Source organism: Neomegalonema perideroedes DSM 15528, assembly GCF_000374145.1.
Lineage (GTDB): Bacteria > Pseudomonadota > Alphaproteobacteria > Rhodobacterales > Rhodobacteraceae > Neomegalonema > Neomegalonema perideroedes.
The window spans coordinates 5,301-62,971 of record NZ_KB893664.1; the positions used below are offsets into that span (position 1 = coordinate 5,301).

The following is a 57,671-nucleotide window of genomic DNA, read 5'->3' on the forward strand; positions in this document are numbered from 1 at the left end:
AGTCCCGTCACCCCATGAGGGGTTAGGAGACGGACGAAGACCTGATCCGGTTCCGCACGGCTGACGGGTCCCGTCACCCCATGAGGGGTTAGGAGAACATCGGGGAGATGCAGGTTTTCGTGAACTGCAACCGTCCCGTCACCCCATGAGGGGTTAGGAGCGCTTGGATCGCGGAATTGAGGGCTTCGATCTTCGCCAGTCCCGTCACCCCATGAGGGGTTAGGAGACAATCACCCGAGAGGTGCACGACTATCTCCGCAGCCGTCCCGTCACCCCATGAGGGGTTAGGAGGTCTCGAATCGCTGGAGAGCGGCGGGGGCTGGGCCTCGGCGGGTCCCGTCACCCCATGAGGGGTTAGGAGAGTCGCGCGGAGTCATACCACCTGACAGAGGCGATGGTCCCGTCACCCCATGAGGGGTTAGGAGCTCGGGTTCGACCTCGCCGCCGTCGCCATCGCCGCCCGGTCCTGTCACCCTATGAGGGGTTAGGAGACGCCCCCCGCCTCGGGGAGCGTCTGGCCCGAACTGTCCTGTCACCCCATGAGGGGTTGGGAGGAGCCCGCGAGGGAGGCGGGAGAGTTTTCTTACTCCGGGCCCGATCCTCCCATGCGAGATGGAATCGGACTTTCCTCTAATCGGAAGCGGGGGCGGGAGGAGACAAAACGCCTTTCGCCAGCGAAAAAGCTTGATCGAAAGCCGCCGCGTCTTCATCCGAAAGTCCAAGCTTCCGCGCACATTGTTCACCGACGCCCGGTTTGTCCGGGCGCTCGGAATCCTCCATCGCGACGGGGGATGGGGCTTCCGCAACTTCAGAGGGCGAATTTCGGTTGATCCCCTTTGCGAGCGTCTGACATCCGGAAACGTCAAGGGAGTCGAAGCGACAGCTTGCGTTGAAGCCGCGCAAGGCCCCCAGAAGCTCGTTCTCATGAGAAAGCCGCCCCTCGTTGCGCTGAAGGAGCCAGAATCCGGGCTCCGAGAGCACGAAATCCGCGCAGAGAAGCTCGCCCAAACCCGCCGGAGAAGGCTGTGCGGCCACACGCAGCATTTCGGTCGCGTCGCTGAGGAAAAGGAGGCGATTCTCCGCTTGATCCTCAAGAATATTGAGAGTCCGCAGCGTCGTGATGGAGCGATCCAGAAAATCGACGGCTTGACGAAGCAGAGGCCGCGTCTCTCCAAGCCATTCGACTTTACGCTCAAGCTCTCGCGGCAAAGGCCCCGGCTCGTCGCGTCGTGCGGAATCCTCCATCGCCAAGCGAATGAGATCCTCGAAATTCCGGATCGGGACCGGCCTGTCGACGGGATGCGACTTGAAGCCGGCGACCCTGTCTCCATCGCCTCCCAGCATCAGCCGACAGTCGTAATCGCCGTCAAGGGCGCATTTAAACAAGGACTCCATACGCTGCGGCCGCTCGTTCGGGGGCGTTTGAGGCAAGGCTTGCGCAAAATCGCGCGCGGTCATGCGCCCCATCTCCTCCGCTTCGTTGAGGTTGGAGGGGCGGGCCAGAGCTTTGGCGAGGTCGAGGCTTTGCTCGATGAGGGCGAGGCGGCCGCTGAGCGTCGCCTCGTCCGCGCTCGCCAAACCATGCTCAAATCTGAGCAGCGCCCTTGCGGTCGGCGCCTCGCGCAGCTCTTCCGCGCTGAGCAGGCTGTCGAAATCGGATTTATAAAGCGGTCCTGCGGCGACCTCCGCGCTCTCCGCGCCGCTTCCCCGGCAATCAACCTTCAAGAAGATTAAGAAGACATAGATTTCTTCCGATAAATGCTGGACGCCGCCCGGCTGGCTTGAGGTCGTCCCGCTGCGGGGCATCTGGATTTCAAAGGTGTTGGCCATTCCGCGACCGTAAAACAGTTGACGTCGCCCCGCCACGCCGCGGCCAAAGAACTCTTCAGGGCCTTTCTGATCGATTCTGTCCAGCGCCAGACTGAGCTTTTTGCCTCCATCGCCAGGTAAAAGCGTGTTCGGGCTGGGCTTGAGGCCCGGATTCGTCTTTGCTTTCTGGGCGTCCTGATAGCGCGTGGTGAAAGGGCGCGCGATCAGTCTTTCCTGAAAGGCGTCGCCCTCCAGACGGCAGACCTCGCGCGTCGCGCCGACGGGGATCAGATTAGTGGGGCGCTGCACTCCGACGGCGGTCGAGGTGGTGACCACCATCGCATCCGCCAAAAGGGCGCGATTGCCTTGCTGGAGCATCGAGTCGATATGAAAGACCAATTCGCCCATGACGCTGGGCGGCTCGAAAAGCTCGGCGGCCGGAGGTTCGGCGGCGGGGCAATAGCCGGAGCCGTCCGCGGCGACCAGAGGACGGCCCGTCGCGTCGTTTCGGACGACGGCGTTGACCGGCCAATAGATCTCCAGATTATTTTGCGGTCCCGAATCGCCAAGGACCTCGGAAATCTGCGGCGCCTCCTTGCAATGCCGCGACGGGCGCGCCTCAAGGTTGGAGGCCTCGTCGCCCCAGTTTCTGAGCTTCTGGAAGCTGGTCGTGATGCGCAGGCAACGCGGATCTCCTCCCAGAGCCTGAGGGTCGAGACAGCGCGGATATTCCAGTTCGCCATTCGGCCCTGACGGGGTCCGGCCCCAGCTCCGCGCGATCTCCGGCGTGATCCTCAGCGCGATCACGGAGGGACTCAGATCCAAGCTATGTCTGATGTGAGCCATGTAGCGTTCGACGAGCTGATCGCGCAGGCGCTCCGCCTCATGGAGCGAGCTCGGCTGAGCCGCATAGGCTAAGACGCCTTCGTCTTCCGTGAGATATCTCAGCGCGACCGCCAATTCGAACAGATCGTCTCCGGCGGCCTCTAAGGCCCGCTTGACCCGGAGGTTGCTCGCCAGCGCTTCGACGTTCAGAGCGGGGGGCGGTGACAGGAAGCTCGCCGCGAGCCTGCGCGCGCCGGACCATGCGTTCTCCGCTTCGCCGGATCTGATTTTGTCGATTTGCGTGAGGATCTCCTGAACGCGGGCCGCGAGGCTGGCGTCTTTCTCCCTCAGGGCCCGCAGGACGTTTTCCTGACGCTCCCGGATCTCCCGCAGGGTTTTGGCCTGACGATTCTGCGCCGCCGCAAGCTCGGCCTGAATGCTCCGGGCGGTCTGGGCTTGCCCGATCGTCCGCGTCAGCTCATGGAGCAGAGCCTGAAGCGCGTAGGTCTGCTGCGCCCGCAGCGCCTCGCGCTCCTCCGCAAGCCGCCGGAGTTGGGCGAAGACCGCCTCAAGCTGCAGCTCGATCAGCCCGGCTTTCGAATCCGATGCGAGGACCGCGGAGTCGAACAGAGCTCTGGCGTCGTCCTCGATGCGTCGACGGGCGTTGTCGAGATTGTCCAGGATGGCCGATTTGCTTTGATTGGCGATGTCGGCGACGGCCTTGCGGATGTCGTTTTGATTTCGCTCCAGCGCCTCCTTGATGTCCGCTTCGGTCCTTGCCCAAGAGAGTTTTTTGAGGTCGTTCACGTAATCCTTGAGCGCGCTCTCCAGATCGTTCAGCTGGCGCTTGATGATCAGGATGTCGTTTGTCGCCCGATAGGTGAAGCGGGCCAATTCGACCGCCGAATTCGTCATGGCGACGAGGGTGCTGCGTTCGAAATGCACGCCCCCCGGACCTGAGCCCACCGGAACCGTCGTCAGAGAGGAATAGACGCCCTTCGCGGCGGTGACCGCGCCTTGAAAATTCTTCCCGGTGCTGATCACCTGATCGACGATGGCTTGCGCGTCGTCCAGAAGTTTTTGGGTATGGGCGATCTTCTCCTCGATCTGCTGCGTCGCGGCGTCCAGCACCTCGGAGCCCAGCTTATAAAGCCCATCGTTCAGCACCTGCGCGGCGTCCGCCCCCGCCTGCTCGGCTTGCAGAATCAGGGCGTCGCTGCTGGCCTTCGCCTGCTCTGCGACGACCTCTGCGAGCTCTTCGACGCGTCGCACGTCCAGAGCGACTTTCGTATTGAGCAGCAGCGCCCTTTCGATCTGGAGCTGGGTCGCCAAATCCCAGCATTCCCGCATCGCGGCTTGCCAGCGTTCGGCCATTTGAGCCTCTTGGCTGTTGGTCTTGCCGACCTCCTCAAGCATCTTCATCGCGCCTGTGAGGCGCTGATGATGCTCCTGAAGCGCGGTTTCCTGCTCTGCGGCGATCTCCGGCCCGAGGGCTTCGCGGACTGCGGCGAGCCAGACGTCCGGCGTTTTATTCAGATCCGCGGCGATCCAATGGGCGTCCCGGGGCGCGACCTCGAGAGATCTCCAGCTTTGGCTTAAAGCAGGTCGGGCTTCGGGCGCCAGAGACACGCCGCATGTTCCATGGACGCGCGTGAACAGGGCGGCGTCCTCTTTCCAATGCGGATCGTTGAATTTGGGGCTGGAGACGCTGAGCTCGGCGTCGGGGACGAGCAAAGGGCCGAACTCCGTAAGCGCGGCGACCTGCTTGGTCAGCGCCGGGAGGTCGGCGAGGAGGGCCTGAACCGCCGCCTTTCTGCGTCCTTCGATCTCCGCCTGCTCTTGCTGATGCAGGCTGGCGAGCATGGAGGCGTCCGTCGCGTCGCTCTGCTCCTCCTGCGCATGTCTGACGCGCAGATCGGCGATGTCGACGCCTTCAAGCCTGCCGAGTTCGGCGAAGAGGGCTTGAAGCTGGATATGCTTATGGGTCTCCGCTTGAGCATGGGTCTGGGCGAAGGTCTGGAAATCCTCCTTCAGGGCGTTCAGAGCCGCGCTTTTCTCCTGCGCAAGGGCGGTCTGCGCCTTTTCGAGGGTCTCGATCCTCCCGGAGAGGCTCTTGAGGATGGTGAAGCCGAGGGGATCCTCCTGCAGATTGAAGCCGATCGGGCGGGTGGGGATGTCGTAGCTGCGGCCGCCGAAAGCGAGGCCTTCGCGCAGCCAGCCCATCCGAAGCTGCAGATCTCCGGCGGCGAGGCGGATGCGCGCCACATCGCGCTCTTGGGCGAAGCCGAGCGCGGCGGCGAGGGCGGTTTGCGCCTCGCGATAATGGGCCATCGCCATTTGCGCCTTGCCGGTCGCGACGCCCGCCGTTTCATCCGCAAGGCTCACGCCTTTCTGCGGGAGGTCGTCCAGAGAGATGGTCCGGAAATAGAGGTCTCCGATATCTCTCTGAAGTTCGGCCGCCTCGATTTTGAAGACGGCCAAAAGCCCAAGGGAAGCCTCCACAGAGGCGTCTTCCATGGCGACGGCTTCCTGCCCGTTCGCCGGTTTTTTGAGCTCCCCCTCGATGTGCGAGATCAGCATGCCGACGAGCGCGACGCCGTCGTTCAGGCATCTCAGCCGCCATGCGGCGTGATTCGACTCCGCCTCTCCGAGGGGAGGCGCGCCGTCGAAGCCGTTCGCGACGAAGCGGATGGCTCTCAGCGCCGCCAGAGCTTCCGCCGGACGATCGACCAGATCCGGCCGCCCGCTCGAAACCGCCAAGCCTTTTTCATGCAGCGCGAAGGCCAGCGCGCCCCCGCCGTCCCCTATGCTCAACAGACGGTCGATCAGCTCGACCTTCAATCTCCGCTCGGCGGCCTCTTTCTTCTGTCGCGCGACCTCGGAGGCGTCTTGTTCTGGGGCGGCGCTTGCGGCGGCGTTTTGAATGGTTTGCAGGAGGTCGTCGTTCGGCTGCGCCTCCCCGAGGCAGCCGGCGGCGAGGGCCTCGCCCCCAAAAACGACGAGGCTGCTGAAAACGCAGCCTAGAAGGGCTTTCCGTTTCATTGCGCTTTCCCTTCGTCTCGGCAAGCCGCGCCTGTCGCCTTGAAGCATGCGTGATGCTCCAGCATGCGCAGGGTCAGCTGTTGGTTCACGGCTCCGTTCAGCAGATATTCTCGACCATTGGGCTGATCGAGATAGGATTGGAAATAGATCGCGAGGCTTTGCATCTCCGCTTCGATCTCCGCCGCCGTGGCCGTTTCATAAGCCTCGCTTTTCTCAAGGGCGGCGCGCCAGCGGGCTTGGGCCTCGGCGTCGGCCAAAGGCGCGAGCAAGGCCCGGATCTGATCCGGCGTGAGAGACGGGGGCGCGTCCTCCAGCGCCGCAAGCGCTTCTGCGATCTCCAGTTTGGGGGCCTCGCCCTGAGGACGACGATCGGGCTCCAGCAATCCGGCGCGGTCGGCCTCTCGGCAGAATCGCGTCATGCTGGTCCGGAAGGTGTCCTTCCCGCGGGAGAATTCATAGGCGCCCAACTCCTCCTCTCCCGCAAGCTGCGCCTCCGAGGCCATGCAGCAGGTGGGGTCGACGCCGCCGCCCTCCTGAGGCGCGCAAGCCTGCGGGAGGGGCGGATCTCGGGGGACGCCGGGCTGCGGGGATCCATGATCCGTATTGTCCGCATGCGTCGCGGCGATCGCTTTCAGAAAGCAGTTCACCTGATCCCGCACCGGCAGCCCGTCCCATTCGGCCGATGGGGCGGAGAGGGCCGGGCAGGCCGCCGCGCCCACGCCGAGCGGCGGATAGCGCGTCAGAAACGCCTCTCTCCTGTCGCTGAGCTCCTGTTTGAGCCATGCCTCCAGCGAGAGCCGAAGCTCTTCGTCGGAGAGCCTGTTCAATTCAGAGTCGATTTCCGCGATGAGGCGACCGGAGGCCGCCAAACCTATGGCCCGACGCGGCGCCCAGTCGCGCCCGCTTTCGCCCGGAGCTTGGCGGCCCGTCTGGAGTTGGAGGCGGGCCTCGACGAGGCAGGCTTTCAACGCCTGCATGCGGCGTTCGTCCGCGCCATGGCGAAGCGCGAGGATCGTCGCCTCGCCGATGCGCTCGACCACGCTCGCCGCGCAGAGCCGCGTGGCCGAATCCTGCGTCGCGCAAGTTCCGTCCGGCTCAAGAGGGGCGCTGCACGAGCAGGCGCCGAGAGAGGAGGCGGCGAGAATCGCGACGGCGTCGCGCTCGACCTCGGCCCGGGTCGGCTCTCCGTCCGCCGCGACGGCGCTCGCGCAGAGCGCATGAGGCCGCGGCTGGCCTGAAGCGGGGGCGAGGAAGACCAGAGCGGCGATCGCAGACAGGAGGAAAAGACGCGCTTTCATCGCCGTTCTCCTGACGTTTGGGCGGCCAGAGTTTTGAGCATCCCGCAGAAGCGGACCAGATCTTCGCCGCTCGCCTCCCTCTCGGAGACGAAGCTCTCGACCGTCGCGCGCGCGCGTTTCGCCTCCGCCTCGCCGGTCGCGAGGTGAGGGCCCGGCGCCTCGGAAGGCGCGGCGGGGGCGCAAAAATCCTGAGCATCCAGCCGGCCGGACATTTCAAAGGCGGAGGCGTCCATCCGGCTGCTCCCATATTCGTTCAGCAGTCCGGGCGACTTATCCCGAGGATAGGCGGCGAGGGCCTCCAAAAAGGCGATGGTCCCTTGCGCCGTCTGGCCGCCGAAGCCCTGAACGAGGGGCTTCAGGACGAGATCGACGGCCCTGCGCGCTTCCGCGTCCAGAAGTCGGAGCGGCACGAGATCCGTAAGCTTTCGATGGGACGGGTCGATCTCAGGAGCGGGATAGGGCTGACCCGAGGAGAGCAGAAGACCCCCTTCGTTCAGCAGACAAGGCGCCTCGCTCCCCTGAAGGCTCCGTGTGACGCAGAAGCCTTTCAGCTCCTCGGCCTCCAGGCCGCGTTTCTGAAGGGTTTCGCGCAGATTCGTCAGGCGCTCCGCCGCGCCTTGGGCGAGGACGGGAATCGCGCGTTCCTGAAAGACGGAGAGATATCCGCTCCGCAGATGGTCGAGGATTCGCCGCTCTCCATCGCTGAGCAGGGATAGATCCTCCTCCGCGCAGCTGTCCGGATTCTCGCCGGAGCGCGCGCAGGAGCGCCCGACGCCGATCGCGATCAGGTTGCGCGCGCTTTCGCGGGTTAAGGCCACGTCGACCAGAACTTTCAGGCGCTCGCGAACCGGCGCCTGCATCGCCTTGAGGTGGTCGTCGAGGATTGGAGAGCCTCCAAGGGAGGTCATCCTCGCCATCTGGGCGTCGACCCTTTCGCGCAGGGGGCGCGCTTCGCCCGCCGCCGCGCCGATGACGGCCTCCGCGGCCCTGCGCATCGCCTCGACTTCCTGTTTGGCCCCGTCTCGCGTCAAATTGAAATGCTGGGGATCCGTCGTCTCCAGCAGGCGGCGCGCCGTGTCGCGGGCCGAGGCGCTCGCCAGCGGGTCGGTCATATGGCGGTTCAAAGCCAGAGCGGCCAGATAAATCAGAGCCTGACGCGTGTCTTCGGGACGCGCGAAATTCGCCGTATGCGGCGCGCAGATCAGAGCGGCGTTCGCCAGATCCAGAGCCTCCTCGCGGCGGATCCGGTCGGAGGTCCAGCCGTCGTCGCGGGCGTTTCTGGCGCGATCCCTCAGCCTCTGGAAGCTTTCGCGATCGCGTGCGAAGCGGATTCCTTTCTCCAGCCTCTCCGCGAAGCTGGGCGAGCCGTCGATCCTCGGCAGGCATTCCAAGGGCGTCGCCTCTGCTTGGGACGAGGCCCCGATCGCGGCGAGGAGGACCGCGAGGAGCGCCCCCCTTCTCATTTCGCCGCCTCTGTGACTCTCGTCGAGGCCCCGAGGAGATCCGCCCACATGGCTTGACAGGTCAATTGGGCCTGCTCGGCCGTTCCGACGGCGGTGGCGGCGTTGAAGCCCGCCTCCCCGAACATGACGAGATAAAGCGCCGTGATCTTCTCGCTATTGCTCAGGCATGCGGGCTGCTCCCCCGCCGGAGCAGGCGCGCAGAGCGTTCCATCCTCGCGCGTCTCCTGCCATCGGTTTGCGCGGATGATCTCTTGAATCTCCCGCTGTCCGTAGCCCGTCGCCTCGAAACGCCGGTCGTCGCCGAGAATCCCCCGATCAAGGCAATTGGAGATCCGGCCGAGATTGCGTTCATAGGCGGGAGCGCCTCCGGAGGAGGGGGCCACGCTCGCCTCTTTGGCCCCGACCGCGCGGCAAAGGGCGCAGACTTCTTCAAGAGTCGTTTGCTGGGCGGACGCCGCAGACCCGACGACAGCGCCGAGCACGCCCGAAATCACCATGGCGACGACACGCATCTTCACTTCCTCGCATCTGGATGGTTCAGTTTCAGCATGAGACGGAACCCCGTCGCGGGGTCGCCGCCTGCGGGCTCGCCGCCCCCCGCATGGAGGGGGCGCGAGGGGTCGTCGGCGTCGCTCAACCAGATGGACCACCAAAAGGCGTTGCGTGAGGACACGCATTCCAGACAGCCGCCATGGTCGGCGAGCTCCTTGAAATACCGGGAGGTCGCGCGCGGCGAGAGTCCGAAGCCGTCGCCCAGCGTCCGCCCCGCTTTGAAGTCGGGGATCTGCGCCACGACTCCCCTTGGCGGATCGGCCTTCGGCGGCGCAGGGGGCGGCGGCGTGGAGCCCGACGGCGCAGGGGGCGGCGGATCGGCCGTGATCTGTCTGAATCCGACAGGCAGTCCCGCCACGCCGACCTCCGCAGGCGCCTTCCCCATCGCGATATGGCGCGAGGAGGCGAAGACCGCGGCCCGATAGACGCTTTGAGCCGACTGGTCGCCCTCCAGCATCACGCGCTCCAGATCAGGCAGAAGATCCTTTTTGATCGCCGCGTCCGAAGCGGCGCCCCGCACGAGATGCGCCGCAGTCGGCAAGCGGAGCTGACTTTTGCATAAATTGGCGGGTTTCACCTGCGCCGGATCTTCGGAGAAGCCGGAACCGCCCCGCCATTTGAGATAGAGGTCGACGTCGCGATGGGAGACCATCGTGATCGGCGCCTCCCGCCAGAGCCGCGCGTCCGAGGCTTCTTCTTCGGACGTCGGAGCCGTCTTCGGGGGCGGAAAGAAAGCCGCCCGAACATAGCGCTGCAAGGCGAAGCAGAGCGGCTGGGCGGCGGCCGTGAGCATCTGCGCTTCGGGTCCGTCGCAAGCCGTGAAGTCGATCAGGCGTCCAGCGTCCTCCGCCTTGATCTCGCCTTGGGCGCTGCGGATCTGCGCCCAGAGATCCACCTCCTGACGCGCCGCCCCTTCCGCCGCCGCCGTTTCTTTCGGCGGCGGATCCGCAGGCTCTCCAAACAGGCGGTCCACGGCGCGCGCCGCTAAAAAGAACTGCGTCGCGCAGAGTCCCCGATCCTCCTTCGAGGCTCTGTCCAGACAGGTCAGCCCCGCCGGCTCGGTCTGCGTCTCCTCCCTCCAGACGTCGGAGATCGCGCCGTAGAAATATCTGAAGCGGGCGCTGTCCGGAGGCGTTTGGGAGGGATCCGGAAACAGCGTCAGGCGTCCGCCGTCGCAGCGGACGAGGTTTTGCGCGAAGCCTGGCGACCTCACGAAGTCGTCGCATCCGGTCGGGCTGGTCAGATATTCCGCGAAATCTCCGAGGCTGACCGGGCGGCTCTGGAGATAGACGCCTTCTTCGACATCCGACAAAACGAAGCTCGCGCTGCGCCAAGGCTCTCTTTCGGGGTCTCTCCAAGGCGCGTCGACGACCGGGCTCAGACGATATTCGCCCAAGATATGGTCGACGGCCCCAAGGCCCGCGCGGGGGAGCCCGCAAACTTCGCCATAATTCCGGGATGCGAAGCGGTTGGTTAAAAAGATGGTCCTGACGGCGCCGGGCGTCGCCGGGACGCCGCAGCTCTGCGCGTAGAGCTCCCGACGCTTGACGTTCGGCGCCCGCGTCTCATCGACGAAGAAGGGGGTCGAATCGCCCAGAAACGCGGAGAACTCCGAAGCGCCGAAGATCATGCGCCCGCCGGCGCCCTCCGCCCGGCAAAACCTCCCCTTTTCCGCCTGAGCGGCGAAGGCCGTGGAGGCCAAGCGGTCATAGAGCCAGCCGGGCGCGGCCAAGATCTCCACGGAGCGATCCGCGGCGGGGAGAAAAGCCTCGCTCAAAACGCCGCCTCCGGCCAGATCGGCGGCGGCTTGCGCGTCGGGCAGGGGCGTCTTGAGCAGCAGGTCGAAGAGCGGTCCTGATTCCGCTCCGGCGGGCGCAGCCCCGCGCCCATAGGCTTTGCGGTAAAAGAGCAGCGCCTTCCTCGCCAGATGCGGAGAGGGCGCCGCGCCTTCTTCGGCGAGCGACCTGACGCGATAGAGGACGGCGTCCTGATCCGAGGGCGTCGCCCCGGAGGAGGAGGCCATGGCCGCCGCGAGAAGCTGCGTCGGGTGGAGGAAATCGACGACTTCGAAGAGGCCGCTCTCTGAAAGCACCCCCTCCAGATTCAGGACGCCGAGGTCTTGTCCGCTTGAGGCGGCGGGAGGCCGCAGAGCGAGGGAGTTCAGGGTTTTGCGATCATGGACGAGAAGCGCGGGGATCGGCGCGCAGCCCATATGCCCCTGTTTCGCCTCCTCGTCCTTCGGCGGAGGTTGAGCCTTGACGCAGCTTGCGAAGGCCGTGACGCGGTTCTCAAAACTCCGCGCCTCGAAGATCAGCGCCGCAGGCCCTGAAGGCGTGTCGATCGGCAGGAGAATCCCCGGAGCCTCCTGAAGATTCCGCAGCAGGCAGAACAGGCGCAAACCTGTTTGCTCCGCGACGCCGCCCGCCGTGGGGCAGGGCGCGGTGAAAGCTTCAGCTTCAAGCTCAAGCCCATTAGCGACTGTAGCGGCGTCTTCGTGTCTCGGCAGAGGCGAAAGCCTGAAGTCCGGCGGCTTTTGGTCGTGGAAGGCCGAGAAGACGGCCTCATAGACCTTTTTTTGATCCTCTGAAGGGGGCGACAGATAGGGGTCGAAGGGAGGAAGCAGGACATGCCATCGCCGCTCCTCCTCCTTGATCGGAGCATACCCGTCCGCATCACGCGTCAGTCGGCCGGCCGGCAGTCGGAGGAGGACGACGACGCCTTGCTCAACGCGTCTGACGGCGAACTCGAAAGCCGGCGCGCCCGCCTGCGTCGCGCCCGCCTGCGTCGCGCCCGCCTGCGGAGCGCCCGCCTGCGGAGCGCCCGCCTGCGGAGCGCCGTCCGTCTGAGCCGCGCCTGTGACGGGCGAGAGGAGGACAGGGCAGAAAATCGCCAGAGCGATCAAGAACTTCAATCTGGAATCCGCGCCGAAGATCCGACGCCGCGTTTCCTTCACAACCTGCAACATCTGCGCCGCTCCAATCGCCTGCGTAAGCACATGAATGTCTCTTCATAGGAAGAATGCAGAGAATGAAATCCCTCAAAAGTAAATGGAATCGGAGAATGCAACTCTTGAAAGGTTAATTCAGCTTAACCAAAATAAAAAGCCTGAATTTCATCGCGCGCGTCCTGCGGCCCCGCTCTCCGGCCGGGACGGCTCGCGCCTCTTCGGAAGCCGCGGCCTCAATTGCGATGAGGCCGCGCGTCGAAGAAGGCGGCGCGAGGTCTGATCGACGCATTCGCCGCCGCGCGCCCGTCGCCGGCCGGCTTCATATTCAGGAGCAAGTCATGCCGTTTCCTCAGCGCCCTTGGCCCCGCCTCTCCCGCCTCTCCTTGCGCGCGCTTCGTCGCTTCTGCGCGACGCTCGTTCTGGCGCTCCTGCCTGCGGTCGCGGCTCAGGCGCAAGGCGGTCTGGTTCAGCGTCTCGGAGAGCTGGAGGAGCTGACGGGCCGATTGGGGCGGCTCATGGAGGAGAGCGCGCGTCAGGCGGACGGGCGGGCGCAGGATCTCGCCGCCCTGCGGAACAGGATCGCGGCTCTGGAGCAAACCTTGAGAACTCAAGCGCAGCAAGAGATCGGCCGCATGGCGCATCTCCTCTGCGGAAGCGTCAACGCCGACGCGGGCATCGTCCGGAGAGGCGCAAAGGATGCGAAACCGCCGGGATGGGATTATGGGCGGGCTTATCGAATCTCCACGCCGCAGACTTGCGACGCCTTCTGCAAGACCAGAGAAAACGGAGCCTGCGACGGGATGATCCGCATCCACGCCAATCAGGAGAGCATGACCGCCGACAGCTGCGCCCACAGACCTGAAGCCGAGTTTTTTTCAAACGAAGATCATGTTTTCTGCTGCTGCCGCTGAAGCCGCTTCACGCCTCAAGCTCAGACCGGACGGATCGCCGCCGTCCGCTGCGTCCGGAGACGACGCCCGCTGAACGGGAAGCTCGAGCCCCTCCCGACCTCGGAGAAGTTTCCGAAGCGGCGGGGAGGGTGCTATCCTCGCAGGACAGGGAGAAAAAACGACCACGCAAAGGGGGCCCGCCCCCTCAACGCAGAGCCGTGAAAATGGACACGTCGAAAATCAGCAAGGCCGCCTTCATGGAGGTCTTCGGCGCGGAATCGGCGGATTCCGCCGCAAGCCGGATTCTGGCTCAGGCCGACGCTCAGGACATGTTGCCTCTGCGCAGCTTCATCGGCCTTCTGGAGCAGGCCGGAGAGGCGGGAGAGCTCGTCGTCTGGCGCAAAGGCGAGAGCCTCCATCAGGAGAATCTCGGGCCGATGGGCGAGGCTCTGGGGCGCTGCGCCACCTATGGCGAGGCGCTGAGGATGTTCTTGCAGGGCTTTCCGCTCGTGCAGTCCGAAACGGAGGTCTCGCTGCGCGTCGAGGAGGACGAGGTCCGCTTCGCCTATCGCGTGCTGGATTCGCGGATCTGGCCCCGTCGCGCCGACGCCGAATTGACGCTTGGGCTGATGGTGGGAATCGGGGCGCTCTACGGGGTGCCGCATGAGGCCATCCGCGAATGCGCCTTCGAGCATGACAAAGACGGAGAATCCCACGCCCTGACCCGGCATCTCGGCGTGATTCCCCGTTTCGGCCGCGATGAAAACTCCATCGTGGTTTCGGCCCGGGCGCTTTCGGCGCGGCGGCTGCCGCCGCATTCCGAATTCGAGGCCGCCGCCGCTCTGGGCCGTTCGCTGGACGACGCCCTCGTCGAGCGCCGCCGCCGGACGCCGCTCGCCCATCGCGTGCGCGAGGAGATCCTTAAGCGGATCGGCCGCGAAAGCGTGGCTCAGGAGCTGATCGTGCGGGCGCTCGGGCTTTCGGAGCGGTCGTTGCGGCGGGCTCTGGCGGCGGAGAACTCCTCCTTTCAGACCATCCTCGACGAATGCCGCAGAGCTCAGGGATTCGCCTTGCTGGTGCGCTCGCGCAAACCCATGAGCGAGATCGCCTTTCTGCTCGGCTATTCCGATCAGACGGCCTTTTCGCGGGCGCTCTCGCGCTGGCTCGGCGTCTCGCCGCGCGATTTGCGCAAGATGGGCGCGGAGGCCGAAAGCGTGATCCGCTGATCGAAATCCCCCTCGCGGGCGGGTCCGGCGTGGGCGATGAAGATCCGCAGCCGCGCCGTCTGCTCCGCCTCGATGCGGGCGAGGATGCGCCGACAGGCTTCGTCGTCGATCTCGGAGAAGCTTTCGTCGAAGATCAAAACCGCGGCGGGCCGCAAAAGCCCCCGCGCCAGAGCGATTCTTTGGCGCATGCCCCCGGAGAGATCGGCGCCGGTTTCGCCGATGGGCGTCGCCAGTCCCTTGCGCTCCCGCGCCCAGAGCGCCAGCCCCACCACCTCCAGAGCCTCCCAGAGCGCCGCCTCTCCGGCCTCGGGCGCGCCGAGCCGCAGATTCTCCGCCAGACTCCCGCGCAGAGCGGTGGGGCGCTGCTCAAGATGGAGGATCCGCGCCTGAAGATCCTGTCGCCGGATCTCGCCGACGGGAATCCCGCCCATAAGAACCTCGCCCGTCTCCAGAGGCGCGGCGCCGGTCAGCAGAGCCATGAGCCGCGATTTCCCGACGCCGGAAGGTCCGTCGATCAGCACGCGCTCGCCGGGGCGCAGCGTGAAGCTCAGAGGCTCATGGCGTCCGCCCGCCGCGCGGGCCGCGCGGAATTCGAGGAGGGGCGCCGCCTCGCCCAAAGCTCGCCCGGCCCGAGGATCGACCGCCGCCGCCATGAGGCCGGAGAGCCGCTTCAGCGCCACCTGAGCCCGCGCCTGAGCATGGTAAAGCCCCAGAAGATTGCGCAAAGGCCCGGACATCATGCCCGTATAGGCGAGGAAGGCCACCAGCGAGCCGATCCCCCAATGGCCTTGAATCACCAGCCAGCCGCCGATCAGCAAGACCCCCGCGCGCATGATCGCCGTCAGGATCTGGCCGAAGGCCCCGACCATCTCGCCCCAGATCCTCTGACGCAAAAGCCCGCCGATCTGGCGGTCCTGAAGCTTGTGGAAAGCCTCCATGCGCCGGGATTCGGCGCCGAGTCCGCGCAGAGTCGCCCGCGCGGCGAGGCTCTCGGTCAAATGGGCGCTGAGTTCGCCGCGCGCCTCCCGCACCTCTTCGGCGCGGCGGGCGGTCTCGGGGCGGGTTCGGCTGAGAAACCAGAGCTCCAGCGGCGCCGCCAGAGCCGGAAGCAGGGTCAGCCGCCAGTCGAGCGAGGCCATCAGGATCGTCCCGCCGACCAGCCGGAAGACCGCGCCGACCGCCGTCAGAACCGAGTCGAAGGCGAAACGCTGGATCTCGGCGCTGTCGCCGTCGATGCGGGCGGCGGTCTCGCCGATGGGCGGATCGGGCAGGCGCGGATCTCGCGCGAGGGCCGCCGCCATGACCTGCCCCCGCAGATCGGCCAGCATCCGCGCCGAGGCCCGCAGATGCAGCATGGCGTTGACGATCCCCAACCCCACCGCTCCCAGCCCCACCGCGAAGCCGACCCCCGCCCAGAAGAGCAAGGCGTTCATGTCGCGGGCCATGATCCCCTGATCGATGAGGGAGCCGGTCAGCAGAGGCGCCGCCAGACCCAGAGCGGCGGCGGTCAGGCTGGTCGCCAACACGAGTCCCGCGCCCGGCAGAGCCCGCGCCATGATCGGCGCCAGCCAGACTTGATCCGCCGCGCCGAAGAGCAGCCGCGCCGCAGGCCGGGCGAGGCGCGCCGCCCATGTGGTCATGAGGCGGAATCCGGCGCGCGGCGACGCTCCGGCCCGTGATGGGAGGCTCTGGCCGCCAGCCGCTCCACAGCTTCGGCGAAGGTCGCGGGACGGCCGTTGGTTCGGATCTCCCGCGCGAGATGCCCCGCCAGCCGCGCCGCCCCGAGGCTCGCGCCGCCGAGCCCCTGCGCCCGCCGCTCCGGGGAATCGCACCAGGCCCCGAAGAGCGCCGGGCCGAGCCGGGAGATGTCGTCCCAGGCGCAACGGGCGTCTCCGGTTCCGGCGATCACTTCGGGATAGGCCGCCGGATAGCAGGGCGCTCCCCGCGCCGGATGCGCCGCCACGATCAGAATCCCCGCTTCGCGCGCCAGAGCGCAGGCGGCGCGCAGAGGCGCGCGGTCGGCGGCGAGGCCGAGGCTCAGACAAACCATGTCCACGCGCTCCGCCTGAGGTCTTTGCGCGAACCAGCGCAAAGCCGCCGAAATCCGCAGAGCGGAGGTCAGCGGCTTGTCGTCGAAGACCTGCCCGTGCAGGATCTCGGCCTCGGGGCATCCCCGGCGGAGGATCCCCGCGACGATGGTCCCATGGCCGAGCAGATCCGGCCAGGCGGGGCGAGAGGTCCCGTCCGGCAGGAAGGCGCGGGCCTGAGCGAGGTCTTCAGCCGGCCCGCCGCTGTCGATCACCCCGACCCGCGCCATCTTCTCAATCCGGCCGCGAGAAAAGCCGCACCGAATTCAGAGAGATCGAGGCGCCTTCGGGCAGATCCACATGTCCGAGCCGCTCCAGAGTCTCGGCGTCATAGGCGGCCACGTCGCTCAGGGCGCCGCTCAGCCAGACGATCTTGCCGTCGGAGCTGACGTTGACCGAGTAATAGCTGCGCGGCAGAGCCACCCGTTTGATCGGCTTTCCGGTGGTCAGGTCGAAGGATTGCAGCACGTTATAGGCGCCGTAAGCCCGGGTTTTCGCCGGATTCACCGCGGTGGAGAAGTAAAACACGTCCATCGCCTCGACGTCCCGCATGACGGATTCGCCCGTCTCGCGGTCGAGGGTGAACAGCCCCGTGCGTCCGGCTTCGGGGTCGGTGGGCTCCTTGTCGAGCAGGAAGGAGTAGAAGGGGATCGACATCACGCCGGAGCTTTCATATTGGCTCCAGACCGCGAGGACGTCCGGCGGGGTGCGCTTGTCGTTCTCCCAACCTTGGATCGGGCGCTCCTCGATCATCTCTCCGGTGTGGGCGTCGAAGATGTGGAGGTTGCGCCCGATGGCGTAGAGCTTTTCACCATCGGCGGAATACATCATCAGCGTGATCTGGCGCGGCGAGGGCGCTTCGCGCTTCAGCTCCAGAGTCTCCGCGTCGTAGAAGGCGATGGAGGTGGGTTCGACCTCGTAATGGGTCGTTCCCAGCTTCACGGGAGTCTGGAAGATCGCCAAGGTGGAGCCGTCCGGAGAAATATCCATCCCGAACAGCGCCTTGACCCGTCGTTCGGGCGTGCTGAAATCGACCCGGGCGAGAGTCTCGCCGCTCTCCAGATCGATCTTCACCACGCTCTCCGAGCGGTTGACGATGGCGTAGACGGTTTTGGCGTCGGGGCTGAGCACGGGCACCATGGGCGTGGGGCCCGCATCCTCGATGCGGATCACCTTGTCGACGGCCATGGCCTCGGTGTCCACCACCACGAGCTTGTCGGGGCGCGAGGGGGCGATGATGTAGTCCCGCGCCTCCGCCCAAGACAGGGCCGGAAGCGCGAGCGCGACGCCCAAAAGGGCGCTCAGCGGGCGGATCTTCATCAGCTGCGGCCTTTCGCGTCGGGGAAGACCGATTGCAGCTTGCGCCAGTCCTCGATCACATTGGGGGCGTCGGCGCCCCAATCCGGATAGCTGTTCAGGGTGTCGGCCACCTGAGCGGGCCACCAGCAGGGATCCGCGCAGCCGTAGAGATCGGCCTCCATGGGCTGGCAGAGGTTCGAGAGGGCGCCGAAGGCGTCGATCTCCCAACCGGGGTCGAAGGAGGTGGTGCAGCCCACCAGCGTGTTCATCGCCGCGACTTCTTCGGCGCGGCCTTCGTCCTGAGCTTCGACGAAGGCTTTCGCCTTGGCGTTGGCGGGGGCGAGATGTTTCATGCCTTGGCTCTCCTCGGTTCGAGATGGCTGCGGAAAAAGCCGGGATTGGAGCGCATGATCCGGACGTAGGATTCCACGCCGAAATCGACCCAATCCCGCATCAGGTCGCAATAATGATAGACCGGAGCGAAGGGATCGCCCTGACGGGCGTAGGACTCGTGATAGCAGCCCCCCGCGCAGATCGACCGGATGCGGCAGGTCTTGCAGCCGAATTGACTGCGGTCCTGCGCGCCCTCGATGAAGGCGGCGAGCTTGGGGATCTCGATTCCGGTCTCGACGTTGCCGTAAGTGGGCTGCTCCGAGCCGACGAAGCGATGGCAGAGATGCAGATCGCCCTTCTTATCCACCGCCAGCATCCCGAGCCCCGCGCCGCAAGGCACGGCTTTTTTCGTGCCTTGGGCGATGTCGGTCAGAAGCTGGTGCATGTTCGAGAAGCCGATGTTCTCGCCCCGGCAGGCGGCCTCGACATAGCGGCGGCCGAGGGTCTTCATATCCTCGAAAGCCTGCTTGAGCCCCGCCTCGTCGAGATTGAAGACCGAAACCGGGCCGGAGGTCGCGGGCCCGAAGCCGACTTCGGCGAAGCCGAGATCGTTCTTGAGGTGGTCGTGAATGCCGATGACGTCCGTGACGCCGCGGGTGAGCGTCACGCGCACGCCCACAGGGCGGGCCCTATAGCGCTCCAGCAGCAGCTTCACATTGCGCGCCACGAGATCATAAGTGCCCTTGCCGCCCACCGTGCGCCGGTTGACGTCATGCAGCGCCTTGGGGCCGTCCATGGAGACGGTCAGGGCGAAGCGATGGGCGTTCAGCCAGTCGATCATCTGCGCATTGAGCAGGGTGGCGTTGGTGGTCAGCGAGAAATCGACGATCTTGCCCAATTCCGCCGCGCGGGGCTCGGCGTATTCGACCATCTGCCGGATCAGCGGATAATTCGAGAGGGGTTCGCCGCCGAAGAAGACGACGTTCACGCGGTCGCGGTCCTTGGCCTGCTTCAGCAGAAGCTCGAAGGAGGCCCGCGCCGTCTCGAAGGCCATTTTCTCGCCCTTGGCGGGGGTGGTCAGATCCTCCTTATAGCAATAGGTGCAGGCCAGATTGCAGCCGGTGTTGACGTTCAGCACGATGGTCGAGAGGGGGATCTCCTCCACCTTGACGATGGGGCGCGGGATCTCCGGGGCGTCGGCGTCGCGCAGGATGTCGAGATCGAGGAAGCTGCGCAGGCAATCGGCCAGCTCCTGCGGGCCGTGACGCCCGCCGAGCTCCGCCTGCATCAGGCCGCTGCCGACGGTCTTATGGCGGCGAAAGAGGGCGTAGACGTCGCGGCTGACGGCGTCCATCTCGAAGAGGCTGGTGGTGGGCGGATGCATGAGCATGCTCAGGCCCTCCACCTCCACCTGATGGGCGTTATGCCGGATGAGGGTGAGTTCTCCCATGGCGGACCTCAGCGAATGAGCGCGTCGACGAAACGCTGGACGGTGGCGTAAAGATGCGCCTCGGCTTGCAGGCTGCGGCCCGCGTCCTCGACCTCGGCGACGACCTTCAGATTGCCGATGTTGTTCGCCATCATCGGCCTTTCCGGATTGGGCCCCGCCACGCCGGGCGTGAAGAGCCCGTTTTGATCAATGGAGCCGGCGTAATCGGCGTCGCGCATGGCTTCGGCGGCGGCGTCGAAATTCTCGGTGCGCCATTGCGCCGGGAAGCGCCCGACGAAGACGTCGTCCTCGGTCGAGGCTTCGCCGTCGGGGCCGTTCAGCCAGCCGAAGGCCTCGAATTGCGCGGGAGTCTTGGGGATCGGGCCGCCGCCGCCGCCGACGCGGCTGATCGCCGTCTCAGGCGAGATGCTGATCCGGTCGAGCTTTCCAAAGACCACGAAGGGCTCCGGCGCGGCGGCCTCGCCGAGCGCCAGCGCGACCGCCCCCAGCGCTTCAGGCGTCGAGAGCTTCAACTTCACCTCGCGGTCCGAGGCGCTGAGGATCTCCGCCGTCAGGCCCTCGGGAAGCTTGAGTTCGCCCGTCAGCCCGACGCCCGTGATCAAGACCTCCGCCGTCTCGCCCGCCCGCAGACGACCGGGCGAAATCCCGAGGATGCGCGGCGCGGCGCCTTCTCCGGCGCGGGCCGCCGTCAGGCGTCCGCCGATCACGTCGCGGCCGAGCTCGAACCAGCGGCCTTCCAGAACGCCGCCCTCCTTGAGGGCGAAGACTTGCCGGATCTCGCGTTCGGGGCTGGCGAGGCTGGCCCGCCATTCGCCCGCGCCGTAGAGCGCGCCCGAGCCGGTGAAGCTCTCGGAGGCGCCATCGGCGAAATCGAGCCTCAGGGCGGCGTCGTAACCGCTCTCCGTCGCGGTGAGGGTGAGAAGTCCGGCGTAGTCTCCGCGCCCCGGCTGACGCCCCGCCACAGGCCATTCGCCCGAGAGGTCCAGATCCGCCGCGGGCGGAGCCTCGCCCAGAGGATAGGTCTCGGCGAGGAAGGGCATGATCTCGTTCTGCGCGATGCCCCACCAATCGCGGTCGCGGGCGAGGGCCTGATATTCCAGCGTCGGGAATTGCCCGAGATGGAAATTCACCAGATGCCTCCAATCCTCCGGCGTGCGCCTTTGCAGCGCCACGCGGGCGTAGGAATGGCAGCGCCCGCAGGTTTCGCTCATCCGCGCGTTGGGGCCGAGATCCTGAGCCACCGGTTCGCGTTCGAGGATATAGCGCCAATCCTCGGTCTCGGCGACGCTCAGGCCGCGCGTGTCGGCGAGATAGCGCACCACGGCGGCGCGCTCCTCGGGCTCCAGAGCGACGCCGTGATTGCGTCCCATGCGCTGGACGGTCATGTCCCAGGCTTCGGGCGTCTTGCGCACGGCGTCGATGCGGTCGTATCCGCCCTCCTCGCGGGCGTGGCAGGCGCCGCAGGCGTAATCCAGAACCTCCGCGCCGTCGGCGGCCCGGGCGGCCCCCGCGCCGAGAAAGACCGCGGTCGTCGCGAGGAGAAGACGCGAAAGCGATGTCATGACGAATTGGCCTCCCTGGCTGTCCGGCGGCTTTCTGGCGAGCCCGCCCTTGCTGAGGCCATGGAAGACGAGAGCGCGCCGGAATTCTTGACATTCACGGCCAAAATCGCGGCTGAACGTCGCAGCGCGTCGGTTCTGGCCGAAAATGTCAAGATCGGGGGGCGGAGGCGCGCCTTGCTGGGGGTCGAGCAGGGAGGAGCCATGACCCGACAGGAAGCCTTTGATCTGGCCGTGCTCGGCGGAGGCCCGGCGGGCGCGATTTCGGCTTGGCTCGCCGCGCGCGAGGGGCTGAGGGTCGCGCTGGTCGATCCGGAGAAGACGCCGCCCCGGCTGGAGGGCCTGAGTCCGCGCCTGCGGCTCTGGCTGGAGGCGCAGGGCCTGCTCGCGGGGTTTTCGGGTCTGATCGGGCCTTTGCGCCGCGCGGTCGATTGGGGCGAGTCCCCGAATTCGGAAAATCTGGAGTTCGTGGTGGAGCGCGCCGCTTTCGACGCCCATCTGCGCGCCAAAGCGCAAGAGGCGGGCGCGCGCCTGATCCGTGGAGCGGGGCGGCCCGAGCCGGGGGTCTTGCGTCTGAAGGGCGGGGAGAGCCTCGCGGCGGCGCGGATCCTCGACGCGCGGGGGCGCAAGGCGGGCGGCGCGCGGGATCTGCGGGCGCCCGCGACTCTGGCGATTTGCGGATGGGCCTTGGCCGAGGGCCTGACGCCGGGGACGCGCGTCGCGGCGCTGAGGCAGGGCTGGCTCTGGCGCGTCGCTCTGCCCGAGGGGCGGCTTTGGCTGCAATTCTGCGGCGAGGCCGCCGCGCCGGGCGCTCTCGCCGAACGCCTCGCCGAAGCCTTCCGCGCCGCCGAGCCTCAGGCGCGGGATTTCCGTCTGATCGGACCGCCCCTCGCCCGCGAGGCCGCGCCGATCCTGCCCGAACCTGTGGAGGATCTGGATTTTCTCGCCGTGGGAGACGCCTGCGCGGCGATGGATCCTCTGTCGGGCCATGGCCAATTCTGGGCGGTCTCCGGCGCTTTGGCGGCGGCGGCGGCGCGCCGCACGCGGGCGGCGCGTCCGGGGGCGGAGACGGATCGGCTCTGTCGGGACTTCCTCATGGCGCGAGCCCATGAGACCGCCCTGCGCAACGCCCGCATCGGCCGCGACTTCATCCGCATGGAGCCTCGCTTTCAGGAGGCGCCCTTCTGGCGCGCCCGCCGCGACTTCCCCGACGACCAGCCCGCCCATGAGGCTTGCGAAGGCTTTCAGATCGCGCGGGGGCCCGTGGTGCGCGGCGGCCTGATCGAGGAGGCGGAGATTCTGCGCACCCCCCGCACGCCCGCCGGAATCGGCTGGTTCGGCGAGATTCCCGCCGTCGAGGCCTGGCGGCTCTTCGCGGCGGAGAACAGCGCGCAGAAGCTGGCGGCGCGCTGGGGTCCGGCGGCTTTGCGTCTGCCCGAGATCTTCGCCCGGGAGGCCGGTCCGGCGTGAAAAAACGCGCCATGGGCTCCATGGCGCGTCTTTGTCGGCTGCGCAGGCTGGTTTCAGCGGGCTTCGTTCACAATGCGGATCTGGGTGAATTCATGCAGGCCCTCCTCCGCGAATTCCGAGCCTATGCCGGATTGCTTGGCCCCCGCGAAGGGGACGTTCGGCCCGAAATCGAGGTGCTTGTTGATCCAGACGGTGCCGCTCTCCATGCGTTCGGCCACGCTGCGCGCCAAGGCGCGGTCGTCGCCCCAAACCGAGCCGCCCAAGCCGAAATCAAGGCTGTTGGCGGCGTGCAGCGCCTGTTCGACGTCGCTGAAGCGGATGATCGGCAGAATCGGGCCGAATTGCTCCTCATCCACGATCTTGTCGCCGTCCTCGACGTCGGCGACGATGGTCGGGCGGATGAAATAGCCCGGCCTGTCCTCGACCTCGCCGCCCGCCACGATGCGCCCGTCGGCGCGCGCCGAATCGAGGTAGCCCTTGACCTTTTCATATTGCATGCGGTTCTGAAGCGGCCCGATGGTCGCGCCCTGCCGGAGCCCGTCGTCGACCACCGCCGCGTCGGCGAGGCGGCCGAGCTGCGCGCAAACCTCGTCATAGATGGAATCATGCACATAGACGCGCTTGATCGCCAGACAGGTCTGGCCCGCGTTGAAGAAGGCGCCGCCGAAGATGCCCGGCGCGATCTTCTCGGGATCGGCGCCCGGCAGCACGATGGCCGCGTCGTTGCCGCCGAGCTCCAGCGTCAGACGCTTGAGGGTGCCCGCCGCGCTGGCCATAACCTTGCGGCCCGTCGCGCTGGAGCCGGTGAAGCTGATCTTCGCCACATCCGGATGTCCCGAGAGCCGCCCGCCGAGGTCGTTCAGATCCGTGACGATGTTGACCACGCCCGGCGGCAGAAGATCCGCGAGGATCTCGCCGAGGCGCAGGGTGGTCAGGGGCGTGGTGGGGGCGGGCTTGAGCACCACCGTATTCCCCGCCAGCAGCGCGAAAGGCAGCTTGAAGGCCACGATCAGCAGCGGGAAATTCCACGGAATGATCGCCCCGACCACGCCCAGCGGACGCCGGAATTGCTGGACCAGCCGCGTTTCGCTGTCCTCGATCACCTTCACCGGCAGATCATAGCCCGCCATCTGCCGGATGAAGACGCAGGAATAAGCGACCTCCATCTGCGCCTCGGGCAGCGGCTTGCCCTGCTCTTGGGTGAGCAGCTTGGCGAATTCGTCGGCGCGGGCCTCGAAGCGGTCGGCGAATTCGAGGATCAGCGCCCGGCGTTCGGAGATGTCGCGGGCGGCCCAAGCCGGGAAGGCGGCTTTGGCGGCGGCCACGGCGGCGTCGAGCTGCGCCTCCGAGCCGCGCGGCGCGAGGGCGAGCACCTCCTCGGTCGCGGGATTCACGACCTCCATGGTGGAGTCTCCGGCGACCAGAGCGCCGTCGATGAGAAGCCGATATTCGGACATGTTTTCCTCCCGGATGGTTTTTAGGGCGTTTTTTTGAAGCTTCAGGCGCTTTTCGCCTCCTGAAGGCCGAGCTCCTCGACCATGGCGCGGCGCATCAGGAATTTCTGCGGCTTGCCGGTGACCGTCGCGGGCAGATCCGCGCGGATGCGCACGACGGCGGGCGCCTTGTAATGCGCGATCTTCTCGCGGCAGAACTCGCGGATCATGGCCTCGGTCAGCGCGGCGCCGGATCTGGGCACGATCCAGGCGCAGACGATTTCGCCGAGCCGCGCGTCCGGAATCCCGAAGACCTGCGCCTGACTGACCGCCGGATGGGTGAAGAGGAACTCCTCGATCTCGCGCGGATAGACGTTTTCTCCGCCGCGGCAGATCATGTCCTTCGCGCGCCCGGTGATGTTGCAATAGCCCTCGGCGTCGAGGCGCCCGAGATCTCCGGTGCGCATCCAGCCCTCGGAATCCACGGCGGCGGCGGTTTGCTCCGGATCCTCCCAATAGCCCTGCATGACCGAATAGCCGCGCGTGAGCAATTCGCCCTGTTCGCCCACCGGGACCGCGCGGTCGTCCAGATCGACGATCTTCACCTCGACATGCGGATGGACCCGCCCCACCGAGGAGACGCGCTTCTCCAGCGGCGTGCCGACGGAGGACTGGAACGAGACCGGGCTGGTCTCGGTCATGCCATAGGCGATGGTGACCTCGGTCATGTTCATCTGAGTCTGGACGCGCCGCATGACCTCGATGGGGCAGGGGGCGCCCGCCATGATCCCCGTGCGCAGGCTGGAGAGGTCATGGCTGTCGAAATCCGGCGTCTCCAGCATGGCGACGAACATGGTCGGCACGCCGTAAAGCCCCGTGGCGCGCTCGGCGGCCGCCGCCGCGAGGGTCGCCTGCGGATCGAAGCCTTCGCCCGGAAGGATCATCGCCGCGCCCTTCGTCACGCAGCCCATGGTCCCCATCACCATGCCGAAGCAATGATAGAAAGGCACGGGAATGCAAAGCCGGTCCCGCGGGCCGAGGTTCAGCGCGGCGGTGACGGCGTTCGCGTTGTTGACGATGTTGCGATGGGTGAGCGTCGCGCCTTTGGGCAGGCCGGTCGTGCCGGAGGTGAATTGAATATTGATCGGGTCGTCGCGGTCGAGGGTCGCGCCGATCTTATCGAGCGCGGCGCGGTCGGCGGCCTCGCCCATGGCCTCGACCTCGCGGAAGCTGCGCAGGCCGGGCGGCGGATCGGCGCTCATGAGAATGGCGCAGCGCAGATCCGGCAGACGCGCCGCCTTCAGCTCCGGCTCGCCCCGCGCAAGCTCCGGGGCGAGTTCCTGAAGCATGGCGAGGTAATCCGAGCTTTTAAAGCGCTCGGCCAGAACCAGCGCCTTGCAGCCGGTGAGCTTCAGCGAATATTCCAGCTCGTTCAGCCGATAGGCCGGATTGATCGTCACGAGGATCACGCCGATCCGCGCGGTGGCGAATTGCGTCAGCAGCCATTCCGAGCGATTGGGCGACCAGATCCCGAGCCGGTCGCCCTTGCCCAGCCCGAGCCGCAGGAATCCCGCCGCGAGGGCGTCGACGCGGCGGGCGAATTCGGCCCAAGTCCAGCGGAGGCCCTCGGCGGAGAAGACGGCGGCTTCCTCCTCCGGCTGCGCGGCGATGCGCCCGGCGAGAAGCTGCGGAATCGTGACTTCGAGAAGCGGCCTGCTCCGGTCGCCCCGGACCCAAGACAGGCCCTGCGCCGGAAAGCCGTCGTCGCGCGGCTCCGTCATGGATGGGATCCTCCCTGATGTCGCGCTTGGGGTCGCGCCGGGTTTCTCCCGGCGTCTGCGCGCGTGAGCGGACAGGATAGCGCCTGTTCGCCCCGGAGGTCGTGATATTTCCGGCCAATTTCGCGGTTCGGCCGGCGAGATGGGGAGAGGCGGGCCCCTCAGACCATCAGATGGCGCTTCACCTGCGGATCGTCGAGATCGGAGGCGGGGCCTTCATGCACGATCTCGCCGCGATCCATCACGTAGATATGATCCGAGATCTCGCGGCAGAAATCGAGATATTGCTCGACGAGCAGAATGGTCATGCCCATGTCGTCGCGCAGGAACTGGAGCGCGCGGCCGATGTCCTTGATGATCGAGGGCTGGATGCCCTCGGTGGGCTCGTCGAGGAGCAGAACCTTGGGCCGCGTGGTCAGAGCCCGGCCTATGGCGAGCTGCTGCTGCTGGCCGCCCGACAAATCTCCGCCGCGCCGCTTGAGCATGGATTTCAGCACCGGAAAAAGCGTGAAGATCGTCTCGGGGATCGAGCGGTCCTGCGGCTTCAGCGGCGCATAGCCGGTCAGCAGATTCTCGCGCACGCTCAGCAGCGGGAAGATCTCGCGGCCCTGAGGCACATAGCCCAGACCCAGACGCGCCCGGGCGTAAGGCGGGGATTTGCCCAACTCCGTCTCGCCGATGCGGATCGCGCCCTCGGAGATCCGATGCGACCCGACCACCGCCCGCATCAGCGAGGATTTGCCCACCCCGTTGCGGCCCAGAACCGAGGTGATCGCCGCCGGACGCGCCGTCACGGAGACGTTCCTCAGCGCCTGAGCGGCGCCGTAATGCAGATTCACGGAATCGAGGGTCAGGGCCGTCATGATTCAGCGTCCCAAATAGCGTTCGATGACGAGGGGGTCGGCGCTCACATGGTCCAGCGAGCCCTGAGCCAGAACCGCGCCCTCCGCGAGGCAGGTCACGCGGCAATCGAGATCCCGCACGAAGCTCATGTCATGCTCGACCACCAGCACGGAGTGATCCTGCGCGATCTCCTTCAGCAGCCGCGAGGTCTCGATGGTTTCGGCGTCGGTCATGCCCGCCACGGGCTCGTCGACGAGCAGAAGCCGGGGCGCCTGAGCCAGCAGCATGCCGATCTCCAGCCATTGTTTCTGGCCATGCGAGAGATCCGCCGCGAGGTCGTTCCGGCGGCTCCCGAGCCGCACGAGGTCGAGGATCTCGCGGATGCGGGCCTCGTCGGCGGGATTGGAGCGGTAGAACCATGAGGCGAAGACGCCGCGCGGATTCTTCAGCGCCAATTCCAGATTATCCCAGACGGTCTGGCTCTCGAAGACGGTGGGCTTCTGGAACTTCCGGCCGATCCCGAGATTGGCGATTTCGGTTTCGCTCTTGCGGGTCAGATCGATTCCGCCCTCGAAATAGACCTCGCCGGAATCGGGGCGGGTCTTGCCGGTCACGATGTCCATCATGGTGGTCTTGCCCGCGCCGTTCGGGCCGATGATGGCTTGCAGCTCGTCGCGCTTCAGCACCAGAGACAAAGAATTCAGCGCGCGGAAGCCGTCGAAGGAGACGGTCACGCCGTCGAGATAGAGGAGGCAGTCCTCCGGCAGAACCTTGCTCATGGGGCGGCCTCCTGAGCGGCGGGGATGGGATCGGCGGCGGAAGGCTCAGGATCGGGATCGACGCCCGCCTGTTTGCGCGCCGAGGCGCGCCGGGCCGCCCAGCCCGCCCGGATCGAGGCGAGGACGCCGAGGATCCCTTTGGGCATGAACAGCGTCACGAAGACGAAAAGCCCGCCGAGCAGAAAGAGCCAGATCTCCGGGAAGCTGGCCGTGAACCAGGATTTCCCCGCGCTCACCAGCCCCGCCCCGAGGATCGGCCCGATCAGGGTGCCGCGTCCGCCGACGGCGGCCCAGATCACCACCTCGATGGAGGCGCCGGGGTCGAAGGCGCCGGGGTTGATGATCCCCACCTGCGGCGTATGCAGAGCCCCCGCCAGACCCGCCATCATCGCCGAGAGCGTGAAGACGAAGAGCTTCACATGATCCGCCCGATAGCCGAGGAAGCGCGCGCGGCTTTCGGCGTCGCGCACGGCGATCATCAGCTTGCCGAGCTTGGAGCGCACGATCAGCGAGCAGAGCAGAAAGCACAGAGCCAGCAAGATCGCCGAAGCCGAGAAGAGCGCCGCCCGCGTCTCGGGCGCGGCGATGGGGCGCCCGAGGATCTCGCGAAAGCCCGTCAGGCCGTTATTGCCGCCGAATCCCATGTCGTTGCGGAAGAAGGCCAGCATCAGCGCATAGGTCATGGCTTGGGTGATGATCGAGAGATAAACCCCCGTCACGCGGCTCTTGAAGGCCAGCCAGCCGAAGAGGAAGGCCAGAAGCCCCGGAACGACCATGGTCATCAGGGCCGCGAACCAGAACTGGTCGAAGCCGAGCCAATACCAAGGCAGCTCCTTCCAGCCGAGGAAGACCATGAAATCCGGCAGAACGGGATTGGCGTAGACGCCGTAAGGCCCGATCTGACGCATCAGATGCATGCCCATGGCGTAGCCGCCCAGCGCGAAGAAGGCCGCATGTCCGAGCGAAAGAATGCCGCAATAGCCCCAGACCAGATCCAGCGCCAAAGCGAGTGTGGCGTAGGTCAGGTATTTCCCCAGAAGCGGCATCATGTGGTTGGGCAGGCGCAGAGCATGCCCCTCCGGCAGCGCGAGATTCGAGAGCGGCGCCAGAACCGCGACGGCGAGCAGAATCCCCGCCACCCAGAGCGCCCGACTCCCGAGCCTGTGATAAAGACCAGCCGCGATCATGCCTCAGCCGCCCTTCCCTTGAGCGCGAAGAGCCCGCGCGGTCTGTATTGGATGAAGAGGATGATGAAGACGAGGATGGCGATCTTCGCCAGCACCGCGCCCCAATAGGGTTCGAGGAATTTATTCGCGATTCCGAGCGTCATGGCTCCGACCAGCGCGCCCCAGAGATTCCCCACTCCGCCGAAGACCACCACCATGAAGCTGTCGATGATGTAGCCTTGGCCCAGATTGGGGGAGACGTTGTCGATCTGCGAGAGCGCCACGCCCGCCAGACCCGCCACGCCCGAGCCGAGGCCGAAGGTCAGGGCGTCCACCCAAGGCGTCCGCACGCCCATGGCCGAGGCCATGCGGCGGTTCTGCGTCACGGCGCGCATCTGGAGTCCGAAGAAGGTCTTGTTCAGCACCATCAGCAACAGCGCGAAGACCGCCAGAGCGAAGATTAAAATCCAGAGCCGGTTCCAGGTGATCGTCAGGCCGCCCAGCTCGAAGGCGCCGGACATCCACGAAGGATTCCCCACATTCTGATTGGTCGCGCCGAAGATGCTCCGCACGCCCTGCTGAATGATCAGCGAGAGGCCCCAGGTCGCGAGCAGCGTCTCCAGAGGCCGCCCGTAAAGCCAGCGGATGATCCCCCGCTCGACGGCCACGCCCACCAGCCCCGTCACGAGGAAGGCCGCCGGAACCGCTATGGCGAGGGAATAATCGAAAAGGCCGGGACTATGGGCCCGGATGAGATCCTGAACGACGAAGGTGGTGTAAGCGCCGATCATGACCATCTCGCCATGGGCCATGTTGATCACGCCCATCACGCCGAAGGTGATCGCCAGACCTATGGCCGCCAGCAGCAGCACCGAGCCGAGAGAAATCCCCGACCAGATGTTTTGGCCGATCCCCCAATAGGCGAGGCGACGCTGAATCCGCTCGATCCCCTCCTGCAAAGCCGGACGCGCCGCTTCGGGCGCCGAGGCCAAAGCTCCGTTGAGCAGCCCCAGCGAAGCCCGGTCGCCGCGCGCCGCGAGAAGCTCCACCGCCGCCGCGACCTCCTCCGCCGAGGCCGATCCTCCGCGCAAGAGGATCGCCGCGCGGGCCTGCTCCATGAGCAGGCGGAGGCGGGGATCCTGCTCCTCGGCGAGGGCCGCCTCCAGCAGGGGCGAATTGGCCGGATCGGGATTGGCGAAGATCTGCGCGGCGGCGCTCCGGCGCACGGCGGGATCTTCATGGCGCAAGGTGAGTCCGCCGATAGCCGCGGCGATGTCGCGGCGCAGGGCGTTGTTGATGCGCAGAGCCTTCAGCGCGCCCAGAGAAGCCGCCTCCAGAGGCGCGCCGGTCACGGCGTCGACGAAGCGGTCCGGGCCGAGCCGGACGGCCATCGCGCCGGAGGCGCTCTGATTCAGCGTCCCCGCCGCCAGAGCCTGAAGAACCGGCAGGGCCTCCGCCTCGCCCGAGGCCGACAAAGCCGCCACGGCGGCCCGCAATTGAGGGAGTCCGGCGTCCCGCATCCCCGCCACGATCTCGGCCAGACCCGGCGGCGCGGGGGAGGGCGCTTCGGCGGGCTCCTGAGCCTGCGCCGTCCGCAAACTAAACGCGAAAGCGAAGAGAAGCAAAAATGCCGCAAAGACGAGGAGGGAGCGCGCGAAGCCGCAGATTCTCAGAAAACGCGCAGAGCCGCTCATAGGGCGTTCCTCGTCTCTGGGGGTTGTTCGGAAGGAGATCGGAGCGCGGCCGAAGGAAAAAGCCGCGCTCCGACGCATGAGCCCTTGGGCGGGCTTTCAGAGCGCCGTCGGACAGGATGAGAAGCGTCCCGACGCTCTAAACTTCAGCTTGGCCGCGCCTCATTGGGCGGCGGCGCCGCAAGTCTGCGTGACCGTGTTGTAATTGCCGCAATTGATCGGCGCGGTCCAATCGGCCTCCAGATCCTTGGAGCCGGGCAGGAAATCCGACCAAGCGTCGCCGGGGACGAGATCCCCGGTCTCCGAGACGACGAAGAACTGGCCGTCTTCCTGAATCTCGCCGATCAGCACCGGCTTGGTGATGTGATGGTTCGGCAGCATCTTCGCCACGCCGCCCGTGAGGTTCGGAGTCTCCAGCCCGACGATGGCTTCGATCACCGCGTCGGGATCGGTGGTCCCCGCCGCCTCGACCGCCTTCACCCAGAGATTGAAGCCGATGTAATGGGCCTCCATGGGATCATTGGTCACGCGCTTGTCGTTTTTGATGAAGGCTTGCCAATCGGCGATGAATTCGGCGTTCTCGGGCGTGTCGACGCTCATGAAGTAGTTCCAGGCCGCCAGATGCCCCACCAGCGGCGCGGCGTCGAAGCCCGAAAGCTCCTCTTCGCCCACCGAGAAGGCCACGACCGGAATATCCTCGGCCTTGACGCCCTGATTGGCCAGTTCGCGATAGAAAGGCACGTTGGCGTCGCCGTTGATGGTCGAGACCACGGCGGTCTTCTTGCCCGTCGAGCCGAAGGCCACGATGTCGGAGACGATGGTCTGCCAGTCGGAATGGCCGAAGGGCGTGTAGTTGATCATGATGTCTTCGGCGGCCACGCCCTTGTCCTTGAGATATTGCTCAAGGATGAGGTTGGTCGTCTGGGGATAAACGTAATCGGTGCCCGCCAGAACCCAGCGCTCCACGCCTTCCTCGTTCATGAGGTAGTCGACGGCGGGAATGGCCTGCTGGTTCGGAGAGGCGCCCGTGTAGAAGACGTTGCGCTGGCTCTCCTCGCCCTCATATTGCACCGGATAGAACAACAGCCCGTTCAGCTCCTCGAAGACCGGCAGCGCCGACTTGCGGCAGACCGAGGTCCAGCAGCCGAAGACCACGTCCACCTTGTCGACTTCGAGCATGCGGCGCGCCAGTTCGGCGGCCAGAGGCCAGTCGGAGGCGATGTCCACCGTCACCGGCTCCAGAGGCCGCCCGAGCAGGCCGCCCGCCGCGTTCTGCTTCTCGATGAGGAAGAGCATCGTGTCTTTGAGCGTGGTCTCGGAGATCGCCATGGTCCCCGAGAGCGAATGCAGGATTCCGACCTTGATCGGCTCGCCTTCCTGCGCGAAGGCGACGCCCGCCGTCAGAGGGGCGCTTAAAGCTCCCGCCAGAAGCGCGCTCCTGCCCCAACCCATCCAATTCGCCATCTTCGGTCCCCGATGATTATTGCGCTGCGAAACGCAAAGCAAAGGCTGAGCCATATGTGGGGAATCAAAGGGATAGAGGGTGAATCACGGAGGATTCGCCGGAGTCCCCCTCGCAAATGCGAGGATGGAGGCGGTCAAAGCTTCTTATCAGCATAAAATATGAGCTTAGGCGAAAATAATGGATTAAAAAATCATCAAAAATATGAATGAAGTCTAAATTTTATGCAAAAATCTCCGATCAATCTTTGAGCGGGCGGCGGCGGGCCATGGAGAGCGAAGCGATTTTAAGGAAATTCGGCCTTTTTCCTCCGCCGCCCCATGGAGGGTCTTGGGGCGGCGGGGGGGCGGCGGGGGGGCGGCGATCAGGGAGCCGGGACGACGGCGATCGGGCGCGTGGCGATCACTTCGCTGTCGCGGAAGGAATAGCGCAATTCATAGGCGCCCGGCTCGGCGGGCAGTTGGATCCGGGCGGGATTGCCGCGCTCCGTATAGGCGAAGTCGGAATATCTCCCGCCGACCGGGGCGATCTGGATATTGTCGCGAGGGGCGTTGGGGCCGACCCACTCCACTTCGATCACGGATCCGGCGGGGGCGCTTTCCGGCGCGGTCAGGGAGGTTTCGATCTCGGTGACCGTGATGGGGCGCGTGGCGATGGTTTCGGCGTCGCGGAAGGAATAGCGCAGTTCATAGGCGCCCGGCTTCGCCGGAAGCTGGACGCGCGCCGGATTTCCGCGCTCCGTATAGGCGAAGTCGTAATATCCCCCGCCGACCGGGGCGATCTGGATATTGTCGCGAGAGGCGTTGGGGCCGACCCACTCCACTTCGAGCATGGAGCCAGCGGGGGCGCTTTCCGGCGCGGTCAGAGTGGTTTCCGTCTCGGTGATCGTGATGGGGCGCGTGGCGATGGTTTCGGCGTCGCGGAAGGAATAGCGCAATTCATATTCGCCCGGCTCGGCGGGCGTTTGCAGCCGCGCCGGATTTCCGCGCTCCGTATAGGCGAAGTCGTAATATCTCGCCCCGACCGGGGCGATCTGGATGTTGTCGCGCTCGGCGTCGGGTCCGGTCCACTCCACTTCGAGCATGGATCCGGCGGGGGCGCTCTCCGGAGCGGTCAGCGCGGCTTTCGGCGCCGGAGCCTCGAAGACCATCCGATGCTCCAGAGGCTCGCCCGCGACGACCTGAAGCTCGGCCGTCTTCTCCTGCTCCAGCACGACGTGATAGCCCGTCACGCGCCAGAGGCCGGGCCGCACTTCGATCTCGCCGGGATTGCCGTCGATCTCGAAGCCCTCGCCGTCGAGGCTGAGGCTCCAGACCACCGGAGTCTCGACCACGGGGCCGTCCTCCTCCTCCATGACGGCGGTCAGGGTCACGGCGGAGGGCGCGGGTTCGGCGGGCGGGAAAAGCGCGGTCAGGGCGCGGGCGCCCTCCGGCGCGAAGGAATCCGTATGCTGCGCGAACATGTCCAATTCGGCCGCATGGGCGGTCACGACGTATTCGCCGAAAGGAAGCTCCGCCGTGACGGGATTGCCCGTCAATTCAGCCGCGAAGCCGAGGGCCTCGCTGGAGATCTCCCACAGCACTTCGCCGGGAACGAGGTTTCCGGTCGCCGGGACGGCGGACCAGGACCAAACCGCCTCCGGCCCGATGGGCTCCGGCGAGAGATGCGCGGCGAAGGAGAACTCGGCCGACGTCGGCGCCGCGACGACCTGCTGAAGCGCCTCGGTCAGCTCCTCGGCGTCGTCGGCGGTGAGGAAGCGGCCTCCGGTCTCCTCGGCGATGCAGCGCATCTGCATCAGAGCTTCGGCCTCGCCCTTCACGTCGAAGCCGACGACATGGGCGGTGAAGTCGATTCCGGCCTCCTCCAGCGCGCGGGCGGCGGCGCAAGGGTCTGGATTGCAGGTCTCGATTCCATCCGAGACGAGGATCACCGTAGCGGCCTGCTCGGTGTGGCGCAGAGCTTGGGCGGCGGCGATCACCGCGTCGGTCATCGGAGTCATGCCGCGCGGATTCAGCTCGTTCACGATCTTGACGATCTCCGGCGCGGTTCCGGGCGCGGGCTCGACGATGGTCTGGATGTCGGAGCATTGGCCGCGCTGGCGATGGCCGTAAGCCACGAAGCCGAGATTCTGATCCGCCGGGAAATCCTTCAGGATTCCGGCCACCGCCTCGCGGGCGATGACGATCTTGTTCACGCCGTCGATCTGGCCCCACATGGAGCCGGAAGCGTCGAGGACGAGGATGGTGTTCGGCCGCTCCTGCGCCAGAGCGGGCGGAGCCGCCGCGCTCAGGCCGAGAAGGGCGAGGGCGGCGGGCGCCGCTTTCAGAACAGGCTTCATGCCGAATCTCCGTAAGAAGCAGCCCCGGATGGCCGAGAATAAAGGGCCGAGAATAAGCGGTCGTCCTCTGCGGAGGGATCCCGATCCGGGAATTCTCCGCGAAGGCGAGCATAAGCTCATGCGATCAAAATATGAAAACATCTTCGGGCTGGCGCTTATCCTGACGCGGAATTTCAGAGCGAGGCGCGGCGCCATGGCGGTCAGGACGTCACCTTTTCAGGCTCAGGGCGGAATCCGGACGGCCGAAATCGGCCGCAGCCGCATCCTCGCCTTCGACGAGCCCACCCGCGCGGCGCTCAAGACCAGCATCCGCGCCACGGCCATGATCCTCGCGGATCCGGCCTCGCGGGCGCTTCAGGAGGATCTCGACCGCCTCGCGCCCAGCGACGTGACCGTGCTGGTCCTGGGCGAGACCGGCGCCGGAAAAGAGCTTGTGGCGCGCTATCTCCACGCCAACAGCCCCCGCCGCGAGGGGCCTTTCGTGGCGGTGAACTGCGGCGCCTTCACCGAGAGCCTCGCGGAGGCCGAGCTCTTCGGCCATGAGAAAGGCGCCTTCACCGGAGCGCTGCGCAATCAGCCGGGATGGTTCGAGGCCGCCCATGGCGGCACGCTGCTGCTCGACGAGATCGGAGATCTGCCGCCGCATCTTCAGGTGAAGCTTCTGCGCGTGCTTCAGGAGCAGGAGGTGACGCGGGTGGGTTCGCGCCGGGCCCTGCCCATCGACGTGCGGGTGGTGGCGGCCACCAATGTCGATCTCGGGGCGGCGGTGCGCGAGAAGCGTTTCCGCGAGGATCTGTTCTTCCGGCTCAACGTGGCGCGGGTGAGCATCCCGCCGCTCCGCGAGCGGCCTTCGGACATCGCGCCTCTGGCCCGACATTTCCTCGATCAGCGCAAGCTGCGCGCAGGGCGCCCCGATCTGAGCTTTTCGTCTGAGGCTCTGGCGGCTCTGGAGCGCCATAGCTGGCCGGGCAACATCCGCGAGCTGGAGAACGTCGTGCAAAGCGCCCTGCATATGGCGCGCGGCCCGATGATCGAGGCGGGGGATTTGAATCTCGCGGCCCATCTCCCGCGCGAGGAGGCGGGGGGCGGGACTCTGGAGGAGCGGGTGGCCTTCGCTCTGCGCAAGGCGGCGGCGGCGGGCGAGCCGGAGATTTTTCAGCGGACGCTCTCCAGCCTTCTGCGCTCGGCCTATGAGTTGTCCGGCGGCAATCAATTGCGGACGGCCGCGCTTTTGGGGATGCCGCGCCATAGTCTGCGCACCCATCTCACGCAGCTGGGGATTCTGGAGCCCAAAAGGCGGAGCGAGACGCCGCCGCCCCGGAGAAAATCCGCCCCGGAGCCGAAAATCCTGAACATCGGCTATCAGAAATACGGCGCGGGCTCGATCCTCAAATCCAAAGGCACGCTGGAGCGGCGGCTCGCGGAGCGCGGAATCCGCGTCTCATGGACCGAATTCAGCGCCGGGCCTCAGCTTTTGAAGGCGCTCGGCGCGGGCGCGGTGGATTTCGGCGCCACCGGAGAGGCTCCGCCGATTCTGGCTCAGGCGGCGGGGGCGCCTCTGGTCTATCTGGCGCATGATCCGCCCGCCCCCAAAGGCGAGGCCATCCTCGTGCGCGGCGACAGCGCCTTGCGGGACGCCTCCGGGCTGAAGGGCAAGAAGATCGGGCTGAATTTCGGCTCCAACGTGCATTATCTGCTGATCCGGGCCTTGCAGCGCCATGGCCTGACCCTCGACGACGTGCGGCAGGTCGATCTCTCGCCCGACGAGGAGCCTCTGCGGCTGCTGAAAGCCGGAGAGATCGACGCTTGGGCGATCTGGGATCCGATCCTCAGCGCGGCCTTGCGCTCCGCCGACGTGAAGGTGCTGACCGACGGCGGAGATCTCGCGCCGAACCGTCAATTTTATCTCGGGCGGCCCGCCTATGTGGCCGCCAACGGCGAGATCGTCGACATGCTGCTGCAGGAGCTGCGGACGGCGGGAGAGCAGGCCGTCCGGCATGCGCCCGGCATGGCGCGCATCCTCGCGCAGGAGATCAAGCTCGACGCCATGGCCGTCGAGACGGCCTTGCGGCGGATGAGCTTCGGCGCGAATCTTCTGGACGATTCCGTGGTGGCCGAACAGCAATTGGTCGCCGACCGGCTTTATGAAAGCGGCCTGCTGAGGTCTCCGGTGCTGATCAGCGACGCCGTGGCGGCGCTGCGTTAGGGGCGTTAGGCGCGAGCAAGCCGCCGGAACATATAGGTCGTGGCGTGGGTGGCGCCGCCGTCGGGATTCCAGGCGTAATCCGGGATGATCCCCGCCGTCTCGAAGCCGACCGAGGCGTAAAGCGGCTCTGCGGCGTCTCCGGTCCGGGTGTCGAGGGTGACGAGGGTTTTGCCCAGCTCCTCCGCCCGCTCCAGAGCGCGGAGCATGAGCGCCCGGCCGATCCCGAGCCGACGGGCGCGGGGATGGACGATCATCTTGGCGATTTCGCCCCGATGCCGCTGATTGGGCGGCATGGCGAGGATCAGCTGCACCACGCCGAGAAGCTCGCCGTCGCGCTCCGCCCCGAAGAGGATGCGCCGCCCGGCCTCAAGCTCGGGCCGCACGTCCCGCGACCAGAAGCGCGCCGCGGCCTCGTCGGAGAGCGGGGCCATGAAGCTGACGGCCGCTCCGGCCTCCACGCTGTCGGCGAGGATGCGCGACAGCGCCCCCAGCCGTTCGTCGAGCGCCGCGGCGTCGAGTTCGCGAATCCGCAGATCCATGAAAAGGCTCCTCAGGTCATGGCGAGAAGATAGCGGGCCGGCTGCGCGCCGGTTTCAAAGCTGGAGGAGCCTTGCAGGCGGTATCTCAGGCAATCGCCCGGCTCCAGATCATAGCTCAGGCCGTCCGCCGTGAGCCTCAGCGCGCCCGAGAGCAGAACGAGATGATGCTCATGCCCGGCGAAGGCGGGGCGCTCATAGGCGATGCGCCGGTGCGGCGCGATTTCGCCCTCGATCATCTCGATGCGCAGAGAGGCGGCGGGCGGCGAGAGCGAGCGGCGGGCGAATCCGCTCCGCGCGTCGGTCCAGAGGGGCTGGTCGGCGCGGCGGAAGAGAGGCGGGAAGCTTCGCTCCATCGGCGCGAGCAACTGCGAGAGCGGCAGACCGAAGGCCGCCGCCAGCCGCCCCAGAGTCTCGGCGGTGGGGCTGACCTCGGCCTTCTCGATTCTGGAGAGCGTGGCCCGGCTGACGCCGCTGGCCTCGGCGAGCTCCTGCAGGCTGCGCCCGCGTTCCTGACGCAGGCGGCGCAGATGTCCGGCCAAGGCTTCATGAGGGTTGGTTTGCTTCATATATGAGAAAATATCTCATATATGAGAAATGCGCAAGCCTCTCCGGCCTATGTTCGGGCGGAGGGCTCCGCATTGCTTTTTGCGCCCCGCCTCTGTATCTGACGCTTCGGGTCAGCCGAAAGCCATTTCCCGATTCCGCGTCGTTCCGCGCGGAAGCTCTCCCCTCTGGGAACAGGCTTCGGCATATGCATTTCGATCCGATCTCCCTCACCGAGCTTTATCTGGAGGAAGGCCGCAGGCTTCAGCTCAGATATCGGCGGCGCGGATTTTCAGCGGAGGAGGCGGCGGATCTCACGCAGGAGGCCTTCCTCAAGCTCTCGCAGACTCCGCCGGAGGACATCCGGGATCTGCGGGCCTATCTGCGCCGCATCGCGGAGAACCTCTTCTTCGACGCCCTGCGCCGCGCGCGACGGAGCCGGGAGGTCTTCCCCTCGGAAGCCTGCCTCAGCGAGGAGATCGCCGATCCCCGGCCCTCCGTCGAGGCGGCGCTGATCGCGCGCGAGGCGGAGGAGGCCCTCGACCATGCTCTGGCGGAATTGCCGCCGCGCTGCCGCGAGGTCGTGCGGCTGCATAAGTTCGAGGGGCTCAGCTATGTCGAGATCGCGCAGAAGATGGGCGTCTCCCGCAATACGGTGATGGTCCATATGGTCAAGGGCCTCGGCGCGCTGCGGCGCAGGCTGACCGAGGCCGAAGGCGAGGAAGAGGAGGAAGGAGACTGAGCCGCCGCGCGGATCGCTTGGCCGCCGGAGGTTTTTCTCCTAATCAGATTCAGCCCGCTCCCTCAACTCCCGCAGGACGCCGATGAAATTTCGCACGACAGGTCTGGCGCGCAATGTGAAGCCCTCCGCCATTCCCGGATTACTGGCTCATGCGGAGGAATGGGGCGCGCCCGCGACGCAGGAGGAGACCCGCATCCGGCTGGATCTCTGGGGGGCTCTGGCCTGCTTCACCCCCGCCGGAGAGGGATTCGGGATCGAACTCAGCTCCGACGACGAATTATTCCTGCGCGCGCTTCAGGACGCCATAGCCGAGGCTTTCGCCCTGCATGAGGCGGAAGTCCTCTGGACGGATGTCGCGGAGGGCGCTTTGGCGCCGGGCCTCGCGCTGATGCGGGTGGCTTCGGCGGGGCTGCGGAGTCCGAATTTCCTGCGGCTGCGCGTCGAGGGGCCGGAGGCGCCGCGCTTCGCCGCCGAGCATGGCCTTCATTTCCGGCTGCTGCTGCCGCCGCAGGACCGGGCGCCCATCTGGCCGCGCGTCGGGCCGACGGGCCGCGTGATCTGGCCCAAGGGCGAGGATAGGATCCACGCGCCCGCCTACACCACGACGGATCAGGGCGAGGATTGGCTCGAATTCGAGGTCTTCCGCCATGAGGGCAGCCCGACTTGCGCTTGGTTTGAGCGCGAGCCGCTCGGGCGGACATTGGGGATTTTGGGGCCGAACGGCGGGCTCTGTCCCGAGGGCGCGCCGCTTCTGCTCTTCGGCGACGAGACCGCCATTCCCGCCCTCTCCCGCATTTTGAGGCTCTCCGCGCAGCCCGAGGCCCGGGCCTGGATCTCCTGCGCGGCCCCGGAGGATCTGGGCGATCTGCGGCGAGATCCGCGCGCCGCGCTCTCGACGGATCTCCTCGCGGCTCTGGAGGCGGTCGAGACGCCGAAGGGCGGCCATGTCTGGTTCGCGGCCCATGCCTCTCTGGCGCGGGCGGCGCGGGCGCATCTGCTGGGGAGGGGCTTGGCCAAAACGGAATTCACCGTCGCGGCCTATTGGGAATAAAGGGATTCTCCCGGTTTTCGTCTCGGCCTCCGAAAAAAATTCCGCAGGCGCGAAAAAAATCCGACGATTCCAGTAATGCTTTTTCCCAGTCCCGGCGTCTCTCTCATCAGGAGGGGGCGCGTCTCTGGCGTCCCGAACCAGAAAAAACTGGGATATGGCATGACTGAGATGGCGAAGAAGGCGGCGAAAGCGCGGCGGGCGCGGCTGCTGGCCTTGCTGACGACCTGCGCGGCTTTAAGTTTGGCGGGGGCTCCCGCCCGGGCGCAGACCGGAGGGCAAGCCGTCGGAGTCTTTCCGGTCGCCATCCCGGCGCAGCCTTTAGATTCGGCTTTGGCGGCCTTCGCGCTCCAGACCGGGGTTCAGGCCTATGTCGCGCCCGAGGAGGCCGCAGGCCGCGCTTCCGCCGGGGCGCAGGGCGACCTCACCCCCGAGGCGGCCTTGACGGCTCTGCTCTCCGGGACGGGCCTGACCTTCGCCTTCTCCGGCCCGAACGCCGCGACCATCTCCGCCGCGCCGGTTCAGGCGGCGCCGGCTCCGATCCTGCTGGACACGATCTACGTCGGCGGCGCGGGGAGCACTTGGGCGCCGGTGGCGGGGATCGTGGCGCATCGCACCGGCACGGGCTCGAAAACCGACGCCGAGGTCATCGACGTTCCCGCCTCGGTCTCGGTGATCACCGCCGACGAGCTGAAGGCGCGCGGCGTGAACGATCTGGACGGCGCGCTGAACTACACCGCGGGCGTCTCGACCAATCTGTATGGCGGCGACGAGCGTTATGATTTCGTGGCGATCCGCGGCTTCAATCAGACGACCTCGGGCATTTATCGCGACGGCCTGCCGGTGCGCACCTATAACCTGACCGGCGGGCGCGTCGAGCCTTATGGCGTGGAGCGCGTCGAGGTTCTGAAAGGCTCCACCTCGACGCTCTACGGCGCGAATAATCCGGGCGGTCTGGTCAATATGATCACCAAGCGCCCGGTGGATTATAAATTCGGCGAAGTCTACGCCACGGGCGGCGAGGATCATCTGGAGGTCGGCGCCGATTTCGGCGGGCCGCTGGACGCCGAAGGCGTCTTCACCTATCGCCTGACCGCCAAGAAGCAGGATTCCACTTCGCCCAACGGCGTCTCATCGGATGATCGGCTGTATCTGGCTCCGGCCCTGACCTGGAAGCCCACCGACCGCACCGCCCTGACCATTATGGCCGATTACAACGACCGCGGCGGCTCCAACCGCTATGGAATTCCGCGCGGTTCGGGAATCGATCCTTGGACCTTCCTCGGAGAGCCGGATTTCGAGACCAACGACACCACCGAATGGGGCGTCGGCTTCGCCTTCGAGCATGATTTCTCAAACGGCCTCGTCTTCCGCTCGCATGGCCGCCATACGGAGTTGGATCTCCTTAGCGAAAACGTCTATGCGGCGGGGAACCGCTCTCCCGACGTCGGGCGTCTGGCCTGGCGGGTCGACGGCGATCTGAGCCGCGACTCCATCGACGCCCATGTGCAATACGACCTCGGCTTCGGGCGCGTCAAAAGCCGGACCCTGATCGGCGCCGACTACACCACGGCCGAAACCTTCGAAGAGATCGAGCAAGGAACGGCGGGCGGCCTCGGCGATCTCGCCAATCCGGTTTATTGCGGGCGCGCCTGCGTGACCCTCCGGCCTTATTACAAGCTGGCGACTGAAGAAGAGACCTGGGGCGTCTACGCGCAGGAGGAGCTGACGCTCGACGACCGCTGGATCCTGACGCTCGGCGCGCGCTATGACGAGGTCGAAGCCACGGCGACGCAGATCTACGGCTTCTTCAGCCTTCCGGTCCCCATCGAGGAGCAGGCCGTCACGCTGCGCGGCGGTCTGACCTATAAGGTCGACGAAGATCTCTCGATTTACGGAACCTATTCGGAATCCTTCACGCCGGTCCTGCCGAGCAATCAATTCGCCATGCTCATGACCGAGAGCGAGCCCATGATGGGCGAAATGTACGAATTGGGCGTCAAATGGCGTCCGCCGGGGGTGAACGGCCTGTTCTCGGCGGCGGTCTATGATCTGACCCAAACCAACGTTCCGCGCTATAAGCAGTTCAGCGGCCCGCCCTATTTCGGCATCGAGCAGGACGGCGAGGTCCGCAGCCGCGGCGTCGAGCTGGAGGGCAAGGCCGAACTCACCGACCGGACGAACCTCACCCTCGCTTATAGCTACACCGACGCCGAGGTCACGAAATCCGCCTCGGGAGCCTATGACGGAACCCGGCCGATGTTCATCCCCGAGCATACGGCCTCGCTCTGGCTGGACCACACCATTCCCGGCGCCGGAGCGCGCGGCGACGTCACGCTGGGCCTTGGCGCGCGTTATGTCGGCTCGCGCTTCGCCAATGAGAACAACACCTTCAAGCTGGACCCCTATGTGGTCTTCGACGCCATGGCGAAATATCAGATCACCGAAAACACGGCTCTGACGCTGAACGTCGAAAACCTCTTCGACAAGGAATACGTCAGCCACGTCGAGACTTGGAGCGAGCCGGACACCGAATTCTACGGAACGCCTCAGACCTTCCGGCTTTCGCTGCGGCATACATGGTGAGCGAAGCCGTCTCCTCCGAAGCCGGCGCCTTCCGTTTGGAGGGCGTCGGTCTTTCCGTTCAGGGCCGCGAGATCCTGCGCGGGGTCGGGTTGTCCTTTCCGAAGGGCCGCATGACCGCGCTGCTCGGACATAACGGATCGGGCAAATCCAGCCTTTTGCGCATCATGGCGCGCCGCGCCGAAGCCACGCGCGGCGCCGTGCTGTGGGATGGACGGGCGGTCGGCGCCTTCGGCGAGCGCGCCTTCGCCCGCCAGGTCGCCTGGCTGCCGCAGGAGATGGGAGCGGCGCCGGGCATGACCCTGCGCGAACTCGTCGCCTGCGGCCGCTATCCCTGGCATGGCCCCCTTGGGCGCTTCACTGAAGAGGACGGCCGCAAGGTCGCCGCCGGAATCGAGGCGGTGGGTTTGGGCGGCTTCGAGGAGCGTTTCGTGCAGACCCTCTCTGGCGGCGAGCGTCAAAGGGCCTGGATCGCCATGATGCTGGCTCAGGACGCCAGATGTCTGCTGCTCGACGAGCCCACCGCCGCGCTGGACGTGGCGCATCAGGTGGAGGTTCTGTCTTTGCTGCGCGGGCTCTCGCAAGAGAAGGGGCTGACGGTGGTGGTCGTCATGCATGAGGTGAACATGGCGGCGCGCTTCTGCGATCTGATCCATGCGCTGAAGGGCGGCGAGGTCGTCGCGAGCGGCCCGGCCGCCGAAATCATGACCCCCGAAACCCTCCGTCTGATCTACGACGTGGAGATGAACGTGACCCATCCGCCGGGCCGGGAAGCGCCCATCGCCTATGTCGTTTGATCCTTCCTCCCTGACGCGCCGCGCGCTGCTCGCGGCGGCGCCTGCGGCGGGGCTGCTCGGCCTCGCTCCGGCTCTCGCGCAGGGCGCGCCCCGCGTGGTCAGCCTTGATTACGGCCTCTCCTCGACTTTGCTCGGGCTGGGCGCGCCCCCGGTCGGGATCTCGGAATTGGCGGGCTGGAGCGAATGGGTCGTCGAGCCCGCCATGCCGCCCGGAGTCGCGGAATTGGGGATCTCCTCTGAGCCCAATCTGGAGGTTCTGGCGAGGCTCAAGCCGGATCTGATCCTCGCGACCTCATGGCTGGACGCGCAGATTCCGCGTCTGGAGCGTTTCGCCCCCGTGCTGCGTCTGGAGACCTTCATCTGGACCGGAACGCCGATCCTCGAAGCGGCGATCTCGGCCACGCGCGCCGTGGCGGCGCGGATCGGCCGCGAGGTCGAAGCCGAGGCGCTGTTGGACCGCATGGAGGAGGTTTTCGCCGAATCCCGCGCGCGTCTGGCGGGGCGCGCGCGCAAATCCGCGGCGCTGATTCATTTCTGGGATTCCCGCCATGTGCGGATCAGCGCCGACCCGAGCCTGTTCAACGACGTTCTGCTGCGGATCGGCGTCAGGAACGCATGGCCGGAATCGACCGGGCCTTGGGGTTTTCAGACTCTGCCCGTCGAGGAGTTGTCCCGCATCTCTGATCCCGAGGCCCTGTTGCTGGTCTTTGAGCCGGTTCCGAAGGACGTCTTCAGAACGCTCGACCGCAGCCCGCTCTGGCGCGCTTTGCCCATCGCGCAGCCGGGGCGCATCCGGCCTCTGCCGCCCGTGCTGCTCTTCGGCATGGTCAATGAGGCGATGCGCTTCGCCCGCCTCGTGACGGAAGCCATGGAGGCCGAGGCATGAGCGGCGGAATTCGTCTTCTCCCGGCGCTGGCTCTTTTGATCGGGATTTCGGCTGCGGCGGCCCTGCTCTGGACGCTGATCGCGCCCGGCCTTCTCGCGCCCGAGGTCTCCGGCTATGACGCCGCGCGGATGCGGCTGCTGCACTCCACGCTTCCCCGGCTGGCGACGGCGCTGATCGCGGGCTTCGCCCTTTCGCTGGCGGGGGCCTTGCTGCAACAGGTCTTGCGCAATCCTCTGGCCTCGCCGACGACTTTGGGCGTTTCGGCGGGGGCGCATCTGGCCTTGGCCGTGGCGATGCTGTTTTTCCCGGTCCTGCTCGGTTTAGGCCGCGACGTCGTGGCGCTCGTCGGCGCGGGACTGGCGGCGGCGCTGGTCATGGCTCTGGGCGCGCGGCGCGGCTTCTCGCCGCTGACGCTGGTGCTTTCGGGGCTGGTGATCGGCCTCTGGAGCGGCGCGCTCGCCGCCGTGCTGATCTATCTCAACGACCGCCGCATGGTGAGCCTCTTCATCTGGGGCGCGGGCTCTCTGGCGACCCAGAGCTGGGAGGCGCCGCTCGCGCTGCTCTGGAAGACCGGGCTGTTGGCTCTGGCCTGCGGCTTTCTGCTGCGGCCTCTGACGCTGCTGGAGCTGGGCGACGAAGAGGCTTCGGCCCTCGGGCTGAAATTGGGGCGGACGCGGTTCCTCGCGCTGGCTCTGGCGGTGGGGCTCTCGGCCCTCGTGACCAGCGCGGTGGGGGTGATCGGCTTCATCGGACTCGTCGCGCCGCTGCTGGCGCGGCTTCTGGGCGCGCGGAGGGTTCCGGCGCTTTTGCTGTCTTCGGGGCTGATCGGCGCTTTGCTGCTCCTGACGACGGACGCCCTGTTGCAGATCGTCGCGGGGATGTTCAGCGATCTGCTGCCGACGGGCGCCGTCACGGCGATTTTCGGCTCGCCGCTCTTGCTCCTGCTGCTGTCGCGGCTGAAGATCCGCCGCGAGGCCTTCGTCCGCGCCCCGCCTGCGCCGCCGCGCAGAGGCGACCTGAGAACGGGCTTCGCGCTGCTCTGCGCCGCTTTGGCGGTTCTGCTGGTTCTGGCGCTCTTCCTCGGGCGCGAGACGGGCGGCGGCTGGAGCTTCGGCGCGGAGATGCTGTCTTTACGGGCGCCGCGGGTCTTCTCGGCTTTGGCGGCGGGGGCGATGCTGGCGGTTTCGGGCTTGCTGCTCCAGCGCCTCACCGGCAATGAGATGGCCAGCCCGGAGGTTCTGGGGGTCAGCTCCGGCGCGACTCTGGGTCTGGCGCTCGGCGTCTTCCTGCTGGCGACGCCCGGATTCGCCGCGCAGCTCGGATTCGCGGGGCTAGGAGCCTTCGCCGTGCTGGCGGCCATTCTGATCTCGACCCGCCGCTCGGCTCTCGCGCCGGAGCGGGTGTTGTTGGTCGGCATAGCTTTGAGCGCTTTGGTCGACGCTCTGGTCGGGCTGATGGCCGCCACGGGAGATCCGCGCGCCCTGACGATCCTGCGCTGGATGAGCGGCTCGACCTATGGCGCCGAGGCTTCGGGCGCCGCGCTGCTCTGCGGCGCGGCCGTGGTTCTGATCCTTCCGGCGCTTCTGGCGCGGCGCTGGCTGGATCTTCTGCCTCTGGGGCCGGAGACGGCTTCGGCTCTCGGGATTCCGGTGCGCTCCGCGCGGCTTCGGCTCTTCGCTTTGGCGGGGGCTCTGAGCGCGACGGCGACGCTCGGCCTCGGGCCTCTGAGCTTCGTCGGGCTGATGGCGCCGCATCTGGCGCGCGAACTGGGCTTCTCCCGCGCGGCCTCTCAGACGGCGGCCGCCGCGCTGACCGGGGCGGGGCTGATGGTCGCCGCCGACTGGATCGGCCGGACGGTCGTCTTCCCCTGGCAGATTCCCGCCGGTTTGACGGCGGCTCTGCTGGGCGCGCCCTTCTTGATTCTTCTGCTCTTCAGGCGAGGCCGAACATGACCCAGCTTTCTGAATCCCCGGAGAGGCTCCGCAGCCGCGCCGTGATCCTCCTCGAAGAGCCGGAGCGCGTCTTGCGCGAAGTGCTCGCGCATATGACCGAGCACGCCGAGGTCACGCTCACCGAGAGCGGCGCCTTGCTGGAGAGCCCTTTCGGCTCGGTGTCTGTGGAGCGCTTTTCGGATCGGGTCTTCGTCGAGGCGGCCGCGGAATCGCCGGAGATCCTCGCGCTGATTCAAGCCTTCGTCGCCGAACACGTCCATGAATTCGCCGGAGAAGAGACGGCGGTGGAATGGTCGGGCGATGGAACGGGCGGGGTGGGGGCGGAGCTTCCGCCCGCCAAATTCCGTCTGGCGCGAGTCCTGCGGGCTTTCGACCTGACGCCCCGCATGCGCCGTTTGGTCTTCGCCTGCGAGGATCCGAGCCTCTATGCGGAGGGGGCGGGCTATCACATCCGGCTTTTCCCGCCGCCGGAGCAGGGCGCCCCGCGCTGGCCGAAGCCGAAGCCCGACGGAAAGCCCGATTGGCCGATCGGAGAAGCGCTTCCGGTCAACCGCGTCTATACGATCCGCGCGGCGGATCGGGTCGCCGGGACGATCTCGGTGGATTTCGCGCTGCATGAGGGCGGGGCTTCTCCCGGCGCGGATTTCGCCCGCAAGGCGCTTCCCGGCGCGGAGGTCGGGTTGATGGGGCCGGGCGGCGACGGCCTGCCTCAGGCGGAGAGGCTGATCCTGTTCGGCGACGAATCCGCCGCGCCCGCCATCGCGCGGATGCTTGAGGAATCGCCGCCGGAAGCCGAAATCGAGGCTTTCATCGAAGTCGCCGACGCCGGAGAAGAGCAGGATCTGGTCTCTTTGGCGCGGGCGCGGGTGGTCTGGCTGCGTCGGGGCGCGGCCTCGCCGGGGCGCTCGGGGCTGCTGGAGGCGGCTCTGGAGGCGCGTCTGGCGGAAGGCGGGCTGGAAGGCGCCTTCATCTGGGCGGGCTGCGAAAAGGCCGTCGCGGCGCGGATGCGCAAGATCACGGCCTCCGTCGCGCCGCAGATGAAAAGACGTGCGCGTCTCTACGCCTATTGGGAGCTTGGATCTCAATCCGATGGAAAAGCCACATAGAGTTTCTTGACGGAATCAGTAAGAAATTATAGGCGAGACTATCCTTTGGGCGCGCCCAAGGGATTTTTCGAGCCAGCTTCCTGATCGACGCCAGCCGCAAACAGCATCGACCTTCGAAAAGGGTCGGGGAGGATTCCTTGCGGCTGCGCCTTTCGCTTTCATCGCTTCTCATGCTCTCCGTCGCGCCATTCCCCTTTGGGGCCTTGGCGCAGGAGGCTCCGGCGCCCGACGCGCGCTCAGCCTCGGAGAATTCGACCCCCGAGATCCCGAATCCCGAGACTCCGGCTCCGGAGAACCTCGTGATCCTGCTGGAGCCGATCACCATCTACGGCGACCGCTCCGGCTCCACGGTCATGGACGTTCCGGGCGCCATCACCGTCGTCACGGGCGAGACTCTGGAGGAGCAGGGCGTCTCCGACATGAAGGAGCTGACGCGCTATATGCCCGGCGTGATCACCAGCTTCATGACCTCCGGCGCCGATCCCTTCGCCAGCTATAGCGGCTTCACCATACGCGGCGTGGGCGGCAACCGCGTGCAGATGCTGGTGGACGGCTCGCGCATCGCCGAGCGCGTCGGGGACGGCACCCGCGATTATCTCGACTTCAATTTTCTGCGTCAGGCGGACGTGGTGCGCGGTCCGGGCTCGGTGCTCTGGGGCGCGGACGCCCTCGGCGGCATTGTGGCGCTGGAGACCGTCGATCCTGAGGACGTCCTGCTGGGCGAGAACCGCGCGGGGCGGGTCCGCATGTCCTATGACAGCGTGGACGTCGGCGCCGAAGGCTCGGCGCTCTTCGCGCAGCAATTGACGCCGGATCTGAAGCTTCTGCTCGGCGCCTCCCATAGCCGGGCCGAAGAAACGCGCCTCTCCAAGGCCCGCGCCGACGGCGGCCTTTACGGCTGTCCGCGTCGGACGGATCTCGGGGCCACCCCCTGCAACGAGCTGAACCCCACCGATAAGGAGACCACCCGCTTTCTGGGCAAGCTGGTCTATGAGCCCAACGACGCCCATCGGCTGGAGTTCGCCGCCGACGTCATGCGCCGCGAAATGGAGGTCGCTTATAATCAGGGCCTGACCGAGACTCTGCGCAGCTACGACCGCGAGCAAATCACCTCGCGCCAGCGCTACGGCCTCGAACATAGCTGGACGCCCTACGGGCCTTGGGTCGACGAGGTGGTCACGCGGGTTTCTTACTCGCCGCAATCTGTGGATCGTCAGGGCCTGCGCCGCGACGTGGTCGGCGGCGTCGAGACCCAGACCCGCGACTTCACCCGCGTGGATGAGGATTTCCTCGAACTCGACGTTCAGGCGCGCAAGGATTTCGCGGCGCTCGGCGCGGATCACTCCGTGACTCTGGGCTTCGACGGCGATTACGCCACGCTGGATTACGTCCGCTATAACGTGATCAGCGCGCCGGGCGCCGCCGACCGCGTCACCTATCCGACCAATTTCGCCGACGCCCGCACCACCCGCGCCGACCTCTTCGCGCAGGACCGGATTTCGCTCTTCGACCATCGGCTGGAGATCACGCCGGGCCTGCGCTTCGCCACTTATAAGATCGATCCGCGTCCGCAGGCGCATTACAGCTACGTTCCCGGCTCCGAGCCCCGGAAGCTCGACAGTCAGCGGCTTTTGGGCAATCTCGGCGCGATCTGGCGGCTGGACGACACATATTCGGTCTACGGCAAGGCGGCTCAGGGCTTCAAAATGCCCACGGCCTCGCAGTTGTTCACCTCCTCGGCGGGCGTCTCCTTCAATCAGACGCCTAATCCAAATCTCAAGCCGGAGAAGGTGAACAGCTTCGAGCTGGGTCTGCGCGGCCAATATGACCGGGGGAGTTTCTCGGTCAACGGCTTCTACGCCGATTACGACGACTTCATTCAGGGCTTCTACAACGTCCCCGGAACCAACGACTACACCAGCGTCAATCTGGATCAGGTGAAGATCTGGGGCGTCGAGGCCTCGGGCGACTGGCGCCTGACCGACAACCTCAGCGCCAGCGCGGCGCTCTCCTGGCAGAACGGCGAGCAGCGCGCCGCCGCAGGCGCGGACTGGAGGCCCTATAACGTCGCGCCCCTGACCGCGACGCTCGGCCTCGCCTATGAGATCCCTCAGGCGGATCTGAAGCTTCAGCTCTTCGGAACCTTCGCCCAGGGCGTGAAGAAGGCCAGCGCCGAGAATCTGTTCAAGCCGCCGGGATACGCCGTCTTCGACGCGCACGCCAATTGGGGCGTCACGGAGAACGCCAGCCTGAATTTCTCGGTGCTGAACATCTTCGACAAACGCTATTTCACCTCGCCCATGCCCTATTCCTACGAGGTTCCGCCTCTGACCAGCGTCGCCATCACCAATCCTTTGGAGCTTCAGACCCAGCCGGGCCGCGAGTTCCGCGTCTCGCTCGACGTGAGGTTCTGACATGAAGCTCTGGCGCGTTCTCGGCCGCATTCTGCGTCTGACCTTTCTGGCCGCCTCGGGCGGCGGCGACCGGGGGCGCGCCTTCTGGGGCGGATTGGGGATTTACGCCTTCATTCTCGGGCTTCAGTTCTTCGGCGTCTGGATTTCGCTGCGGCTGATCGCCTGGAACAAGGCTTTCTACGACGCGCTGGAGCAAATGGACGGCGGCGCGGCGGCGCGTCAGATCGGCGTCTTCGCGCTGCTGACGGCGGTTTCGGCGGGAAGCTTCCTGCTCAGCGACTGGCTGCGCAAAAGGCTGCTCATGCGCTGGCGCGAGAACCTCACGCGGGCCGCGATGAGCCGCTGGCTGGAGGGAAAAGCCTATTGGCGGCTGCGTCCCGGCCTCTCGCCGACTCCGGTGGACAACCCCGATCAGCGCCTTGCGGAGGATTGCCGTCTCTTCGTCCATCATCTGCTCGGAGAAAGCCTTGAGCTGCTGTCGAAGGTGGTGGCTCTGGTTTCTTATGTGGTTTTGCTGTGGAATCTCTCCGCCTTTCCTTTGAGCTTCGCCCTCGGGGGCGCTCAGATCGAGATTCCGCGCTATATGGTTTGGGCGGCCTTCGTCTATGTGGCGCTCTCCACTTTGCTGACTCATGGGCTCGGCAAGCCGCTGAAGGGGCTCTATTTCGCTCAGGAGCGGCGCGAGGCGGATTTTCGTCATGCGCTGGTGCAGATGCGCGAGAACGCGACCGAGATCGCCGTCTCGGGCGGCGAGCCCGCCGAAAGGCGGCGTCTGGACGGGCTCTTCGCGCAGATCAAGGGCAATTGGCGCCATCTCATCCGGCGCGAATTGATCCTCGGCGTCTTCACCCGTCCTTATTTCCAGACGGTGCTGCGCATCCCGACCTTTCTGGCTCTGCCCGCCTATTTCGCGGGCGCCGTGACGCTCGGCGGGCTGATGCAATTGGCTTCGGCCTTCTCCAACGTCGTGACGACTCTCAGCTGGTTCATCTTCTCCTATCGCGATCTGGCGGCCTTCGTGGCGGTGTCGGAGCGCCTCGACGGATTGCTCAAGGCGGCGGAGACGCCTGAGCCTTTGCCTTCGGCGCCCGCCGCCATCCTCCGCGAGCCGGGCGCCGGGGAGGCTCTGCGGACTCACGGCCTGCGGCTTTTCACGCCGGAGGGCCGCGCTCTGGCCCCGACGCCCGATCTGAATCTGCGCCCCGGAAGCCGGACCTGGCTCGCCGGAGCTTCGGGACGAGGCAAAAGCACTCTGCTCGCGGCTCTGGCGGGAGTCTGGCCCTATGGCGAGGGGCGGATCGAGCTTCCCAAAGGCCGGATGATCTTCATTCCGCAAGGCGGCCATGTCTTCGCCGGAGGTCTGGCGGCCTCGGCCTGCTATCCCGAAGACCCCGCCGCTTTAGAGTCGGAGAATCTGCGCCGCCTGTTGATCCGGCTCGGGCTGGAGCATCGGGCGGATCGTCTGGAGGCTCCGGCGGCGGAATCGCTGCAAGGGCTCTCGATGGGCGAAAGGCAGCGTCTGGCCTTCGCGCGGGCGATCCTCGCGCGGCCCGATTGGATCATTCTCGACGAAGCGACGAGCGGTCTGGATCTCGGCGCTGAAACCGCGCTTCTGCGCCTCCTGCGCGAGGAGGCGCCGGAGGCCGCGATTCTCATGGTCTCTCATCGTCCGCCCCTCGGACTCGGGGCCCATGACGTGATCCGGATCGGCGGAGAGCTTTCCGACCCTCAAGACGAAACCCAAGATTCAACCCAGTCTGAAGCCCAGCCTGAAGCAAGGATGACGGCATGACCATGACCCTTCCCCTCCGTTTGGAGGTCGATCCCGCAAGTCTGCTCGAACTGGCGCCGCGCATGGGCCGCACGATGGTCATCGGCCAGAGCGGCCCCGTGACTCATGAGCGGATCGGCGTGGTGGAGGCCGTCGCGCGCGAGGGCGGCAAGCTGCGCCTCTCAGGCGCGACGCAGGAGTCCGAGATCGCGCCGGAGGCTTTGGCCTCGGTGATCTACGACCGCTCTTCGGAGATGCAGGGCAAGATCTATCCGCGCCTCGAGTTCCGCGACGCCGAAGGCGCGACGGTCTTCGCCATGGTCGGCATGGAGGGGCTGGAGCCCTTCGCGGCGGTCCTCGAAGACATCGCCGCCGCGCCGGAATTCCCCTCGCCGGAGGAGCCCCGTCCGGAGCCGCGCGAATTGGCCGAGGACGACCCGATCCTGCCGCCTTTCCGCGCTCTGGAGGGCTCGGGACGCCGGGCCGTGATCGCCTTCGCGCGTCCGGGATTCACGCAGTTCTGGCGCGGCGAGATCGCGGCTTTGCGGCCCTCCTCGGGCTTCCTCAATGTGATGACCAAGGATTTCCACCTTCATCTGCGGGCGGGCGGCGTCGCGGGCTGGGAGAAGGACGAAGCGGGCGCGAGCCACGCCCTCGACGCCGAAGGCCGCCGCATCGGCCTGAGCCTGAGCGAGGAGGTCTGATCATGCGCGGCTGGACCGATCCCGCCGCGGGCGCGGCGATTTCTCACCCGGATCTGATGGACCGCCTCGCCGCCCGCAGCGTCGTGCTGCTCGGCGAGCGCCATGACAGCGCCGCCCTTCATCGCTGGCAATTGCATGTGGCGGCGGGTCTGGCGGCCCGTCGTCCCGTGGCCATGGGCTTCGAGATGTTTCCCGCGCGGCTGGACCCGGTGCTTGCGGAATGGGTCGCGGGGGATCTCCCGGAGGCGGAGTTTCTGGAGCGCGCCGAATGGGCGAAGGTCTGGGGCTTTCCGCCTGAGATCTATCTGCCGCTCTTTCGCTTCTGCCGCGAATTCGGCGTGCCGATGCATGGGTTGAACTGCCGTCGCGGCCTCGTCTCGGAGGTGGGGAAGCTCGGCTGGGAGGCCATCCCCGAGGCCGACCGCGAGGGTCTGACGCCCGCCCGCGCCGCCAGCCCGGAATATCGCCGCTATCTCTTCGACATCACCGGAGGCGTCCGGCCCAACCGCGAGTCGCAATCCCCCGAAGCCCCGAGCTTCGACCGCTTCGTGCGGGCGCAACAGGTCTGGGACCGCGCCTTCGCCTGCAACCTCGCCAAGGCCCTCGACCGGCCGGAGCCGCCGTTGATGATCGGGATCATCGGGCGCGGACATCTCGAATGGGGCCTCGGGACGCCTTGGCAGCTTGAGGATCTCGGGCTGAAGGACTGGGCCGTCCTCCTGCCCGACGCCGAGGGCTTGCAGGGGCCTTACGGCGAGCGCCCCCTCGCGGAGGCCGTCTTCGACCTGCCGCCCGACCTCGATCCGCCCGCCCCCCGAGCCCCCGCCGCCTGAACGCCTCGCCTGAACGCCCCGCCTGCCTCCAAAGAAGAGACCGGACCATGACCCAGACTTTGAACGGCCGCATCCCCGACGCCTCGCCTGACAAGGTGTTTCCGGTCTTCGCCCAATTGGCGGAGGCGCTGGAGCTTGAATGCGTCGAGGAGGCGGGGAGCTTCTCGATGAAGCTGGCGGGAGGCGAATTGCGCCTCTCCCCGGCGCGGGACGCCCTCGCGCTGAGCCTCTCGGCGGAGAGCGAGCGGCGGCTCTATCTCTTGCAGCAGATGGTCTTGAACCGTCTCGACGCTTTGGACCCCGCGCCCAAAGCCGAATGGGAGAGAGTGGACGCGGGCGCCTTGCCGCCGAATCTCAGCATCGCGCTGGTGGAATCCTCGACCCTGATCAGCCCGAATTTCCGCCGTCTGCGGCTGCGCTTCCCGGACGTGGCCCGCTACGCCGAAGACGGGCTGCATTTCCGTCTGGTGATTTCGGCTCTGCCGCCCGATCAGGCGGAAGGCGGCTCGGTGCGGGAATGGCCGCGCATCGGCGAGAACGGGCGCACGCGCTGGCCGGAAGGAGAGCTCGCGCTGCATCGTCCGGTCTACACCATTCGGGAGATCGACGCGGCGGCGGGTTGGATGGACGTCGATGTTTTCCTCCATGAGGGCGGGCGGGTCTCGGCCTGGACGGAGCGCGTCGCCTCGGGCGACCGCATCGGCCTGATGGGCCCGACCACGCGCGGCGCGATCTCGGCCGGATGGGTCGGATTCTGGGGCGACGAGACCGCCTTGCCCGCCATCGCGCGCCATTGCGCGGCTCTGCCCGCCGCGACGCGCGGCGTGATCCGCATTTCTCTGGGCGACATGGCCGACCGTCAGGATTTCGCGCGCCCCGAGGGGATGGAGCTGGTTTGGACTCCGCGTCGCGCGCAGGGCCTTCTGGAGGATCTTCAGGCGACCGCCCTTCCGGGCGAGGACCGCTTCGTCTTCTTCGCCGCCGGAGGCGAGGAGGCCGACGCCGCCCGGACTTGGCTGCGGAGCGAGCAGGGCTTCGACAAGACGGATTCCAACGTCACGGGCTATTGGCGCTGAGAGGGCGCCGACCGGGCCGCGTCCCTCGGCTTGACGCCGGAGACGGTTTTTGCTTTCTCCCGGCCTCTTTGGTCCTCCGCTCCCGGAGCGCCTGCATAAGATGAGGGGTTCGGCATGACCGGGTCTTGCGGCGTCGATTTCGGAACCTCCAACTCCGCGCTCGCGGCTGTGGGAGAGGGGGGCGTCGAGCTGCTCCGCTTCGAGGAGGAGAGCGCGACCACGCCGAGCGCCGTGTTTTATCCGCCCGGCGCCGCTCGCCCCCTTTTCGGGCGAGGCGCCATGCGCGCCTTCTCCGAGGGCGAGGAGGGGCGCTTCATGCGCAGCCTCAAACGGATTCTCGGCTCCGCGCTGATGGGGCAGGGCACCCTCGTCAACGGGCGGCGCAAGAGCTTCGAGAGCATCCTCGCGGATTTCATCGGCGGTCTGAAATCCAGCGCCGAAGCGCGCTTCGGGCGCGAGCTGGACGGCGTGGTCATGGGGCGCCCGGTGCGCTTCGTCGACGACGATCCCGAAGCCGACGCTCAGGCGCAGAATTCTCTGGAGGCCGTGGCGCGCGGCGTCGGATTCCGCCATGTCGAGTTTCAATTCGAGCCCATCGCCGCCGCCTTCGCCCATGAGCGCAAGCTGGAGTCCGAGAAGCTCGCGCTGATCGTGGACATCGGCGGCGGCACCTCGGACTTCACCCTGATCCGCCTCTCGCGCGAGCGCGCCCGCAAGTTCGACCGCTCGGCGGATATTCTGGCGAATTCCGGCGTGCGGATCGGCGGCAACGACTTCGACCGCGATTTCAACCTTGATTCCTTCATGCCGCATCTGGGTTATCGGACGATCTACGGCGAGAAGAATCTGCCGCTGCCCGCCGGGATGTTTCTGGAGATGTCGGAATGGGCGAAGGTGAATTTCCTCTACACCCAGAAAACCCGCCTGACGGCCAAGGAGCTGCTCCGCGAATCCCACGAGCCCCGGAAATTCGGCAGATTCCTGAAGCTTTTGCAGGATGAGACGGGCCATCGCCTCCTCGCCTCCGTGGAGGAGGGCAAGCTCGCGCTCACGGCTCGGGAGGAGGCGCGGATCGACCTCGGATTCATCGAAGGCGGCTGGCGGCTGGGCGTCTCGCGGGCGGCCTTCGACGCCGCTGCGGCCCGGCGCGTGGAGGGGATTTCTCAGGCGATCACCGAATCCCTGACTCAGGCGGGCCTGAGCGAAGGGGCGGTGGAGCTGATCATCCTGACCGGCGGCACGACGGAGATTCCCGCTCTGCGCCGCGCCGTCCTTGAGCGCTTCCCCCGCGCCGCGATTTCGGAGGAGGAGAAATTGTCCAGCGTCGGGCTGGGACTGGGCTACGACGCCTTGCGCCGCTTCGGCGTCGAGGCCTGACGGATTCGCCTGCGGAGGACGCCATGCCCCAAGCCTACGTCGGTTTCTATTGGACGCTGCCGGTTCCTTGGGCGGGGTTCAAGACCTTGCCCAAGGATCCGGTCGAGGCCGCCGCCGCCAGCCTGACCATCCGTTATCAGCGCGATCTCGCGCGGCGCTGGGCGCAAGATCACAATGGGGTCGTCATCCATGAGAAGGCCCTGATGGAGATGGAGCCCGATCGCGGCTCGCCGGAGGTCGCGGCGGAGGCGGCGCGGCTGCTGCTCTGGGCGCGGGCGCATGAGGCGCGGCTGCTGCTGGTGGATTTCGCCTCTGAAGGCGGTTGGCGCGCCCATGCGCCTCTGCGTCATGCGGTGGCGGAGGTTCTGGCGCGCGATCCCGAACGGGCGGAGCATCTTCGTCCGGACGCCATTCCGCTGGAGGGAAGGCCGCGGATCTTCGATCCTCAGGAGCATTTCAGAGAATGGCGCGCGGCGCAGAAGCGGCGGACCGCCTCCAAGCCCGAGCATCGGGCGCTGATCCTCTCCCATCTGGAGGGGCTGCGCGGCATGACCCGGGCGGAGCAGGCGAAGGCCCTCGCGGAAGCCGGGCTGACGACCTTCGCCGGCGGAGAATGGAAGGCGGCGAATCTCGGCAAATTCCTCGCGGTCGGCCGCGCGGAGCAAGCGGCCGGTCCGGGGAGCCTCATCCCGCCTCGTTGAGGGAGAGCGCCCGCGTCATGGCGCGCAGCTTCTCCAGAGTCTCCGCGCGGGAGACCGGCGGCGCGTCGTGATAATGGGCGATATAGGCGCAGGTCAGCGCCGCCGCCGCATCGCCCTGAGGCCCGAGGATCGGCGCGCTGAGGTCGATGACGCCCACCAATTGCTGCGAATCCGCCTCGCGCCAGCCCGCCGCCGCCACCTCCTCCAGATGGGCGGCCAGAGGCGCAAGGCGCGCCTCGGCGTCGGAGACCCCCCATTGCGCGAGGGTCTCGGCGCGGCGGTCGGGATGCTGGAAGGCCAGCAAGGTTTGCCCCGAGCCGGTTTCGAAGAGATCCAGCTGCGCCCCCACCCGCACGCGGAACTCCCAATGCGCCTTGGGGCTGGCCTGAGCCGCCACGATTCCCACCCCCGCCTCCGGCAGGACCAGATGGCAGGATTGCTGCGTCTCCAGCGCGAAGCGGTCCATCAGCGGCTGAGCCTGAGCCGCCATGCGCCGCAAGGGCGGATGGCTGTGCGCGAGCAGAAAAAGCTTCATCGTCAGAGCGTAGCGGTCGCCGCCCTCGATGCGCGCCACATAGCCCCGCGCCACGAGGCGCTCCAGCATGCGGTAGATCTCGGAGGGGCCGCGCCCCATGGCCTTGACCAGCTCCGCGCGGGTCATGCCGCCGGTCTGCGCGGCGAGGATCTCCAGAATGTCGAGGCCCTTGTCGAGCGTGGGAGCGCGATAGCGCTCGACGGAGGCCGCGCCTTCGATCTCCTCCATCTCGTCGTGCAGCGTCATGCTCATCCCCGTTTCGGCTTTATCCTGCTCGGCCGGAATCGAACCGAAAGAAATCCTTGCGTCAAGCGTTCATCTGTGAATAGATAGTTCATATAAGAAATGCGCATCCAAATTAAGGAGCGCAGGATCTGGGAGGATCCCCATGCGCCTGACAGGCAAGACGATTCTGATGACGGCGGCGGGCCAAGGCATAGGGCGCGCCAGCGCGCTCGCCTGCGCGGCGGAAGGCGCGCGCGTGATCGCCACGGATCTCAGGCCCGAGCTGCTCGAAGGGCTCGACGGAATCGACGCCCGCCCGCTGGACGTGACCGATCCCGCCGCCATCCTCGCGCTCGCCGCCGAAGTCGGTCCGCTGGACGGGCTCTTCAATTGCGCGGGCTTCGTGCATCACGGAACCATCCTCGACGTGACGGACGAGGCTTGGGCTTTCAGCTTCGATCTCAACGTGACCTCCATGCTGCGCCTGACGCGGGCCTGTCTGCCGGGCATGCTCGCCCGCGCGGCCGAGACCGGGACCGCCAGCATTTTAAATATGGCCTCCATGGCCTCCTCGGTCAAAGGCTTCCCCAACCGCGCCGTCTACGGCGCGACCAAGGCGGCGGTGATCGGCCTGACCAAGGCCGTGGCGGCGGATTTCGTCAAACAGGGCCTCCGCTGCAACGCGCTGGGGCCCGGCACCGTGGACACGCCCTCCCTGCGCGGACGCATCGCCGCGGCGGCCGATCCGGTTCAGGCGGAGAAAGACTTCATCGCCCGTCAGCCCATGGGTCGCCTCGCGACCGTCGGGGACATCGCGCCGCTGGTCGTCTATCTGCTCTCCGACGAGAGCCGCTTCGTCACCGGGCAGGTCGTTCTTGCGGACGGCGGCGTCACCATCTGACTCCCCTTGCGGGGGTCTGCGGACGCCGGATCGCGGAAGGAGGTCGGGAGATGCGGATTTTAGACGCTCATCGTCATCTCTGGCGGCTGGATCGCGGAGATTATCGCTGGCTGGCGGGCTCAGGCGGGCCTTTGCAGCCCTTGCGGCGCGATTTTCTGCCCGAGGACGCTCCGGACGACGCGGAGGTCGTCCTCGTGCAGGCGGCGGATTCCCTCGCGGAGACCGAATTCCTGCTTGATCTCGCCCGCGTCGATTCCCGCATCAAAGGCGTGGTGGGCTGGGCGGACCTCGCTTCGCCGCAGGCGGCGGAGGATCTGCGCCATCTGGCCTGCGATCCGAGATTCAAGGGCGTCCGGCCCATGCTTCAGGACATCCCGCAGACGGATTGGCTGCTGACCGCCCCGCGCCCGGAGGCTCTGGAGACGCTGAAGCTGCTCGGTCTGCGCTTCGACGCCCTCGTGACGCGGCGCCATCTCGGAGTCCTTGAGCGTTTCGCCGCCGCCCATCCTGATCTTCCGCTCGTGATCGACCATGCGGCCAAGCCCCAGATGGATGATGCGGCGGCTTGGCGCGCGGGCATGGCGGCTCTGGCGGCGCATCCTCAGGTCCATTGCAAGCTTTCGGGCCTGCTGACCGAACTCGCGCCGGATCGGCTGGCGGATCCGCTCCCGGCTCTGGAGGCGGTCTTCGCGCCTCTGCTGGAGCTGTTCGGCCCGCAAAGGCTGATCTGGGGCAGCGACTGGCCGGTGCTGACCCTCGCGGCCTCCTACGCGGATTGGCTGGATCTGACCGAAGCGCTGTTGCGCGATCTTTCCCCCGCCGAGCGCGCGGGGATCATGGGCGCGAACGCCGCGCGGTTTTACGGGGTCGAAGATCATGACTGACCTCATCCGGATGGAGGGGATCGACAAGCGTTTCCCCGGAGTCCATGCGCTGAAGGGCGTGAGCTTCGACCTCCGCCCCGGCGAGGTCCATGCTCTGATGGGCGAGAA

General features: G+C 66.7%; 44 protein-coding genes and 1 CRISPR repeat array (1 of these 45 only partly in view). Of the genes, 22 read left to right on the plus strand and 22 right to left on the minus strand.

Annotated features, from left to right (window positions below; genetic code table 11):
• Position 1 precedes the first annotated feature (1 nt).
• Positions 2–554: direct repeats of the CRISPR family, unit length 28 nt; unit sequence GTCCCGTCACCCCATGAGGGGTTAGGAG.
• A gap of 76 nt (positions 555–630) precedes the next feature.
• From B161_RS0114365 to B161_RS0114385, 5 genes are all read right to left on the minus strand, one after another.
• Positions 631–5,676 carry a coiled-coil domain-containing protein gene (locus tag B161_RS0114365; RefSeq protein ID WP_020607771.1) on the minus strand — a complete coding sequence of 1,682 codons (5,046 nt, stop codon included), beginning with the start codon at positions 5,674–5,676 and terminating at the stop codon, positions 631–633.
• Positions 5,673–6,974: a hypothetical protein gene (locus B161_RS18225; protein ID WP_018634139.1), complete on the minus strand. Its 1,302-nt coding sequence runs from the start codon at positions 6,972–6,974 to the stop codon at positions 5,673–5,675. Before B161_RS18225 ends, B161_RS0114365 begins: the two co-directional genes overlap by 4 nt.
• Complete coding sequence (locus B161_RS0114375; RefSeq protein WP_157755662.1) at positions 6,971–8,365, minus strand: hypothetical protein; 1,395 nt, start codon at positions 8,363–8,365, stop codon at positions 6,971–6,973. The genes B161_RS18225 and B161_RS0114375 overlap by 4 nt, the downstream gene beginning before the upstream one ends.
• Positions 8,366–8,433: 68 nt before the next feature.
• Positions 8,434–8,949, minus strand: a complete 516-nt coding sequence (locus B161_RS0114380) for a hypothetical protein (protein ID WP_018634141.1) — start codon at positions 8,947–8,949, stop codon at positions 8,434–8,436.
• 2 nt (positions 8,950–8,951) lie between these two features.
• Positions 8,952–11,387, minus strand: coding sequence for a hypothetical protein (locus B161_RS0114385; protein ID WP_157755663.1), 2,436 nt, complete (start codon positions 11,385–11,387; stop codon positions 8,952–8,954).
• A gap of 228 nt (positions 11,388–11,615) precedes the next feature.
• Between B161_RS0114385 and B161_RS19660 the strand changes: the two genes are divergently transcribed.
• From B161_RS19660 to qhpR, 3 genes are all read left to right on the plus strand, one after another.
• Positions 11,616–12,002, plus strand: coding sequence for a pentapeptide repeat-containing protein (locus tag B161_RS19660; RefSeq protein ID WP_157755664.1), 387 nt, complete (start codon positions 11,616–11,618; stop codon positions 12,000–12,002).
• Between the two features lie 272 nt (positions 12,003–12,274).
• Positions 12,275–12,847 carry a hypothetical protein gene (locus B161_RS0114395; protein WP_018634144.1) on the plus strand — a complete coding sequence of 191 codons (573 nt, stop codon included), beginning with the start codon at positions 12,275–12,277 and terminating at the stop codon, positions 12,845–12,847.
• Positions 12,848–13,050: 203 nt separating this feature from the next.
• Positions 13,051–14,052 carry an AraC-like transcriptional regulator QhpR gene (gene qhpR / locus B161_RS0114400; protein WP_018634145.1) on the plus strand — a complete coding sequence of 334 codons (1,002 nt, stop codon included), beginning with the start codon at positions 13,051–13,053 and terminating at the stop codon, positions 14,050–14,052.
• Here the strand turns inward: qhpR and B161_RS0114405 are convergent.
• The 6 genes from B161_RS0114405 to peaA are packed head-to-tail and all read right to left on the minus strand — an operon-like array spanning position 13,956 to position 20,783.
• Positions 13,956–15,692, minus strand: a complete 1,737-nt coding sequence (locus B161_RS0114405; protein ID WP_018634146.1) for an ABC transporter ATP-binding protein — start codon at positions 15,690–15,692, stop codon at positions 13,956–13,958. The two genes, qhpR and B161_RS0114405, sit on opposite strands and share 97 nt — an antisense overlap.
• Positions 15,689–16,369, minus strand: a complete 681-nt coding sequence (qhpE, locus tag B161_RS0114410; RefSeq protein ID WP_018634147.1) for a subtilisin-like serine protease QhpE — start codon at positions 16,367–16,369, stop codon at positions 15,689–15,691. Before qhpE ends, B161_RS0114405 begins: the two co-directional genes overlap by 4 nt.
• A 4-nt stretch (positions 16,370–16,373) precedes the next feature.
• Positions 16,374–17,459 (minus strand): quinohemoprotein amine dehydrogenase subunit beta, encoded by a 1,086-nt coding sequence (gene peaD / locus B161_RS0114415; RefSeq protein WP_018634148.1) that lies wholly within the window; start codon positions 17,457–17,459, stop codon positions 16,374–16,376.
• A complete protein-coding gene (gene qhpC / locus B161_RS0114420; RefSeq protein ID WP_018634149.1) occupies positions 17,459–17,791 on the minus strand; it encodes a quinohemoprotein amine dehydrogenase subunit gamma in 333 nt (110 codons plus the stop codon). The genes peaD and qhpC overlap by 1 nt, the downstream gene beginning before the upstream one ends.
• A complete protein-coding gene (gene peaB / locus B161_RS0114425; RefSeq protein WP_018634150.1) occupies positions 17,788–19,221 on the minus strand; it encodes a quinohemoprotein amine dehydrogenase maturation protein in 1,434 nt (477 codons plus the stop codon). The genes qhpC and peaB overlap by 4 nt, the downstream gene beginning before the upstream one ends.
• 8 nt (positions 19,222–19,229) lie before the next feature.
• Positions 19,230–20,783 carry a quinohemoprotein amine dehydrogenase subunit alpha gene (gene peaA / locus B161_RS0114430; RefSeq protein ID WP_018634151.1) on the minus strand — a complete coding sequence of 518 codons (1,554 nt, stop codon included), beginning with the start codon at positions 20,781–20,783 and terminating at the stop codon, positions 19,230–19,232.
• A gap of 201 nt (positions 20,784–20,984) precedes the next feature.
• On the opposite strand from peaA, the gene qhpG reads away from it, so the two are divergent.
• A complete protein-coding gene (gene qhpG, locus B161_RS0114435) occupies positions 20,985–22,250 on the plus strand; it encodes a flavin-dependent monooxygenase QhpG (protein ID WP_051085779.1) in 1,266 nt (421 codons plus the stop codon).
• 53 nt (positions 22,251–22,303) lie between these two features.
• Here the strand turns inward: qhpG and B161_RS0114440 are convergent, their stop codons facing one another.
• The 8 genes from B161_RS0114440 to B161_RS20115 form a co-directional block, all read right to left on the minus strand.
• A complete protein-coding gene (locus tag B161_RS0114440) occupies positions 22,304–23,707 on the minus strand; it encodes an aldehyde dehydrogenase family protein (RefSeq protein WP_018634153.1) in 1,404 nt (467 codons plus the stop codon).
• A gap of 41 nt (positions 23,708–23,748) precedes the next feature.
• The gene (locus B161_RS0114445) at positions 23,749–25,464 is read right to left on the minus strand and encodes an AMP-binding protein (RefSeq protein ID WP_018634154.1); all 1,716 of its coding nucleotides are present in this window, start codon (positions 25,462–25,464) and stop codon (positions 23,749–23,751) included.
• A gap of 158 nt (positions 25,465–25,622) precedes the next feature.
• Positions 25,623–26,324, minus strand: a complete 702-nt coding sequence (gene urtE, locus B161_RS0114450) for an urea ABC transporter ATP-binding subunit UrtE (protein WP_018634155.1) — start codon at positions 26,322–26,324, stop codon at positions 25,623–25,625.
• Positions 26,325–26,327: 3 nt separating this feature from the next.
• Positions 26,328–27,083, minus strand: a complete 756-nt coding sequence (gene urtD, locus B161_RS0114455) for an urea ABC transporter ATP-binding protein UrtD (protein WP_018634156.1) — start codon at positions 27,081–27,083, stop codon at positions 26,328–26,330.
• A complete protein-coding gene (gene urtC, locus B161_RS18230; RefSeq protein WP_018634157.1) occupies positions 27,080–28,270 on the minus strand; it encodes an urea ABC transporter permease subunit UrtC in 1,191 nt (396 codons plus the stop codon). Before urtC ends, urtD begins: the two co-directional genes overlap by 4 nt.
• Positions 28,267–29,943, minus strand: a complete 1,677-nt coding sequence (gene urtB / locus B161_RS0114465) for an urea ABC transporter permease subunit UrtB (RefSeq protein WP_018634158.1) — start codon at positions 29,941–29,943, stop codon at positions 28,267–28,269. The genes urtC and urtB overlap by 4 nt, the downstream gene beginning before the upstream one ends.
• A gap of 159 nt (positions 29,944–30,102) precedes the next feature.
• Positions 30,103–31,392 carry an urea ABC transporter substrate-binding protein gene (urtA, locus tag B161_RS0114470; protein ID WP_018634159.1) on the minus strand — a complete coding sequence of 430 codons (1,290 nt, stop codon included), beginning with the start codon at positions 31,390–31,392 and terminating at the stop codon, positions 30,103–30,105.
• Between the two features lie 374 nt (positions 31,393–31,766).
• A complete protein-coding gene (locus B161_RS20115) occupies positions 31,767–33,740 on the minus strand; it encodes a vWA domain-containing protein (protein ID WP_018634160.1) in 1,974 nt (657 codons plus the stop codon).
• A gap of 193 nt (positions 33,741–33,933) precedes the next feature.
• Here B161_RS20115 and B161_RS0114480 point away from each other — a divergent pair, with 193 nt between their 5' ends.
• Positions 33,934–35,946, plus strand: a complete 2,013-nt coding sequence (locus tag B161_RS0114480; protein ID WP_169338284.1) for an aliphatic sulfonate ABC transporter substrate-binding protein — start codon at positions 33,934–33,936, stop codon at positions 35,944–35,946.
• A 5-nt stretch (positions 35,947–35,951) separates the two neighbouring features.
• Here the strand turns inward: B161_RS0114480 and B161_RS0114485 are convergent, their stop codons facing one another.
• Positions 35,952–36,485 (minus strand): GNAT family N-acetyltransferase, encoded by a 534-nt coding sequence (locus B161_RS0114485; RefSeq protein WP_018634162.1) that lies wholly within the window; start codon positions 36,483–36,485, stop codon positions 35,952–35,954.
• An 11-nt stretch (positions 36,486–36,496) separates the two neighbouring features.
• Positions 36,497–37,051, minus strand: coding sequence for a helix-turn-helix domain-containing protein (locus tag B161_RS0114490; protein ID WP_018634163.1), 555 nt, complete (start codon positions 37,049–37,051; stop codon positions 36,497–36,499).
• 185 nt (positions 37,052–37,236) lie between these two features.
• Here B161_RS0114490 and B161_RS0114495 point away from each other — a divergent pair, with 185 nt between their 5' ends.
• The 14 genes from B161_RS0114495 to B161_RS0114560 all read left to right on the plus strand — a co-directional run bounded on the left by B161_RS0114495 (position 37,237) and on the right by B161_RS0114560 (position 55,018).
• Positions 37,237–37,770 carry an RNA polymerase sigma factor gene (locus B161_RS0114495; RefSeq protein WP_018634164.1) on the plus strand — a complete coding sequence of 178 codons (534 nt, stop codon included), beginning with the start codon at positions 37,237–37,239 and terminating at the stop codon, positions 37,768–37,770.
• Positions 37,771–37,852: 82 nt separating this feature from the next.
• Complete coding sequence (locus tag B161_RS0114500; protein ID WP_018634165.1) at positions 37,853–38,821, plus strand: siderophore-interacting protein; 969 nt, start codon at positions 37,853–37,855, stop codon at positions 38,819–38,821.
• Between the two features lie 159 nt (positions 38,822–38,980).
• The gene (locus tag B161_RS0114505) at positions 38,981–41,404 is read left to right on the plus strand and encodes a TonB-dependent siderophore receptor (protein ID WP_018634166.1); all 2,424 of its coding nucleotides are present in this window, start codon (positions 38,981–38,983) and stop codon (positions 41,402–41,404) included.
• Complete coding sequence (locus B161_RS0114510; RefSeq protein WP_018634167.1) at positions 41,398–42,198, plus strand: ABC transporter ATP-binding protein; 801 nt, start codon at positions 41,398–41,400, stop codon at positions 42,196–42,198. The genes B161_RS0114505 and B161_RS0114510 overlap by 7 nt, the downstream gene beginning before the upstream one ends.
• On the plus strand, positions 42,188–43,084 hold the full coding sequence (locus B161_RS0114515) for an iron-siderophore ABC transporter substrate-binding protein (RefSeq protein WP_018634168.1): 897 nt from the start codon (positions 42,188–42,190) through the stop codon (positions 43,082–43,084). Before B161_RS0114510 ends, B161_RS0114515 begins: the two co-directional genes overlap by 11 nt.
• Positions 43,081–45,036 carry a Fe(3+)-hydroxamate ABC transporter permease FhuB gene (fhuB, locus tag B161_RS0114520; RefSeq protein ID WP_018634169.1) on the plus strand — a complete coding sequence of 652 codons (1,956 nt, stop codon included), beginning with the start codon at positions 43,081–43,083 and terminating at the stop codon, positions 45,034–45,036. The genes B161_RS0114515 and fhuB overlap by 4 nt, the downstream gene beginning before the upstream one ends.
• The gene (locus tag B161_RS18235; protein WP_018634170.1) at positions 45,033–46,142 is read left to right on the plus strand and encodes a siderophore-interacting protein; all 1,110 of its coding nucleotides are present in this window, start codon (positions 45,033–45,035) and stop codon (positions 46,140–46,142) included. Before fhuB ends, B161_RS18235 begins: the two co-directional genes overlap by 4 nt.
• Before the next feature lie 137 nt (positions 46,143–46,279).
• Positions 46,280–48,556, plus strand: a complete 2,277-nt coding sequence (locus B161_RS18240) for a TonB-dependent hemoglobin/transferrin/lactoferrin family receptor (protein ID WP_018634171.1) — start codon at positions 46,280–46,282, stop codon at positions 48,554–48,556.
• Position 48,557: 1 nt separating this feature from the next.
• Positions 48,558–50,348 (plus strand): ABC transporter ATP-binding protein/permease, encoded by a 1,791-nt coding sequence (locus tag B161_RS0114535; protein ID WP_018634172.1) that lies wholly within the window; start codon positions 48,558–48,560, stop codon positions 50,346–50,348.
• Positions 50,345–51,031: a hypothetical protein gene (locus B161_RS0114540; RefSeq protein WP_018634173.1), complete on the plus strand. Its 687-nt coding sequence runs from the start codon at positions 50,345–50,347 to the stop codon at positions 51,029–51,031. Before B161_RS0114535 ends, B161_RS0114540 begins: the two co-directional genes overlap by 4 nt.
• 2 nt (positions 51,032–51,033) lie before the next feature.
• A complete protein-coding gene (locus B161_RS18245; RefSeq protein ID WP_018634174.1) occupies positions 51,034–51,864 on the plus strand; it encodes a ChaN family lipoprotein in 831 nt (276 codons plus the stop codon).
• Between the two features lie 47 nt (positions 51,865–51,911).
• Positions 51,912–52,940 carry a siderophore-interacting protein gene (locus B161_RS0114550; protein ID WP_018634175.1) on the plus strand — a complete coding sequence of 343 codons (1,029 nt, stop codon included), beginning with the start codon at positions 51,912–51,914 and terminating at the stop codon, positions 52,938–52,940.
• 114 nt (positions 52,941–53,054) lie between these two features.
• The gene (locus tag B161_RS0114555) at positions 53,055–54,317 is read left to right on the plus strand and encodes an Hsp70 family protein (RefSeq protein WP_018634176.1); all 1,263 of its coding nucleotides are present in this window, start codon (positions 53,055–53,057) and stop codon (positions 54,315–54,317) included.
• A gap of 23 nt (positions 54,318–54,340) precedes the next feature.
• Positions 54,341–55,018 (plus strand): hypothetical protein, encoded by a 678-nt coding sequence (locus B161_RS0114560; protein WP_018634177.1) that lies wholly within the window; start codon positions 54,341–54,343, stop codon positions 55,016–55,018.
• Here B161_RS0114560 and B161_RS0114565 read toward each other — a convergent pair.
• Positions 55,002–55,799: an IclR family transcriptional regulator gene (locus tag B161_RS0114565; RefSeq protein ID WP_026310457.1), complete on the minus strand. Its 798-nt coding sequence runs from the start codon at positions 55,797–55,799 to the stop codon at positions 55,002–55,004. The two genes, B161_RS0114560 and B161_RS0114565, sit on opposite strands and share 17 nt — an antisense overlap.
• A gap of 142 nt (positions 55,800–55,941) precedes the next feature.
• Here B161_RS0114565 and B161_RS0114570 point away from each other — a divergent pair, with 142 nt between their 5' ends.
• The 3 genes in view from B161_RS0114570 to B161_RS0114580 are tightly spaced (at most 50 nt apart) and all read left to right on the plus strand, a layout consistent with a single transcriptional unit that may run on beyond the window.
• Positions 55,942–56,679 carry an SDR family oxidoreductase gene (locus B161_RS0114570; protein ID WP_018634179.1) on the plus strand — a complete coding sequence of 246 codons (738 nt, stop codon included), beginning with the start codon at positions 55,942–55,944 and terminating at the stop codon, positions 56,677–56,679.
• A gap of 50 nt (positions 56,680–56,729) precedes the next feature.
• On the plus strand, positions 56,730–57,563 hold the full coding sequence (locus B161_RS0114575; protein WP_018634180.1) for an amidohydrolase family protein: 834 nt from the start codon (positions 56,730–56,732) through the stop codon (positions 57,561–57,563).
• Positions 57,556–57,671 carry the 5' end (the start) of a sugar ABC transporter ATP-binding protein gene (locus B161_RS0114580; protein ID WP_040790181.1) on the plus strand. 1,393 nt of this gene lie beyond the right edge of the window, so only the first 116 of its 1,509 coding nucleotides appear in the window; its start codon is at positions 57,556–57,558; its stop codon lies beyond the right edge, outside the window. The genes B161_RS0114575 and B161_RS0114580 overlap by 8 nt, the downstream gene beginning before the upstream one ends.

Coding starts and splice junctions, on each gene's coding strand:
- urtB (WP_018634158.1), bottom strand. CDS start 29,943: ATGAGCGGCTCTGCGCGTTTTCTGAGAATCTGCGGCTTCGCGCGCTCC.
- B161_RS0114485 (WP_018634162.1), bottom strand. CDS start 36,485: ATGGATCTGCGGATTCGCGAACTCGACGCCGCGGCGCTCGACGAACGG.
- urtC (WP_018634157.1), bottom strand. CDS start 28,270: ATGATCGCGGCTGGTCTTTATCACAGGCTCGGGAGTCGGGCGCTCTGG.
- B161_RS0114555 (WP_018634176.1), top strand. CDS start 53,055: ATGACCGGGTCTTGCGGCGTCGATTTCGGAACCTCCAACTCCGCGCTC.
- peaB (WP_018634150.1), bottom strand. CDS start 19,221: ATGGGAGAACTCACCCTCATCCGGCATAACGCCCATCAGGTGGAGGTG.
- B161_RS0114570 (WP_018634179.1), top strand. CDS start 55,942: ATGCGCCTGACAGGCAAGACGATTCTGATGACGGCGGCGGGCCAAGGC.
- B161_RS18235 (WP_018634170.1), top strand. CDS start 45,033: ATGACCCAGCTTTCTGAATCCCCGGAGAGGCTCCGCAGCCGCGCCGTG.
- qhpG (WP_051085779.1), top strand. CDS start 20,985: ATGACCCGACAGGAAGCCTTTGATCTGGCCGTGCTCGGCGGAGGCCCG.
- qhpC (WP_018634149.1), bottom strand. CDS start 17,791: ATGAAACATCTCGCCCCCGCCAACGCCAAGGCGAAAGCCTTCGTCGAA.
- B161_RS0114405 (WP_018634146.1), bottom strand. CDS start 15,692: ATGACCACATGGGCGGCGCGCCTCGCCCGGCCTGCGGCGCGGCTGCTC.
- B161_RS0114505 (WP_018634166.1), top strand. CDS start 38,981: ATGACTGAGATGGCGAAGAAGGCGGCGAAAGCGCGGCGGGCGCGGCTG.
- B161_RS0114445 (WP_018634154.1), bottom strand. CDS start 25,464: ATGACGGAGCCGCGCGACGACGGCTTTCCGGCGCAGGGCCTGTCTTGG.
- B161_RS0114540 (WP_018634173.1), top strand. CDS start 50,345: ATGACCATGACCCTTCCCCTCCGTTTGGAGGTCGATCCCGCAAGTCTG.
- qhpE (WP_018634147.1), bottom strand. CDS start 16,369: ATGGCGCGGGTCGGGGTGATCGACAGCGGCGGGCCGGCTGAAGACCTC.
- B161_RS0114515 (WP_018634168.1), top strand. CDS start 42,188: ATGTCGTTTGATCCTTCCTCCCTGACGCGCCGCGCGCTGCTCGCGGCG.
- B161_RS0114560 (WP_018634177.1), top strand. CDS start 54,341: ATGCCCCAAGCCTACGTCGGTTTCTATTGGACGCTGCCGGTTCCTTGG.
- B161_RS0114575 (WP_018634180.1), top strand. CDS start 56,730: ATGCGGATTTTAGACGCTCATCGTCATCTCTGGCGGCTGGATCGCGGA.
- fhuB (WP_018634169.1), top strand. CDS start 43,081: ATGAGCGGCGGAATTCGTCTTCTCCCGGCGCTGGCTCTTTTGATCGGG.
- B161_RS0114395 (WP_018634144.1), top strand. CDS start 12,275: ATGCCGTTTCCTCAGCGCCCTTGGCCCCGCCTCTCCCGCCTCTCCTTG.
- B161_RS20115 (WP_018634160.1), bottom strand. CDS start 33,740: ATGAAGCCTGTTCTGAAAGCGGCGCCCGCCGCCCTCGCCCTTCTCGGC.
- B161_RS0114380 (WP_018634141.1), bottom strand. CDS start 8,949: ATGCGTGTCGTCGCCATGGTGATTTCGGGCGTGCTCGGCGCTGTCGTC.
- peaD (WP_018634148.1), bottom strand. CDS start 17,459: ATGAAGATCCGCCCGCTGAGCGCCCTTTTGGGCGTCGCGCTCGCGCTT.
- B161_RS0114510 (WP_018634167.1), top strand. CDS start 41,398: ATGGTGAGCGAAGCCGTCTCCTCCGAAGCCGGCGCCTTCCGTTTGGAG.
- B161_RS0114480 (WP_169338284.1), top strand. CDS start 33,934: ATGGCGGTCAGGACGTCACCTTTTCAGGCTCAGGGCGGAATCCGGACG.
- urtA (WP_018634159.1), bottom strand. CDS start 31,392: ATGGGTTGGGGCAGGAGCGCGCTTCTGGCGGGAGCTTTAAGCGCCCCT.
- B161_RS0114500 (WP_018634165.1), top strand. CDS start 37,853: ATGAAATTTCGCACGACAGGTCTGGCGCGCAATGTGAAGCCCTCCGCC.
- B161_RS0114550 (WP_018634175.1), top strand. CDS start 51,912: ATGACCCAGACTTTGAACGGCCGCATCCCCGACGCCTCGCCTGACAAG.
- B161_RS19660 (WP_157755664.1), top strand. CDS start 11,616: ATGCCATCGCCGCTCCTCCTCCTTGATCGGAGCATACCCGTCCGCATC.
- B161_RS0114495 (WP_018634164.1), top strand. CDS start 37,237: ATGCATTTCGATCCGATCTCCCTCACCGAGCTTTATCTGGAGGAAGGC.
- B161_RS0114565 (WP_026310457.1), bottom strand. CDS start 55,799: ATGACGCTGCACGACGAGATGGAGGAGATCGAAGGCGCGGCCTCCGTC.
- qhpR (WP_018634145.1), top strand. CDS start 13,051: ATGGACACGTCGAAAATCAGCAAGGCCGCCTTCATGGAGGTCTTCGGC.
- urtD (WP_018634156.1), bottom strand. CDS start 27,083: ATGAGCAAGGTTCTGCCGGAGGACTGCCTCCTCTATCTCGACGGCGTG.
- B161_RS0114490 (WP_018634163.1), bottom strand. CDS start 37,051: ATGAAGCAAACCAACCCTCATGAAGCCTTGGCCGGACATCTGCGCCGC.
- peaA (WP_018634151.1), bottom strand. CDS start 20,783: ATGACATCGCTTTCGCGTCTTCTCCTCGCGACGACCGCGGTCTTTCTC.
- urtE (WP_018634155.1), bottom strand. CDS start 26,324: ATGACGGCCCTGACCCTCGATTCCGTGAATCTGCATTACGGCGCCGCT.
- B161_RS0114535 (WP_018634172.1), top strand. CDS start 48,558: ATGAAGCTCTGGCGCGTTCTCGGCCGCATTCTGCGTCTGACCTTTCTG.
- B161_RS0114440 (WP_018634153.1), bottom strand. CDS start 23,707: ATGTCCGAATATCGGCTTCTCATCGACGGCGCTCTGGTCGCCGGAGAC.
- B161_RS18225 (WP_018634139.1), bottom strand. CDS start 6,974: ATGAAAGCGCGTCTTTTCCTCCTGTCTGCGATCGCCGCTCTGGTCTTC.
- B161_RS18245 (WP_018634174.1), top strand. CDS start 51,034: ATGCGCGGCTGGACCGATCCCGCCGCGGGCGCGGCGATTTCTCACCCG.
- B161_RS0114365 (WP_020607771.1), bottom strand. CDS start 5,676: ATGAAACGGAAAGCCCTTCTAGGCTGCGTTTTCAGCAGCCTCGTCGTT.